This is a genomic window from Ruminococcus sp. RTP21484sp1_RTP21277st1_D2_RTP21277_210401 (assembly GCF_040924225.1).
GTDB lineage: Bacteria > Bacillota > Clostridia > Lachnospirales > Lachnospiraceae > Blautia_A > Blautia_A faecis.
Genome location: NZ_JBCOMJ010000030.1, coordinates 1 through 56,715 on the forward strand (window position 1 = coordinate 1; position 56,715 = coordinate 56,715).

Genomic DNA, 56,715 nt, shown 5'->3' on the forward strand with positions numbered 1-56,715 from the left:
CCCTTACGAAGTGTACGGATACAGAACTCTCCGTCCTCTGGCCAGCCAAATGCAATCGCATAAAGAGCATCGCCATGTGTGGTAAAACGGAAGTCCTGAGCAGTAAGAGTATCACTATGCACATCAACAGCATCGCCCTTATCAAGCTGCTCCTGGATTTTTCCCACATCATAATTGGCATCATCTACTGTAGTAGGACCTTCTGCTGCCACCTTAAATGGCCTTGTCTCATAAATTGCCTTACCGTTTAAAGCCAGCCAGTCCCCGATCTCTTCCAAAATACGCACTGCATCGGGATGGAAGGAACCGTCTGCATATGGACCTACATTTAGCAAAAGATTTCCATTCTTGGAAACAATATCGCAAAGCTGATGGATAATCCGCTCTGCTGATTTATATTTGGGATTTTGTACCATACACCAGGTAATGTTATCCTCCAGCCGGTCGTCAGACTGCCATGGGAAGTCCTTTGGGGAAGAAAATCTTCCGCACTCAATATCATAAACGCCGATATCCTTAGGATAATCCTCCTGTTTGTATGTAATGATTCCGTCCTTAATTTCTCTGGTGTTGTAATAATATTCGGCTACATCATAGCGATAGTCTTCCTGGATAATGCAGGTACGGCTGTCAAAATACACCTCATCCGGCTCATACTTGTCGATAACCTCCAACACCTTATCCCGCCAGATTTTGCAAAATGCTTCGTCAGGATAGCGATAAGGAATATAGCGATTTGTCTCAAGAGGCAGTGCAGGACCGTAATATTTTTCATTTTCCGGAATATACACATCTGCCTCATTATCCGTTGACATAAACCATCCCCACAACCACTGGTGGTGAAAGGTTGCCACTGTACGAATTCCCTGCTTGCGAAAGGCCTCTGTGCATTCTCCCACAATATCACGGTGAGGACCATAATTCATACTATTAATTGGATTAACTGCGCTGTCCCACATGGAAAAATTATCTGCATGCTCACTAACTGCACCGGCATATTTTGCGCCGGAACGCTTTACAAGAGAAGCCCACTGATCCGGATCAAATTTTTCTCCTTTGAGCATATCATAAAAGTCCTTATAGCCAAAGTCATGAAGACTTCCATAGGTTTTCTCATGATACTGGTTCTGCTCCAAGCCTTTGCAGTACATATTTCTGGAATACCACTCGTTTTGATATGCCGGAACGCTATATGGTCCCCAGTGAAAAAATAATCCAAACTTTGCATCTCGAAACCACTTTGGTGCTTCTCTTTTTACATTGTTCCAATTGACCTCTCTCATGTTTTCCAATACTCCATTCTGCCCGCAGGCGTTTTTTGTTGCACTGCCATGGGCAGGCTGAATTTATTACAATTTTATTGACTTCTTATAGAAAGACAGAAGCGGCAAAAAGGTCACTTCGTCCACTGGTGGCTGTTTAACCGGATCTGCCTGCCATACAAAGGAAAGCTCTGCTTCATCCTCCACTTCTCGTGCCAATTCCAGATAAAGATGATTTTTGTTCTCTCTGTTTCCGCGAATATGAAGGATCTCCACCTCACCCTCACTGTCTGTCAAAGTAAATCCGCTGTCTTTTCCCACTGCTGAGTAAACCAGGAAGCAATTCTTAACATGATCGCAGGTAAGCTTCAGCCAGATTCCGCTTCCCTCCAGCTGGAAGCTCTTTCTTTCCGCTTCGTCTGCTCTTTCAACCTTTACAAGCTCAGGCGGCTGATACTCTTCCTTTCCATTTAACACATGGGCACATTGCTTCGCCAGCTTTTCTCCAAGCGCTACATTAGCCTGTGCTGTATTGTGGATTCCATCGCAAAGGCTTAAATTGGAAGTTGTCAAAACAGAAACTCCCGGTATCTCCTTCGCTGCTCTTGCCTGAGCATCACGCACCATTCCCCAGCACTCGTCATTGATTCCATTGATCTGTCTGTTCAGCTGCATGGTAAAAAACGGGATCTCATATCCCAGTTCTTTTCTGGTTGCTTCCACGTACTCCCTAAAATGCTCCAGATATTTTTCTGCCGGTCCCGGATTGGTGTCTGAGCATCCCTGATACCAGAGCACTCCTGCATATTTTCCCCCGGTCTGATGAATCTTGTCCAACATATTTAAGTACAAATCTCCGTCCTTTGGATTCCATCTTTCCATAGGAGAACCGCCAAGAGAGGTCTGAATCAATCCCACAGGCATTCCCGTCATTTTCCCATAAGTCTTTCCAAACGCAAGATAAGGAGATACTCCCGGCACACCCATCTCTTCATTGGCCAGAGATCCGGCAAAAGTGCTTTCATTCATAGGGTGGCTTGCAATATCCCACTTGTTTCTGTTACGATACAAATGCACATCCATGCTAGGTGGGTCAATGCAAAAATCCCTGCTGTATCCCGCTGAATTAGATTGACCTGCAATAATAAACAGGTTTCCTACTCCCAGATGGAGCACACAATCTCCACGATAGAGCCATGTAAGATCCGGAACAGTGCTCTTTGTTTCCAGGCTGGTGTCAATCCTGTAAGGTCCCCCGGCCGGAATCTCCAGTGTCACCTCAAATTCCCCCTGAAATTTCTCATTACATGTAAAATGATCTGCATTTGTCCAGGGAATCACCGTCATATTGTCATCCTCACGCATAACTCTCACAACCGGAGTAACCCTTTCAACACCCACTTCAATTGCTGCCGGATGAACCTGAAAGTTTCCCTTTAAAGCTACAGATGCCTTACCATTCTCCTGCTGCAAAATTTCCCAATCTGCAGGAGCCTTCGTCAACGTAATTCCATGCATTTTAATTCAACCTCTCTTTCCAGCTACATAATCTATATCAAGCGGATATTCCAGGTCCGCTTCGCTACTTGCTCATAACTGAATAACTGCTTCGCAGTTTATCAGAAGGAGCTTGCTCTTTCGTCTTGTTTTTCATTATAAAGTCTTTTCAATTTCATTGGTATATTCATTTTTCAGACCATTATGTAAATTTTTCAGATAAATGAAACTGCCTGCGCCTCTTACAAGTAGTCAGAAACCAGAATTTTATGGACATAGGACAAGCCCCATGAGCACTGTCCTGACCCTTTATAGGTCAGCTTGTTCATGGGGCTTGCATATAGGAGACGGACTAAACCATCTTAAATACCAATTGTTATTTATTTGTGATCACCGAAGCCACAGCCTTCTTCCATCCGGCATACTTCTGTTCTCGTTTCTTGGCATCCATGTCCGGCTTATAGGAAACCCGGTTCAATTTTCCGAAGATACTTTCATCCCAGACACCAAGCTGCAATCCTGCCGCATAGGCCGGTCCAATAGCGGAAAGCTCCTCGGAATCCGGAACCAGAACTCCGGCATCTGCAATATTGCTCTGGAACTGCATCAGATAGTCGTTTCGGGTCGGACCGCCATCTACGCGAAGCTCCTTCACCGGAACACCAGCGTCCTCAGACATAGCCTGTACAACATCTGTAATCTGATAAGCAATACATTCAAGTGCCGCTCTTACAAACTCAGCCTTGCGGGTAGTACGGCTCATGCCTACAACAGAAGCTCTCGCCTCGCTGTCCCAGTAAGGCGCGCCAAGACCACTGAATGCAGGAACCAGATACAGGCTGTCCTCCTGAATGGCCTCTTTCGCCAGTTTACCGGTCTCTCCAGGAGAAGAAATGATCTGAAGATCGTCCTTCAGCCAGGTAATCACAGCGCCTGTATAGTTCAGGTTGCCTTCAAGCACATAGTTAACCTTGCCGCCGATTTTCCACGCAAGAGAAGTAACAACCCCATGGGTACTGAGAATTGGCTTCTCACCAATATTCATCATAATAGAAGAGCCGGTTCCATAAGTGGATTTGATCATGCCTGGCTGCAGGCATCCCTGACCAAAAAGAGAGCCGTGGGAGTCTCCCAATACGCCATGGATCTGGATTTTATGAGGAAGAAGTCCCTCGAAATCCGTCTCGCCGAAGCAGGCGTCGGAATCTGTAACCTCTGCCATATTTGCCGGATCAATGCCAAATAATCCGCAGATTTCCTCATCCCATTTCAGGTCAAAAATATTGAAAAGCTGTGTTCTGGAAGCATTGGAATAATCGGTTCTGTATTCTTTGCCCCCTGTCAGCTTATAAACCAGCCAGCTGTCAATCGTTCCATGGCAGATTTCGTGACGTTCTGCCGCCTCTTTTGCGCCCTCTTCATTTTCCAGAAGCCATGCGATCTTGGAAGCCGGGAAATATGGGGAAAGATTCATTCCGGTTTTCTGGCGGATCAGCTCTGCTGCGCCAGCCTTTTCCACACGGGCACAAATATCCACGGCACGGGCACACTGCCATACAACTGCATTTCCATAAGGCTTGCCAGTCACCTTGTTCCAGGCAAGGGAGGTCTCACGCTGGTTGCTGATTCCCAGACCAACCACATATTCCTTCTCTACTCCCTCCAGAAGCTCTTTCACAACCTCCAGGACGTTGCTGTAAATTTCCTCCGGATCATGAGACACCCAGCCTTTTTCATTGATGATCTGCCTGTGAGGGCGGTCGGTACGGCGCATAATGCTTCCTGTCTCATCGAAAAGGAGCGCCTTGGTACCCTGGGTACTCTGATCAATACTAATAATATATTTCGCCATGTTTACTATCCTCTTAAACTTTTCTATTCTCTAAAATCAACATCGCTGTACCTTAAGTCTGTTTTGTAATTAAATAATAAGCGTGCCTGACCGGATCTGCACTTTGCAGTCTGTCAGTCACGCTTAAATTTGTTTCTTATTTAATTATTATTTCAGAGCTTCCACAGCCTTCTTCGCAATACCCTCAGCATTTAATCCATAGTAATCAAATACTTCCTGTGAGTTACCTGTGATAACCGGAGCATCCGGAAGAGCCATGTTCAGCACTTTCTTCGGGCAGTTAGCACCAACAACCTGTGCAACCATAGAACCCAGTCCACCAAATGGAGCGTGCTCTTCTACCGTGATCACTGCCTTTGCATTCTTGGCAGCTTTGATAACGCCTTCAGTGTCAAGAGGTTTCACGCAGTACATATCCAGTACAGTTGCGGAAATTCCCTGCTCCTCCAGTAACTTTGCTGCTGCAAATGCCGGACGAACCATCTCGCCGCAGGCAATGATTGCCACGTCTGTTCCCTCTTTCAGAACAGTTGCCTTGTCCATTTCAAATGGGCAGTTATCTTCTGTATAAATATCCTCAACCGGATTTCTTCCCACACGGATATAAGATGGTTTCTCATCCTTCAACAGTGCCTCGATCAGATGCTTTGTCTGATGACGGTCACTTGGAAGGTAAACTCTCATATTCGGGATTGCGGACATAGCTGCGATATCCTGTGCAGAATGATGGCTCATTCCAAGTGCGCCGTAGCTGATGCCGCCGCTGATACCGATAAGAGTAACATTTGTATTGGAGTATGCCACATCAACCTTGGCCTGCTCGTAGCTTCTTGTGGATAAGAAGCAGGCTGGTGAGCATGCAAATGGTTTCTTTCCACATTTTGCAAGACCTGCGGAAATACTTACCAGATTCTGCTCTGCAATACCGGTCTCAATAAACTGATCCGGGAAATTATCTGCAAATGGTGTCATGGAAGCGGATCCTCTGGAATCGCTGCAAAGCACCATAATATCTTTGTCTTCTTTTGCTTTATCCATCAAAACTTCACAGATGGCCTGTCTATTTGGAATCTTATTCATGAAGAGCGGCCTCCTTTCTTGCTGCAAAATCCGCGATGATCTGATCATATTCTTCCTGTGTTGGAACCTTGTGATGCCAGTTTGCCTTGTTTTCCATTACGGAAGAGCCACAGCCTTTTACAGTGTTGGCAATTACAGCGGTTGGTTTGCCTTTTACAGTTTTTGCTTCTTCAAAAGCAGCATTTAACTGGTCAATATCGTTTCCGTCTTTTACATCGATCACATGCCATCCGAAAGAACGGATACGCTCATGGAGATCATCATGTCCCATAACGTCCTCTGTATTTCCGGAAATCTGAAGACGGTTACGGTCAATTACTGCACAAAGGTTGTCCAATTTGTACTGATGTCCTGCCATGAAGCCTTCCCATACAGACCCCTCTGCCAGCTCACCGTCACCCATTACGGTGTAAACACGGTAATCTCTGTTATCTTTTTTGCCTGCAAGAGCCATGCCTACGCATACAGGAAGTCCATGTCCCAGAGAACCGGAGTTCATCTCGATTCCAGGAAGCTTATTGTTCGGGTGTCCGATATATTTGGAGCCAAATTTTGAAAAATGTGCTTTAATATCTTCCAGGTCCAGAAAGCCCTTTGCTGCAAGTACAGCGTAGTAAGCCTCTACAGAATGACCTTTGCTGAGTACGAAACGGTCGCGATTCGGGTCATCCATGTTTTCCGGAGAAATGTTCATCTGGCAGAAATACAGGCTCATCAAAGTATCGATCACACTCATGTCGCCGCCGATATGACCGCCCTTTCCGGCAACGATAATATCTACAGTATCTTTTCTCAAGTCAAAAGATTTTGCCTTTAAATTTTCCATTCTCATTCACCTCTTAAATATGCTTTCACATCTTCTTCAATAGGATCATATAAATCAGGAGTGATTCCCATGTATTTGCATGCCTCGTAAAGTACCGGAACTACATCTTTATGGATACCTACACAGTGATGGATGTATGGTCCTTCTACAATCTTGGCTTCCAGACGTTTGATGTTCTCAACCTCAACCCAGAGATAAGTTCCCATACCTTTCGGTCCGTCAACGCCTTTTGCTTTTCCAAGGAGCATGGAGTATTCTCCGTTATCACCGTCGAAACGTGCCAATGTCACTTCGCCATGCTTTGCTTCTGCTGTAATGCTTCCCGGATGGCTGAAGGCCAGCGGATAAGTAAGCTTCGGTGTCTCTCTTGCAACAGAGATCGGCCATGGTCCGCAGTGCTGAAGGAGCTCGCCGTTTTCAATGTCAGGATGGCGGATGGTCCAGTCTGCAAAGAAGCTTCTTGTGTCATCAAGTGCTGCTGCCTCAACAAGAAGAGCGGTAATTGCACCGTGAATATCTGTCTCACATACAACCGGAATTCCCTCTTCATTGAGAAGTGCGTTTGCTGCACATGGCATAATTCCGATCTCGCTCTGCAGCTGGTTCCAGCACTGGATAGCAGCTGCCTGACAGCCGTATTTCTTAATAAGATTTCCCATAGCAACCTTCAGAGCTGCTACATTCTCAAGCTCGTTGTCTTTTACACAGATTTCCATATTCTGGCGGCAGTATTCTACAACCTTTGCAACCTCTGTTCCTTCTGCTTTTGCTTTCTTCATCTCATCTGTCAGCTCTGGCATTGGGATTGGGGTCAGCTGGATGTTGAATTTCTCAAGAAGTTCACCCTCGTTGCACATGGTGGACCAGAACTCGTATGGTCTTGTGGAAATCTGAAGAATTCTCATGTTGCGGAAGGTTTTTACTACATTACAGACAGCCATGAAATCACGAAGGCCACGCTCGAATACCGGATCATTCAGTCTGCAGTTTGTCATATATGTAAATGGAACGCGAAATCTTCTGAGGACTTTACCTGTTGCAAAAAGTCCGCACTGTGTATCACGAAGACGAACACCGTTCTCGTCTGGTCTCTCATCAAGAGGTCCCCACAGAAGAACCGGTACATTTAACTCTTTTGCAAGTCTTGCGCATTCAAACTCAGTTCCGAAGTTGCAGTGCGGAAGGAAAAGTCCGTCGATTTTCTCTTTTTTGAATTTCTCTGCAATCTTGATGCGGCCTGCCTCGTCATAAAGAAGACCCTCGTCATTTACATCTGTGATGTCTACAAAATCGATTCCTAATTCTTTTAATCTGTCTGCAGTAAGTCCACGATACTTAACTGCGTCCGGTGCACTGAAAATGCTTCGTCTGGTTGGCGCGTAGCCGATTTTGATCTTTGCCATTCTGGTATTCCTCCTTGTTTATATTTATTATTTTCTTTTGTTTTTTCTTAGCTATAAAATCTTTTTTTATTACTTACCCAGATATTCTGTTTGCTTTTCTTCATAGCTCTAGTATAGGTCTCCTTCAGCTTTATTCCAATAAAAAATAAAGTATTTTTGACTTTATTTTCGCTTTATTTTTCACAAATATATTGTTTATTTTTCAATTAAGAAGTACAATATATACAACAGAAAAAACTTCTGCCAAAGAAATATGAACAGTTTCCACAGGAAATCCTTTTACATCTAAAAACTGGTGAAACTTTATCTTTTTGCTTTGCAATTATTACTCTGGGAGGTGCCGCAAATGTCCATTACCGCAAAAGAACTGGCTGAAAAACTGAATCTTTCACAGACTGCCGTCTCCATGGCGCTGAACAATAAGCCCGGAGTCAGCACGGAAACCCGCCGGATGGTGGTAGAAGCTGCTGAAAAATACGGCTATGACTTTACCAGACTTTCTCTAAAGAAAAATAAAGCTGGAAGCATTTACGCGGTAAGCTATCGTTCCCATAATGCCATCATGTCCTATTCTCCTATTTTTGATGCTATGGTGGAGGGTATGGAATCCGTAGTGCAGAAAGATAATTATAAACTGAAAGTAATCACATTTTATGAAAAGAGGGATAACCTGGAGCATTATCTGGGGGATTTAAGAACTACTGACTGTGTGGGAATTATTTTGTTTGGGACTGAAATGCGGGAAGAAATGGTTCGGCCTTTCCTGAAGCTTCCTTTTCCGGTAGTGATTCTGGACGCCTATTTTGAAAACCTTGACTGCAATTATGTCGTTCCCAATAATCGTCAGGGAGCTTATCTGGCTACCGATTATCTGATCAGCCTGAGAATGAAGCAGCCTGGATACCTGCAGTCTGCTTACCCTCTCCGCAACTTTTCAGAGCGTCTGGAGGGATTTTATCATGCTGTCCATGATAACGGTATGTCCCGTTCCCGCTGTATCATTCACCAGCTTTCTCCAACCATTGATGGTGCAATGGCAGATATGCTTGCAATTATTGACAGAGGGGATGCTCTGGCAGACTGTTATTTTGCGGACAATGACCTGATTGCAATCGGAACTATCAAGGCCTTGCGGCTCAGAGGCTACAAGGTGCCGGAGCAAGTGGCAATTGTAGGCTTCGACAATATCTCTGAAGGACGTATTATCGACCCCTCCCTTACCAGTATCAGCATCCCCCGTCATTATATGGGACAGGTTGCCGCCAGAGAGCTTCTCTCTCAAATAAACGAACCCCGGCAGCATACCTGTAAAATTGAAGTTTCGGCAAATCTGGTAAAACGATTTTCAGTTTGACGCAAAAAAAGGTATCGCAACCTTTCACTTCCGGTTGTGATACCTTTTTAATTACTTATTGCAAAGACGTTTAATTCCAAAACCCCTGTCTTTTTACAGTATTTATGATATATTTATTTGTTTCAATTTTTTCGAAAATATCGTCTTTTATTGTGAAATTATCACAAAATTTACTTTTCAATTATAACATCCGTGCATTTTTTCATCTGAAAAAACCGGATTTTCTGCGCTCTTTTCACACAAAACAAATCACGATGCATACAGATCATGCAGCCTTATATTTTACCCAATTACACTGGTAAAATCTTTACGTTTATGGTATACTTATTTCATTATCTGCAGATAGCAATGTCAGAAATATAGTAACCTGACATTTTCTACCTTACACTAATAACCGGAGGGATATTTATATGGATGAAAAAATCATGAAATTTTTAAGGAAAAACAATATCCATATCAGTAATATCAAATATCTGCTCAGACAGGAGAATAAGACCTGCATTTATATGACCGATGGACGAGTTGTGAAAACTTTTATCACAGTCAAAGATTTATATGAAATTCTTATACCTTATGATTATATTTCCATAAATAAAGGCACCGTGGTTTCCAGAGGACAGATTGATCATATTGAGAACTGCACCTATCATATGAAGGATGGCGTACGTCTGGAAGGACGTAAGCGTGGCGCAGCCACTCACAAATTTCTGAACAAATCTTTGCATCAGGATCCTGCCAAGACTTTATCTCCAAATATTCGTACGCGTTTTTCTGTATTAGATGATATGCCCCTTGCTTTTTGTGTAATCGAACTGATTTTTAATAAAAACGGAACTGGAATTGACTTCGTTTTCCGCTATTGCAATAAAGAAATGCTTCTTCTGGAAGGCATGGATGTGCAGGAAATACTTGACCAGTCTTTTTATCAGGTATTTCCCAACGGAGATAAGAAGCTCCTTGCCGCATATACAGATGTTGCCGTGAATGGCGGAAGCTGTCGTCTCAAGACTTACAGTGCCAGGATTCATCGTGAACTTATTATCAAATGTTTCCAGCCATTGGAAAACTTCTGCGCATGTATATTGATTCCTGCCTATGAAATAGAGAAATAAACATTTTCCGGAATTGCCACCGGCAATGCAATTTCTGGAAATGTTAATTTCCATATATACATGATATGAGTGGCAAAAGACTTTTTGACACTTTTATTGATAAAATATTGGGAGGGAATCGACTATGCAAAATCCAGTTTCTGACGAAAGATATTCTGTGGCGGATGAAGCCATCCTGGGTGCTTTTTTTAAACTTCTAAAGAAAAAAACTCCTGATCAGATCACAGTATCCGATATCACTAAGACAGCCGGTATCGCGAGAAGCACTTTTTATAATCATTATCAAGACATCCCCTCTCTTGTATCCGCTGTTGAGGAAAAGACGATCCAGGATGTTTTTTCTATAATGGAAAAATTTCATCCTGAAAATGACCGCGATATTTGTCAGTCCTATTTTCTGACAATTTGCCGCTATACAATGGAAAATCCTTTCCTGTCCAGTCTTCTGAGCACACCCCATGGGAATGATCTCTTTGAAAAAATGCTGACTATGCTTCATCACTATGTCACCGCTACTACCTCCAGTGCCAGACCCGGCAGACACACAAAAGAGGAAATATCTTATGTGATCACCTGTGCGATCGGCAGCACGATCGGTGTTCTTCACAAATGGACCCGGGATCATTTTGATCTTGAACCAGAAGTCATTGCAGAGATTCTGACTCAGGTTTTTCTGACTGGCATGCTGCCACTTTTATCCTGACGTGTTTGTAAAAGCATTCCCACAAAGTGGGGCGTGCAGATTGCGGGAATGCTCTTTCAAACAGGCATAAGAAAAACCCGTCTAAGCAATTCACTCAGACGGGTTTTTTCTTATGCCTGTGGCTCATCAATCAGGACATCCTGTCTCCTGATTTTCTTTGTTGTACTGCGTATAAACGGATTTTTCCGGATTACCAGACCTGTAATACGACGGTAGGTCGGCTGATTTTTATTGTATTCATCCAGAAATGCCTGAAGCTGTAAACGAATCATCTCAGTATCCAGTGCCTTTGCCTCCACAACTGCCTGTTCCGGATAGATGCGTGCTGTCAGACCATTCTCTTCACCTGTCACAATCACTTCCGCAACAAGCGGGTTCAGCGCAAGCTTGTTCTCAAGTTCTTCTGGTGATACATTTTCCCCATTGGAGAGAATGATCAGATTTTTCACACGACCGTTAATAAAGAGGTATCCATCTTCATCCATATAGCCCTTGTCGCCTGTATGCAGCCAGCCATCCTTCAGTGTTTCCGCTGTCTCCTCCGGCATCTGATAGTACCCTTTCATAACACTTGTACCCTTTACCAGAATCTCCCCGTTTTCAAACTTTATCTCCACATTCTCAAGTGGTTTTCCGATAGAACCCGGTTTATGATTTTCCGGTGTATTATTACTGATAACAGGAGAACATTCCGACATTCCATATCCTTCCAGTATCTGAACGCCATATTCTGCAAAACGGTCAATATAGTACGGATCAAGATGTGCCCCGCCGGTAAAAATCGTCTGCAGTTTTCCGCCGAATACTTTTTCTGCAAGAACCGCCTTCGGGATTTCCGGATCAGCAGCCGCCAGTCTCTTATAAATTGTCTCAATCATCATCGGAACCATGAGCATGATATCTGGTTTAAAAATGTTCATATTTCTGACCATATGAAGCAGGGAGTCATTGATACAGATAGTTGCCCCCTGAGAAAATCCTTTCAGCCAGTCCATGACAAGGCAGAATGCATGATGGATTGGAAGTACACTGAGCATGGCAGTTCCAGGCTCTGCTGAAATCTTAACTGCCTCAACGTTGGATGCCAGATTATTCTGTGTCAGCATAACCCCTTTGCTCTTTCCTGTGGTTCCGGAAGTAAAGATAATAGTCGCAATAGCTTCTGCATCCGGACAGGAAGCATCTTCTGCTGCACTCTTTCCCATATCTCTCAGCTCATTGATACTGTACACTCCTGAAGGCAGATCCTCCACCTCTTTCTGGAGCATCCACACCTTCTGAAGCTTCGGACAGTTTGCAAGAAATGCTTCCAGATATGGTCTGTGTTTCGGACTTAAGAAGAGTGCTTCGGAATCGGAGCGATTTATCAGGTCGATCAGTTCTTCACACGGGAGTGCAGCATCCAGCGGCACCGCTGTAGCGCATCCTGTAATAATTCCCAGATAGCTTTCGATCCATTCTACAGAACTGGTTCCGATTAATGCAATATGTTTTCCCTCAAACCCTTCTGCAAGAAGTCCTTTTCTGGTAGAAATCACGTTTTTCATCATTTCGCTGTAACTTTTCTCCAGAACTTCTTTTCGGTTAAGCCATTTTACTGCTTTGACTTCGCCAAATTTCTGTACACTTTCTTCTAATATATTCCTGATCAGCATATTTTTCCTCCTTCACTGTTCAGTGAACTGACACTCTGTTAATTCTTACTGTTCACTCCGGGAACAGTAACGTTAAATCCTACTGAAGCTCCTCAAGAAGCTTAAGTGCCTCCTCAAGAGTTGTAATTTTTGTCACTTCGTTTTCATCCAGTTCAATATCAAAGGTATCCTCAAGCTCACCCAGGAAAGACATAAAATCCAGGGAAGTAAATCCCAGATCCTCACGAAATCTCATCTCACCTGTCATCTCTTCCGGTTTCACTTTACTGTACTGCGCCACAATATTTTTAAATTCCATTTCCTGACTCATTCCATTTCCTCCTGATTTTTGATTTCTATAAAAACAATGCCGACAAGTTCTCGTTAACCACGCTTAACCTTTCATGCTTTGTGGAACCTGTTGCTCTTTATACCTGTTACTCTTTATACCTGTTCCATAATCTCTCCAATGCTCATATCCGGCTCTGCAATCCCTTTAAAAAGAATACGCATCATATAATAATACAACAGTTCCATGTCATGCTCCTCCAGATGAGCAGTCTGATAATGATAGGAGAAGTTCATTCCCCCATCCTCGGTGTGAGATACGGTCAGATACATTTTCTTGGTTGCAGCACCGTTTGCAAACCATTTGGCATGCTGGCGAATAGTTCCAAGCATTTCATTCTCCACCTTCACCGGCATTGGCTGATAGGTCAGATAGCAGCTTTCATAACTGGTATGCTCCGGTGTATGATATCTTTTTCTCATCTCATCCACAATAAATGCCGGATCATAATTGCTGTGCATATAAATTCGATTCTGCATATTCTGAATTTCATAAGCTGCCGAAAGAAAATCTGTCTCTGGTGAGATCACTGTTCTGCATGGAAACATAATGGTTCGGCTTCCTCCGGAAGTCCATTCGTCATGGGTAGAACGTCTGGATATAAAATTCTGGATTGTAATATCCTCCTGTCCATTATTTACTTTTGACAGATAAGTACGGATACCAAGCAGAAGCAGATTTGTCATAGAAAGCTGATGATTCATACAGAAATCCATCAGGTTCTGTGTTGCATACGGTTCCAGATGATAATCCTTTACTGCAACAAACAGCTCGTTCATCTCAATGTCAGAAGCACGAAGCTTCGGATTTCCGTGGCGCTTTCTTGCTTCCTCCAATACGGACGGTCCCTGAATATCAGAATATAACGGCTCACCCAGTGCATCCAGCTGGTCATCCCAGAATTTTTTATCTTTTGCAAAACGCTTTTCATTACCCGCCTTTGCCAGGTCTTTTTTCAGAACCGTTTCAAAATCTACCAGTTCCTGAGGGCAGGCTGTTCCATATCTGTAATGCGTATATAATTGGAACAAATCTTCGATCATAACTACAAGTCCACAGGAATCGATCAGTCTGTGATCCATATGTAAAAAGAAACCATTGTATCCTTCTGGAAGCTTCAGCATGGTAAATTCACACATCGGAATATTATTTCCGTCAAATGTTTCATATGCCCACTGCTGCATCAGCTCATCTGCCTTTGCCAGACTTTCCATTCCTGACAGATCCTTCAGCTCAATATCACGCGGGTCCTGTTTTTCGATATACTGTTTTACATTTCCTTCTTTATCCGGCTTTGTAAAACGGACTCTGGTACAACCGGAACGCTCTGTTTCCATCTGAATACATTTTTTTAATAATCCAAAATCCAGTTCCGCCTGTACAGAAGCCACAACGCTCACGCCAGATACCTGCTGTGTACCATAATCCAGGATCCAGTTGTGATGCATTTTCTGAGCTGCCGTCAAAGGATAATAATTTCTCATATAATAAATAACCTCCATTGTCCCGGTTTTCCTCTTTATCCGGGACAGAAAACATTGTATGTATGCTTCAGGTGAAAAAATATCATACCTTTTCAGGAAATACCAGTACCCTGAAGACTTAATGAACACTTTATAAAAAATTGACCGGGACTTATCATACATTTAACATAACAGTTCAAATGTGTATTTCCTGCTATGTACTATGTCTGATAAATCCCGGTCAGGATTTTTTCCGTTTAATCGTATTTTTCAAAAAATTCCATCATCTTATGCTGATACAGTTCCGGATCTGCATAGGCACTGCACAGATGCCGAGCGCCCGGTATGATCACCAGTTCTTTCTCTGCCCTGCAGAGCATATAATTCTGAAAAGAGTTATTGGGATACACATAGGTGTCCTTCTCTCCATGGAAAAAGAGAACCGGTCTTTTATTTTTTTTCATGGCTTCTGTAGTGTCTGCATCTTTCATATGAAATCCAGCCAGAAGAGAACAGAACCAGTCCAGTTCCATCAGAAGCAACGGAATATGATGCAGGTGAAACCAGTTAGCTGCCATATCACGCATCTGCCTTTCCATAGACTGAAAACCACAGTCCGCAATCAGGCCCTTTACCTCCGGTGGAAGAGTATGTCCTGATGCCATCAGCACAGATGCTGCACCCATGGACTGTCCGTACAGGTAAATCGGAAGCTTCTCTTTGTTTCGTTCAGCCATATATACGGCCCATTGCTGCACATCCCATTGTTCCTTTGCTCCAAAAGTAATATATTTCCCCTCGCTGTCACCGCAGCAGCGATGCTCGATAAACAGGACATCACACTGATGCTCATGCAGATATTTCGCCATAAACGACAACGTGCCAAACCGGCTGCCACGATATCCATGACTTAATATGACGATCCGTTTTGCAGCTACTGCAGGCAGATATAATGCATGCAGTTTTAATCCATCAATACTTTTGATATAACAGTCCTGCATGTTCTGTCCAAAGCACCATGCCTTACTTTCATTATATTCTCTGGCATAACCGTTCTGGGGATGATTTTCCCTGATATGAGACAGTTCAAACCATTTTTTTCTTTCCTTTTTCTGCTCTCCCCTTTTGCAGCAGACCACCATGTTAAAAAAGCGCCATCCCACCTCCAGGGATCCCAGAAAAACAGCCGCCAGTATTGCGAACAGCTTAATAATTTTTTTCTTCATCATGATTTCCTCCGCAGTTCACATTTTGAATAAGAATCCTGCCCGTAAAGCTTCAGTTGTATTGGACAGCTTTAAGGTCTTTTGCCATAGACTCAGGTGGCAGATAAGGTATCCACCTTTCAAGCTGATAGCTCTCCGATGAAGATACTATTTTACCGGACCATCCCACGAAGCAAATTGATCTGTATATGTATCCAGATCTGCCACACTTACCGTCAGTTTTCCGTCTGTATTCTTATAATCTATATACATAGGATTGCACCCGCCTGTAGTTTCACCTACACTGTCTGTCGTGAATACATTTCCACAATTCTGGCATACCAGTCTTCCGTTCTGTTCCTTAAAATACGCCCTTGGCGATGGATTGCATACCTGACATGTATTAAGTGATAAGCGCGGAGTTCCATCCGAGCCTTTTACAGCAATAAGCTGGATATTGGTTCCATTGGAATCGTAATTGATATACATTGGATTCGAAGTCAATGTATCTGCATTAATTGAAATTTCACCATTCTCTACGGCAGGAGTTTCATATACCACTGTTTCCTCTTTCTCCGCATCTGATTCCGTATTTTCAGCTTCTGACGTATCCAGACTTCCAAAACCAAGCATCAGAGGAACCGTTCCCAGACTGAACATCAGCATCGCAGCCGCACCTGAGACAGGATTTCCCGATCCAAGTGCTATAATCTGCATGGACTGCATGGGGCCACACGGCATCAGCCCATTCAACAGTCCGACAAAAAACGGTCTGTTCTCTCTTCTTTTCTTGTTTATTTATCAGTCAGCCTTTGTGGAAATCTGATTTGGAACTTTCTTAATAATGTAATCCAGCCCAACATGTTTATTCCCATGATCACCATGAACAAACCCGCTATTATTTTCAATATCCCCTGCAGAAGCAGTGGAATTCCCATTCCGCCGCCTCCTGTTAACAGCATTCCCATTCCGCCCAGCAAAAAACCGATTACCGAATATGAAATCACACGTCCCGTATTATATAACAAGGATGGAAAGATTATCTTATTTTTCGGAGTTTTCCCATTGTCATCGTCTGCCACAGGAATGCACTGCGACAGATTAATCCCTCCACACATCGCTATACAATGAACAGATGTAAGAAGCCCTACTTCTTGAATTTATATCTTCCTTTTCCGTGACCGGATACCGGTTCAATAATGTCTGCCTTTACCAAATTGGAAAGAAGTTTTGAAGCACCTGAACCTTTTAGCTCAAGAAGCTCCATAACTGCACTTCTTCCAAACACCTCATCAAAACCAAATCTTTCAAAAAGTCTATGAATATGAATCGTCGTTTTTACTGAGAAATCACTACCTTTTCCGGAAAGCACACTTTCAATATCCACTTTTTTGTCTTGAATGTCCACTTTTTCATTCTCAATATCCACTTTCGAATCCCCAATGTCCACTTTTTCTTCGTTCAAAAGTCCACTTATATGAAGATTTCTATTATGAAGCTCATTTTTCTCGTTCAAAAGAAGATTTCTGAGAAATACTTCCAGATACTCTGTTGTTTCGTGAATACCTTTTTGCAGGTTCGTATAATTTGCACGGACAAGTGCATTTCTAAAATACCACGCATTTTCCGCAAAAATATCATTGGTTGCAGAAAAGCCCAGTGTCCTTAAATATTTGATAAAGAACACTGCCGTTGTTCTCGTATTGCCTTCTCCGAAGATATGGATTTGCCATAACCTTGAAACAAACACCGCAAGATGATGGATAATCTCGTCCATTGAAAGTCCTTTATAACTAAAATCTTTCTCCTGCGAAAAATCATATTCCAGTGTGGCTCTCAGTTCTGAAGCACTACCGTACATTACAGTTGCTCCATCAAGCACCCATTCTTTCTTTGTGATGTTGTAATCTCGAATCTTTCCGGCGTGTTTATAAATACCCCGAAAGAGTTTGCGGTGGATAGAGATATACTCATTTGGAGAAAATGAGAACGCTGTTTCAGAAAGAATTTCAGCAATACGGGACGAAACCTTATCAGCTTCTTCGGTACGCTCATCATCGGACAAATGCACAGGTCTTTCCTCATAGTAACTATCAATAAGGCTCTGTACTTCTTTCATTGTGATTTTGCCTTCAATATTCTGAATGGCAGTATCAATCAAATATTTAGATGGTTTGAGTCCGTCCACTGCCTGAAGTCCGATTGCCGTACTCCAAGCATATCCCTTATGAGCTTTATCCGGTTCAGACTCCCTCAAATATTCCTTAAACGGGTCTTTTTCCATATCCACTACCTCGCTTCATAGTCTTATAATTCAATCTAATTTGTGCAGACTGTCTGCGCAAATTCAAATCTGCACTATTCGCTTTTCTGCATATCCTCATCAGCTTTTGCAATCATCTGTCTGTACTGTTCTTTCACACTTTCCGGTGCAAGTATCTGTACCTTGCCATTAATCCCCCAAGGGATACTGTTTCATTCTTATTTGATATTATACTATGAATAATCTATTTTTTTCAAGATATGAGGATTCGTTCGCAACTTCTATTCGTCAAGGTGTTACTGTTCACTCCGTTCACAGTAACGCGCTTCGCGATGCACAGAAATCATGCATTCGCATGATTTCGCGCCGCAATTCTCGGGTTTTCTGTGAACTTTGTTCACAAAAAACGCCTCGCGGAACGTTACCAGTGAACAGTAACGTCAAGGTGTCACTTTTTGATAACACCTGATACTACATTTTTGAGGATAAGAAAAAGAGAGGCCGAAGCACCTCAATTATGAATTGCAGACACAGCATGATAGATTCCGTAATATGCACGATTATTGGCACCACGAAACTCTTTCGCACCTAGAAGGATCTCTGCGGCTTTAATGTCACTTTGTGCCGTTTCAATTCTATACAGAACCAGATCCTTCTGTGTTCCTTTTTCATTAGGCTGCTTCAAATAGCTTTACCCCCTCTTTTTCCACGTTTGCATAAAATGGGTACGCATCAACCCAATTTTGAAAATGCTGTTGACTTTTAGCTATGGGCTTTATATCAAGATCGTGATCCATATTAAAATCAAAGGTTTCACCAGATAATTCATGCCGATACTGTTTTATATCCATATCAGATAAATCCAGAAGAATCATAATATCTATATCTGAATCATCCCTGTAATCACCTCTTGCATAAGAACCATACAAAATCACCTTTTTTAAATGTTTTCCATATATTTTCTGCAAAATTTCTGTGTACTGGTCCAATAAATTTCGTGTTGTTATCGGCATAGTCCCACCTCCTGCTGCTCATTACCAGTTTCAATGCCTCTCACGGCACCTTCTGTTCAAATACAGTAGATATCTTACTTTATTATAAGCGTACCACACTCGGTTATGCAATAAGTATTTTTCTCCAAATTTAGACAAACATCTCCCACTTAATAAGGAATAAAAGCAGCCACCCTATTATTTATAGAATAGCTGCTCAGTTAAAATTCCATATTCAGTTTTATTCTACAAATCTGACAGTGAAATTCGGTCGTATGCACCATTTTCTTATCTTCTGAGAGTGGCTCCAAACCGATAATTGTAATATCTTTCTGATCTGGACCGTAAACCCAGTACATTCTCATTGCGCCACTGGTTTTATTTTCCAGATATTAGTCTATAGCTCCATAGCTTATCTTTTGTTCCCTTTACATTTATTATAATCTTACTACCACTGCTTATGCAATAAGATTTTTTCGACAACGCCAGAAGAGAATCACGCATCCTTTTCCTGTCTGTTTTTCCATTCCTGCTTCTTTTCTTTCAGTTTTTTCTGGAAATCATCAAACTCTGCCTGTTTTAATTCTTTTGTTACTGTCGTATATATATCAAGTGTCACATCACTTCTGCTATGACCACACAGGTTCTGTATCACTTTAATATTTACTCCTGCTTCTACCAAGCGTGTTGTAAACGTATGTCTGAGTGAGTGGCAGGAGAAGTTTGGAAGTAACACGGGATTATTTTTTTCTTTCAGGAGCTGTTTGTCATTACAGTCTCTTATAATACGCCGTAAAGCCCTATTTAGGGTTCCCTGGTTCTGCACATTACCAAAGCGGTTTACAAAAATAAAGTTGTGGTACCCGTCAATAGTTACTTTGGACTGTATTCCTGCCAGATCCTGCATTTTTTTCTCTAACAGGAACGCATTCTTTACTTCCTCCGTCATAGGGATCTGACGCACTCCAGCTTTGGTCTTCGGAGAATGAATATCGAAATAACAGCCGTTCTCATCCCGATGTTTATAATAAACCAGCGTATGGTTCACGTCTATTATTCCAGACTTTAAGTCGATATCATTCCAACGTAACCCGGTAATTTCACCTACACGCATTCCAGTTCCCAGCATAACTGTAAAAATAGGAAGCCAATGATAATACTGTGAGTTCTCTTTGGACAAAAATTCCATAAACAGCTCCTGCTCTGGTAATGTCAAAGCGCGTCTATGTGAATCCTCATAATGATGAGAACTTTTTAATTCTTTCAGCAAATTATCTGAAATATTTCTTCTTATGTAATTGTCTTCAACAGCAAGCTGCAGAATCTGATGTATCACTGTATGAATATTATCTATTGTCGCAATCTTTAGGCCCCTTGCATTACTCTGGAGAGGGTTACGTACAAGAAAGCTGATTACTAAAGGCCTATGGATTTTTATAGATGAGTTCCAGAATCTTTCTTTGAAAGAGGATTCCGTTCTGTTAGAAATGCTGTGTGAAGCAAGAAAGTATCATGTGAATATTGTGCTGGCTACTCAGTCAATCGCTGGATACAGAAACGATATCAAAGCAGCACTGGATAAAACGGCAGTCCATTCGTGACCGCAAGCACCTTTCCACCATACTTTCTTATTCGAGCCGAAAGTTATACTGTCCGGTGTCAGTGGTAAATTCTTTTCTGACCACTCTGCAATCAATTCTGGATGTACTGCCGCTAAGCTGTTACTCATATCAAAACCTCCACTTCCTCTGTGATTAAAGTATATGAGGTTTCGGCTTTTTCTTGTAGTTTGCGAATATCCGTAAAAATAGAAAAAGCCCTTTGAGAAAAGATTTCTCCTCTCTCAAAGGGCTTGATAAATGGGAATTTTCAAATTAGTCTTTGCAAATAACCTTTGAACCTTCACCATCAATTACAATTCCCTGACGGTTGTTAATCGGGCATAGATTCAAATCCGAAAACTCAGTCATTATTTTCTCGGTAACTTTCTTAAATGGTGCTGTAAGATAATGCGGAAGAACATAGAAATCAATCAAATCAAGCCCTGCATCATCTTCTTGTGAGTAGTCCTCTGGCTTTTCATCCATTTGCTCGATATATTGGATGCTTGGAGCGCATATAATTGCGCCTGCCGACTCGCCGATCATCAATTTTCCATTTGCCAATTCCTTTTTCAGTAGCCCATCAGTTCCCGTTTTACGGAGCTGGTCCATAAGAAAGAAAGAATTTCCGCCGGTAAAATATATCACATCTGCTTCTTCAAAAACAGACTGTATCGTTGAATAAGCCTCCGTTGAAATATCAATTTCGGTTACGATTGCTCCCAACTTTTTGAATAATTTTCGAGCCGAGCCGACATAACCGGTGTAGCCTTCACGCAGTGAAGCTGTTGGAATAAATGCGACTTTCTTATTTTCAATTTCTTCCTTTATCAGACTTCCCACACTTGAAAAGTGCGAACATAAAAATAGTTTCATCAATATTCTCCTTTATAAATACCGATTTATCTTTTTCTTTCTGAAAATGGGCAATTCCGCAATGGAACTGCCCATATATCTTTAAAATATGCGATTTTTAAGGCTCTGCACCGTTTCAAGCACCATTTGGTGTAAATTTGGTGTATTTGTGTATTTTCAGAGCTTTTTCACAAATGAAGTACATCCCGTTTTGTAAGGTAAAACGGTACTTCTTAATAGAGCTTTGCACCTGCCGGAATATGGTCATCTACCATAAGGAGATGAAGCTTTTCTTCGCCTTCTTCTTCGTGTACTGCACTGAGAAGCATACCACAAGAGTCAATGCCCATCATTGCTCTTGGAGGAAGATTTGTGATTGCGATAAGTGTCTTACCAACAAGTTCTTCCGGCTCGTAATATGCGTGAATACCGCTTAAAATGGTTCTATCTATGCCTGTTCCGTCATCAAGAGTGAACTGAAGGAGTTTCTTTGACTTCGGTACAGCAACGCATTCTTTAACCTTAACTGCTCTGAAATCTGACTTTGAGAATGTATCAAAATCAACATCTTCTTCAAACAAAGGCTCAACCTTTACCTTAGAAAAATCAATTTTTTCCGGCTCTGAATTTGGTGTAGAAACCTCTTTAGAACTTACACCATTTTCGGATTTTACACCACCGAGGGTCTTCATTGTCGGGATTTCTAACTGCATACATCTTATACAATTTAATTCCCTTTATTAAAACACTTTACAGCCTTTCATCATTTATTCTCTAAACCTTTAGAACTGATTAAGGCTCTTTAATTTGTCGTACTCTTGTCGTACTATACAAATTTTGTCGTACCTCCTCAGCAAAACTAAATCAGACTCTTTCCTAAAATACATCTAATTTTTTTGCTAATTCCTGCATCGACTCATGCTTTTTTGTTTCTGTAACTTCTGCATAAATGTCCATCGTAGTTTCAATATTTGCATGTCCCATGATAGACTGAATTACCTTTAAATTTGTCTCATTTTCACAAAACCTCGAACAAAAAGTATGTCTCAAATGATGACATGAAAAATGCGGTATAAGAATCGGCTCTCTCTTTTCTTTGGCAGCTTTTAGCACCTCTTCTACATTATATGCTTCGTATATACGCTTAATTGCTCTATTGATAGCCTGTGGATTATGTACATTTCCAAAACGATTAGAAAAAACAAATCCAGACATTCCATCAATTTCTGTTTCATTGAACCCGTTTTCTTCTTGAAATGCATACTCTCTTTTAAGAGCTTCATAAACTGTATCAAGCATAGGAATCATTCTTATGCCCGCCTCTGTTTTAGGTAATGATACGGCAAATGAACAAATACCATGTCCCTTATATTCCCTGCTATAATAAACCAAACTATGATTGATACTAATTATCCGCTTCTCAAAATCAATGTCATCCCACCGGATTCCAATCGCCTCACCTATTCTGCAGCCAGTGCCAAGTAAAAACTTGAATAATGTCACCCAGCTTTCAAACCTTTCATTATTCTCTATGTATCTTATGAAAGCTCTCTGTTGCTCCAAGGTTAGTGCATGTCTCACACCATGATTTCGCCCCGGTAGCTTTTTTACTTGTGCCATTACCCCATCACTCGGATTAGTTCTGATAATATTATCCCTTACTGCTAACTGAAAGGTTGGATGTAACACCGTATGAATAGTCTCTAGCGTATTCACTTGCATTTTCTTATCTTTCAATAAGTATTGATAAAATTGTAGGACATCTGAAAACTTAATCACAGCAATCTTCTTTTTGCCAAACCCATCTTTCACGAAACGATCATACATATATTTATAATTCGTTCTTGTTGTTTCTCTCAATTCTGATTTTGTAGAAATATATCTATCAAAAACAAAATTAACTGTTGCACTGCCTGCAACATAGGTGTCCAGACCGTCTAGCTGATCTTTAACTAACTGTTCTTCACGTTCTCTTAATGTCTTAATATCTTTTGAATAAATGCTGCGTCTTCTGCCTAATGTATCCATATATGTATACACATACTTTCCATCGCATTTACGTTGTGTTTCGCCTTTTCTTAATACCCTCCCTTTTCTATCCTTCCTTGAATATGCCATTTTTCTCCTTTCTCAAGGAAAGAATTTTCACACTTAGCTTCTTTGGGAATCTTCCATTGCATACTGCAAATCAATTCCTTTTTGTAGCACTTCTGTTACGGTCATGTCATGTTTGGACGCATATTCTCTAAGTTTTGTGGCTTCTTCCTCTGTCAGTTTCAATCCAATCAACGTATTTTTCGGATTCGCTGACTTTGGTCTTCCCATTTTAGCCACATCGTACACCTCCATCCATTTCTCCTTTATTATACTTTTGGTTTAACCGTAAGTCAAGTGTATTTTCCTTTTCTCTGAAAATCTTTCCTTATCAAAAATAATTCTTTTACTGCACCCGGAATGTTTCAAGATATTGATCAAAAATATCTAAGTCAACCAATACCATTCTGTCTATCTTCAAGATGGCTCCCGCATCCTTTGCTAATGTCTGAAATTTATTCATTCCCATACTGTACATTTCTGCACCCTCTTTATATCTGACTAACCTTTTCTTTTCCACTTTTTTTGTTGCTCTTTGCATATTCTTTTATTCCTTTTCTCTCTATATTAATATAAAAATTCTGCAGGCGGCTGTCGGGAAACAGCCTCATTGGAATCACACCATCTTTTCAGACCGGGCAGCCATCCCGGAAGTATCATTATCAGAAACAGTGTCTTCGCCACAAAGTTCCCACACTCTGCCTACAGCCAGATATGAATCGCTCATGTCAATTTCTCATAAACACGTATTCACGTACTCCAACCTTGCGACACGGTGTCGCAAAGTTACCATCATGACATTCATGGCGTATCCGCTGCCAGGCTATACTGTTTCATTTGTCCCGCAGAATAAAATATTCTGTTATCAAGGTGCAATTTATTTCTTAAAATCAACTTTTATACGTTAAATGTCTCCTATCAGAAGCCAGCAGAAAGGGATACTGGTTTCCAGTCATTCTTAACGTACTATTTTAAATTCTAAAATCGTTTTCAGCAGTTTCGCTTCTAATCTGTCACGCAGAGTTTTATCTACGCAGTAATGAACGTTTCCATATTCATCATACATTTTTCTGGTTGCCAGCTTTGCTATGTAGCCTTCATAATGTTTCATTACCGTATTAATTGCCATAACATTACCTGTTGTAGCATCCTCAATAATGCAAAATGGAAGCAGCCATTTTTCTTCTGTATTTTTATTTTTTACACTCACTTTTGTTTTCCTCCATTATCTGCTTCAGCAATTCCAATGAACGTGTCCGGTGCTCATGCACCGTACTTCTAACAAGATTCATTTTCCTTGCAATCGCAGCATCACTCATCTCCATAAAATATGACAGCAGAATTACTTCTCTTTTTCTATCCGTCAACGCATTCAATGCCTCTGCCAGTAAAGAACTTTTCACTTTCACATCATACTCACATGTTTTAAAAAAGTAGGATGTTTCATTATATTCATCCACTACTGACAGTTTCCCTGTCTGACATTCAGATAGTTCTGAAAACAATATTTCATGTTTTCTCCGATAATCCATATGCCTGTCATAATCTACCACTTCGCCATCCAGCGCCAGTTTGCACTTTCGATCAAACTGATGCCTGACCGTTGTTTCGTCATAGGAAGAAGATTGCTCCATAGAGTTCACCTCCTTCCCGATCGCAAGATATGAGCAAAGGTCTTTTCCCTTTCACCCATATCCCGTATGGAAAGTACGCGATGTTCGGGTCTGGAAGAATTTTTTTATCTTTATAATAAGAAACGCCTCCTGAGCCGAAGCCTAGCAGACGTTTTTCATTACCGAAACAGTGTTGCTTATAAAAAATAAACGATTCTTTTATCCTCAAATAAAATAAGCGGAAATAATAGATTTCGTCTACTATTCCCGCTTATTATCTCTTTTCTATTTTATACTTTACTACCCCAATATATTGTGAAATCAAAACTGCTGCCATTGTCACTGCAACCAAAGACACTATTGCATTCATCCCAGTAAGTGTACAAATCCCCGCAAACACATATATGCCCACAATAATTTTTACAGCTACCTTTCTGCAGTGTTTTTTTTCATCTGCATCAAGTTCCCGGTTAATGCTTTGTACCGGAGCCATATTCCAAATTAGAACACTGCTCAACACAATTATTCCCCACGCAAGATTTAAAGGTTGTGTATACAAACGATTAACAACCAGTACCAATGTCTGCACAGTAACAGAACACATAAAGCAGGCATCAAAGCTGTTTAGATGCACTCCACCAACAAAACTGCGCAACATCATAAAAATTCCTGTAACCACTGCAAATTCCGGAATCATATGCAAATATACCGCAATTCCAAAACAGGCCAAAAGACAGCTCAACATTTCAAGTCCTATTTGAAACCCATATTGGTATATTTCATATGATTCTTCTGGAACAGCACCGGATTTAACAATATAACTTGTCAGTTTTTCAGAAAAATATTTCATGTTACATCTTTTTCATTTTCCTCAGTGTTTCCGGCATTTTAGGCTGATGGAAGATATAGCAGCATGCACTATCCGCTGACATTTTTCCAAGTTTCAAAGATACGTTTGCTAATGCTTTAGCTGACTGTTTTTTTACATTTTTAGAATTCATAATCTGAATCTCCTTTCATTTGTTTCCTCTACACTACTACAAAAAAAACTGAATTTGTCTTTCTTGTAAAAAAAACGAGTGTTGATGTAACTTTTTCTATTTCCCTTTAAAAATAAAAAGTAGCGGCGACATTTATATCACTGCTACTTCTCTTTTAACCCGTATTTTCCTAAATACCAATTCCATCGGGCAACATCTTCTATTTTCTTTCTATACTCCTCTGAACTCTTGGCTATTTCTAAGTAGTCATAGGCGCCCGCCATTAACGTTGAAAAAATATTTTGCGGTGTTCCTTCTTCCATCAGCGTAAGGATTGGTATCCTTTGTCCCAGCCTCCCCTTTACCTGAACAATTGTTTTAAATGTACCTTTCTTAACCATTTCTTTATCAAAGTACATAATAACTATATCCGTATACGGATATAACTTTTTTTCCAAGGACTTATAAGTACACCATGTTAATTTATATCTTCCGTCTATTACACTATTTGTCAAATTAAAGATTTTCTCATCATCACTGAATAATAACACTTCCGTCATACCGCACCACCACAATACCATTCTAAAAAAATCATTCGCCATTTCCCCAAAATTATCTTTTTATTTTATATCTTTTTTCCATAATACAAAATATAATGCAATAATATCGACTGTTGATGTAATTATTCCTGCTTTCCATATAACACTACTCTGATTAAAAAACGATTTGCCACATCATCATCAATCGTAACCACTCCATGATATTTGGCAGCAATTCGATATACGGATGAGAGACCTACACCATGATTTTCCGCATCTGTTTTTGTAGACTTTAACCTTTTATCTTTCGTCTTTATAAGCACACCTTTGTAATTATTTTCCACAAATAGCAGCAGGTTATTTTTATCATATTTCATGTGAAGCCTAATGTACTTTTTACCCTCCGCTTTTTGTGCTGCCTCTACAGCATTTTCTAATAAATTGCCCAGTATCAGGCAAATATCCGCACCCCTAAACGGCATTTCCATAGGAATATTTAAATTTACGGAAAAGTCTATTCCCACTTTCTTTGCCTCAACATACCAATACCCAATCAATGAATCTATAACAATATTTCCACTGTTTGTAACTGTAGATGTCTTTATTCCACCTTCTTCCATTATCTCATTGACAAATCTAATAATTTTTTCATTATCTCCGTTTTCTGCATATGCAAGAATTGACACAAGGTTGTTTTTCATATTATGTCTCATATCTCTTAATCGAAGTATTGACAGTTCTCTCTCCTGCTGATGTCGTTCACACAAATCTAATTGTTGTTCATAGACAGAGGTCATTCTTCTTAGCTGCAGATCATCCGCCAATTTTATATAAATATAGAAAACAAGAACATTCACGCCTAACAAGATAACGGCAGTAACTGCAGATTGGATATTTGCACGATTACTATGGAGCTTATACCCAAGCATAAAGATATTATTCATAATATAAATGCTACCTATCGGAATCAATACAAGCATAAAACTATATCTCACTGGAAGCTCTTTAATTTCATCTTTTGTAAATACTCTCTTCAATGCCGTAATTGCAATCATAAATACAATTTTTGAAGTAAATGATCCTAACGTTCCTAATGCCTGAAGGTCTGTAAATTCACAACAGTACGTCAAAAGTATATTCCCGCTTATTGTTTCTATCAACATCCAGATTGCATTAAAGGCAATTGTAAAAATGCATTTGTTCCAAAACTTCCCCTCATAAATTTGAGCGACCGCAAACAATGTAGTGATAATAGTAACAATAATATTTCCATAAGCTGGCAGCAAATTCACGCTCGACATTTCAAATTGCCATGCCATAAATATAACCAATCCAATCATTGACAAAACTGTTCTTTTTCTTCTTTTTAAAAATATATCGAAATAATAAAAGAACAGATATACTGCAAATATGATAAACAATATATCCGTTCCATATGACAATGTCTTACTCATTGACATAAAATGTGTCCTCCATTGAGCAGTACTGCTCTCCGATTAATTTTCTTCTGTCTTCACTGATTGAAATTCTTTTGCCATTATCCATAACTACGAAATCATATGCCTGCCCTTCCACATGCTTATAATTTACAAGATATGACTGGTGAACACGTAAAAATGGCACTTTACTCTGTTTAAGGCTTTCCTCTATATTATTTAATTTTCCATATGCGACAAATGTATCTTTTTCCGTCACAATAGATACTTTACGCCTATTGCTTTCAAAATATAAAATCTCACGCATTGGTATTTTATGGTTCACCCTCTGATAGCTATACCGAAAATACGAATCTCCGCAATACACTTCTTCGTATGCTGATTTAAAACAAGTTTCAAACAACTTTTCACTTACTGGTTTCACAAGAAATCGAAACGGTCTAACTTCAAAAGACTCCTGCATATGATTTTCATGACTTGTGACATAAATAATAAGTGCGTTTTTATCATAAGTTCTAATTCTTTTAGCTGCCGAAATCCCATCTTCTTTATCCATTTCTATATCCAAATAGATCATGTCAAAATAAGTGCCCTGTGCAACCGCATCCGCAAGACTCTCTCCATTCCAAAACACTTCAATTTCAACATCCATAAAATTCCGCTTTGCTATCTCCTGTAGCAACATATCCATTCTTCCGGTTGTCTGAATATCATCATCACAAATTGCTATATTCAGCATCTTTCATCAACTCTCTTCTGTATTTTCCTTGTCTCTTTTACGTTTTTCACACGTTTTCTTAACCGTCTGCATAATTGACCATACCATTTCCTGATCATACTCATCTAAACCTTTATATATCTCGATAAGATCATAATAGGTGTCTAATGTCTTGTTCACTTTCATCTGTCCTTGCAAATCTCTCTTCACTTCTGAAACTCCCAGTAAATAATCCGTTGTCACATTAAAATATTCGGCTATCCTCTTTAACACATCCACTTTAATACACAACACATCTCTTTCATATTTACTAAGCATTTGTTGTGTAATTCCTAATTCAGAAGCCAAAATTTCCTGTATTAGTCCTCTGTTTTCACGAAGTTGTTTGATACGACTCTCCATAATTGGTTACCTCTTAAGCATATTATAAATATATGCTACCCTAAAGAGCTTCTTATGATACAAATAATAGCGGTATTCAATTACATTATTTTTATTTTATGGTTTTATTATCAAACATTGTGAACTTCCACTGATTTGTACAACTAAATATATAAATACCCCATAATTTCAAGCTTTTTGGGGAATATGGTGTAATTTTATTAATGCGTATTTACGACTACTGGTTCACCTATATTTCCACAGAAAATCCAGTATTTATGCTGGTAAATCGATTTTAGTCGTAAATTTACTGGAAGTTCACAATCCATCAGTTTGAGAACTGTATGAATAGATGTTGGGGTCAAAAGTCCCCAACAATGATGCCAACGGATTGTTTCGTGCTACGCACTCCCACAATCCTACCCGCTATTCGCATATCATGGTGCTTATGCCCCACTTTTATGCTCATATCGGGGCGGGTCTCAAGGTCATTCTACCACCAGTGTGCAAGCACACGTGCTTTCAGACCTTTTGACCCTGACATCATGAATATAGATTATCACAATATCTACTCAAAAAATTTTTCCGTGTAACTATTTCGTATGTTAAAGTAACTTTTATTTCAATAAGCTATAACGAATACATTGGAAGCCTCATGGAGCAGGGCGAAATTAAAAGGAACTCTCGCAAAATTTGATTGTTCTGGAAAGTGCTATACTTAGTTATGTTTCCGAAAAGAGGGTTTTCAAATAACAGTTTGTAAGGAATAACTCCGAGCAGGAATATTCAAAAGCACCCATACATAAACACACCATAGCGAGTACATAGATTTTATAAATGAAATAAATGAAATTTCAGATACTAGACTTGAACGATTCAAATACCTGAGATATAATATTGCTAATTGAATAGTAACAGCTATCCTCCTCTACTACTTTTTCTTAATTAAAGTCTGTGTAAAATGATTTTGACTATAGATGTAAAACAAACTTGATAGTATTTTTGCGGAAATGTGTTATTATAATGCTATAAAAAAGAAAGGAATATATACGATGCATATAAGCAAACGACTAAAAGAACTAAGAATTGAAAATAATTTTAGCCAAGAGAAACTTGCCGAGATTCTTAATGTTTCCAGACAAACAATTTCAAATTGGGAAAATGAAAGGAGCTATCCGGACGTTCATAATTTAATTATGCTATGTGACATTTATTCCGTTTCTTTGAATACCCTTATGAAAGGAGATATCGAAATAATGAAAAAAGAACTGTCGAACACAAACCCGCACAACTCCCCCAAAGATGCAATACAGCTTATTCAGAGCGGATTCGTTATGATTATCGGACTACTTGTTGCCGTAATTGGTCTTATTGTTTTACTAAATAATGGAAGTCCAATCTGGGGATATGGATTGATAATTACTGGTGCGATTCTTGCTTGTTTTTTTGCCTTTTACGCTGATTATCTTAAACGCAAAAACAAGATAAAGACATATAAAGAATTAACCGATTTTTACGATTATTCTATGAAGTTATTAACTAAAGAAAATCATTAAACAATTAATAAAGAGTCACAGAATATTTGTTCTTTTTGAATAGTACAGACGTCTTCAAATTGCTGAACGACCACCTGTACTGTAATTAGCAGGCAACCTGAGACTTCGTAGACGGTCAACAAAAGCCGTATTAAACAGACACATGTTCCAGCTATAAAAAAGATATCTTCTTGAAAAAGTAGATATCTTTTTTATTATTGAAGAACCATTATGGATTGCAAAAGAGTATTGAAACTTCACTACGTAATCACCTCAGCAACCTTGAAATCGCAGAAGTATGTAGCACTTGCAGCAGAATGCCAGTTAATACACTAATTTTGCAATGTCGCAGTTGGTAATACATTCTGAAAAGTCTATCGCATCTTACTCATATAAAGAGCCTTTCATGGTCCAAACACTGTTGTTTTCCGCACCTGAAAGGTTGCACTGTATGACCGGAATGACTACTCATAATCACTGTATAACATGCTCTTATTGTTATTTTTCCTATCGCTGAAACTAAAGCAAGATTCGCCCAAGTAACTCAAAACCCACTTTGTGGATTTTGGTTACGGGCAATCTTGATGGGGATTCCGTTTCCCCATTCCCTCGGTTTCTTACACAGCAAGCTGTGTTTTTCGGCTTCTATATAGAATATAGTCGCAGCGTGATGGTTTCCATCACGAGAAAGGATAAAACATGGCAAGACCAAAAAAGCAAAAGGAACTGAAACGAAATCATCACATCATGCTCCGTCTTAATGATACGGAATATGATATTGTCACAGAAAATGCCCAAACAGCTAATCTGCCTGTAGCGGAATATGCACGTAAGCAAGTGATGAACCAGCGTATTACGATGAAATATGAAGTAGTGGCTGATGTGCCGGAACTGAAAAAACTGATTTCTGAATTTGGAAAGATAGGCAGTAACCTGAACCAGATTGCAAAATATTTTAATCAGGGTGGAATCCATTCACAGGAAATGAGGGCAGCAATTAACCAGTGTATTACCGAACTTTATGAGATGAAATATAAAGTGACCAAAATGGCAGGAGTTTTTCATGGCGATACTGAAACACATAGCAAGTAAAAATGCCGATTACGGAGAGGCACAGCGGTATTTGATTTTTCAATATGATGAATCCACAAAGAAACCGCTGCTTGATGAGAACGGACATCTGCAGCCTCGTGAAGAATATTATCTGGACGGAATCAACTGTGATCCCTTTACCTTTGATACGGAATGTATGGAACTAAATGCAGCTTACCATAAAAACCAAAATTATAATGAAATTAAATCGCACCATTATATTCTCAGCTTTGATCCGAATGACAAGGATGAGCATGGATTAACAGGAGAACGTGCCCAACAGTTAGGTCTGGAATATGCAAAAAAGAATTTTCCCGGACATCAGGCTCTCGTCTGCACACATACAGACGGACACAATGGAAGTGGCAATATTCATGTACATATTGTAATCAACAGCCTGCGGAAATTTGATGTAGAACGTCAGGACTTTATGGAACGTCCCTGTGATTCCCTTGCAGGGAACAAACATCATCTAACAAAAAAATATCTGATTCATCTCAAGCAGGAAGTGATGGATATGTGCCGCCGGGAAAATCTGAATCAGGTGGATTTGCTGACTCCTGCCGAAAGGAAAATTACTGAAAAAGAATATTGGGCAAACCGCAAAGGGCAGGAAAAACTTGATACGAAAAATCAACGTATGATTGCCGATGGCGTCACTCCCCGTAATACTAAATTCCAGACACAGAAACAATTTTTACGGGACTCCATTGATAGTGCCGTTTCATCAGCGCATACTCTGGAAGAATTTCAAAAGATTCTTTCTGAAAAGTATGGGATACTTATAAAAGAAAGCAGAGGACGATTCAGTTATCTCCATCCGGAACGTACTAAACCGATTACCGGAAGAAATCTGGGAACCCATTATGAAAAGAATTATCTTCTGCAGGTAATAGGAAATAATGTAAAATGTCACGATGAAGAGGTTGTAACTCCCGTTCCGAAAGCCGCCATACCTGCACCGGAAATGTATGCTGCTCAAAATAGTTCCATTCCACATGAAACTGCGTTTGCCATTCTTTTTATAAAATCAGATTTACATTTGGTTACGGATTTGCAAAACTGTGTAAAAGCTCAGCAGAATGCCGCCTACGCCAGAAAAGTAAAACTGTCCAATCTGAAAGAAATGGCAAAAACGGTAGCCTATGTTCAGGAACATGGTTACGATTCTCTCGATGCTCTGGAAACTTCCTTTTCATCTGTAAAAGAGCATACAGACACTTTCCGAAAAAATCTAAAATCAACGGAAAGAGACTTACGGGAAATCAACGAACAGCTTCACTACACAGGACAGTACCTTGCGAATAAAGCTATCTATACTAAATTTTGTCAGAGTAAAAATAAGGGTGTTTTCCGTAAAGAGCATTCCGCTGAAATTGCACTTTATGAAACTGCCCGGAAATTCCTGAAGGAGAAATCCGGCAATATAAAACTCCCTTCTATGAAATTGCTGAAAGAAAAGAAAGAAGAATTGTTAAAACAGAAAAAGTCAGCCCAAGAGCAGTATCAATATTATCGAGATTATCAAAAAGAATTGAATACGGTTCGTTCTAATATAAATTCTATTCTAGGAAAAGAATATCCTCACCAAAAAACTCATACAAAAGAACAGACTCTCACGTAATATTGGAATTATACAATGCTTTCAGATACCTTGTTTCAAATGAGTTGCTCTTGATAATTCAGGTATAATATGGTATGTTGATTGAAAGAAATATGAGAAAAGGATAGAATTACATGAATATTGATCTGAATAAAGTACAAAGATTTTTAGACTGGCTCAAAACACAGCTCTATTTAGATACGTTGGTTGTAAACGCAAGCAGACGAGTTGTAAAACGTGGACAAGTATATCGTTGCAATTTCGGTATGGGGATCGGAAGTGAAATGCAAAAAGAACGACCTGCTGTTATTGTACAAAATAGCATCGGAAATTTAAAATCTGGGAATACTATCGTGATTCCCATTACACATGATACAAGCACTTTACCTTGTGTTGCTGTCATTACCACACAATATGAAGCAGATGGTACAACTACCAAACTGGACGGACAGGCAAATGCCTCAAATATCATGTGTGTAAGTAAATCCCGTTTGGGTACATATATCTGTGATTTACCTGCCAGTGATATGAAGAAAGTTGACGAAGCTCTTGCAAAAACAATGGGGCTGATTGGTTACTATGCAGACTTAAATAAAAAGCTTTCTGATAAACTTACATATATTTCCAAAATTAAAGCAGAACGAAATACTGCACAAGATACATTAAAAGAAATTTATTCTGTTTTGGGTCTTGAAGAAACAGGCGATACAACCGAATTACTGGATTATTTAAAAAACCATATTGACACAAAACAATAAATCATGTACTATATAAGTACAAAGAAATCCCTTTCCGGTGTGTTGGGGACATTACCAAATTTTCAAAGGAAAGGGACTCAGGGTGAGTTCCTTTTTGCTACATATTTTATTTTTAATTAACATATGATAAGAACACAAAGTAGCTTTGGATCGGATATCCAAAGTTTTACCGGAGAAGGGAATCCGTTGAACGGTTTTCCCTTCTCTGTTTTTATAAAACGTTACAACCTTTATTTCCGTCTGCGCTCCATATCTTCCGCCACTGCCATCTGCGGTACTTCCTTTCCGCTTCGTTTTGCAATCTCTGCCTGTTTTTGGTGCAGCTTTACCAATACCGATGTCCTGGTCTTTTTCGGAGGCATATTGTTCCGTCTGCCGTCAATCATATTGTAGTTTTGTTCTTCACTGATTTCCGAACTGCGGAGATATTCCCCATTTTCCATATACTTCTGCCAGTTTTCAAGCGGCGGCTTTTCCTCTGGCTTCTGCACAGGCTTTGGCGGGTGCAGATACTCTCTGATCTGCTGCTTTGCGTTCTCATCAAAGCCGTTCCGGTTATCCTCCGCCACAATTTTCCCTTCTGCATCCAGTATCACATAGGCAGCATTCCTGCCGTATTCCATATGTTCCATAAGAAAAAATTCCCTGCCGTCTATAATCAGGGTGTCCAGCACCAGCCAGCTTCCTGCTTTGCCTTCAATATGAAAATTCGTAGTTTCAAAGGTAAGCAGCGCCCCGGATGAGCCAATGCGGATAAAACCTGCAATGACGGTAAAACCTTCTTTTTCTACATAGTAAGCGGTAATCTCGCCCTCTCGGTTCAAAACCAGCACATCACTGACACTGAGGGAATGACCGTCGAAGCTTTTCGGTATTTTCTTTTGCAGGCGTTCTCTTATGTTTTCGGGAGTATCCTGCCGCTGCATTTTGCCAAGATACACCTCCCTGTAATATTCGTACCGCACCTGAATCCCGCTTTGCTGCAGTTTTTCATAAGACCGGAAACGCATCTGTCTCGTCTCCGGCCCGTTTTTTAACTGATATACCGCAAACTGGTTTATATCCATTCCTTATCCTCCAAAAGTTCTGTCAAATACGGGGTTAAATCCATTTTGGAAAATTCCTCCTCTGTCAGATGTTCCATCTTCTCCAATGTCCCCTTTACAAGAGCAGTCATCTCTGTATCATGCTTCAAAAACGGAAGTATCTTTTTCATCTCTTCCTTCGTCTGTTCGCAAGTATCCTCCTGACAAATCGCCATAAGAAGGCATTCATCCTGTTCAAATTTTTTCATCATAATTCCGGTTCTCCTTTTCTGCGTCCCTGTGTTTTCTGTTCTGTCTGTCCTGTCTCCTGCGCTTTCAGCTTCGCCTGCCGTTCCCTGAGCGCCTGTAAGACAGACTGTTTCTTCCCTTTACCCTTGGCTGTCTGTATGTCCGCTTTCGGTGCTTTTTCAGCCGTTTTCTCCAGCTCCAAAGGCTTTTCTTTTTCCGGTTCCGTCAGTTCCTTCTCTTTCCATTTATCTAAAATTTTCTCCATATCCACGATAGCCTGCTGTACCAGCGGACTGTCCCGGTAATGCGGGATTTCATTAATAAATTCCGTCTGCATTTTTCCCGCCGTCATCAGTTCATATGTCCCGTCATAGATACTGCCGTCCTCCAGACGGAAACCAATCCCTTTGATCCCGTTCATCCGGTCTGCCGGGATGGTCTGGTACAGTTCTGCCGCTTCCTGAAGGCTCAAATCTTCATGATATTCTCCAAGAATGTGAAACTCTGTACACTCTGCCACATAAAAGCTGATTTTGGGTTCCGGTTCTTTTCCATCAGAAGCAGATAAGGAATGTCTCGCTTCTTCTATCTCTTCCTGTGCCGCTTTTTCTGTTTTCTCCTGCAGTTCTTCACAGTCTATACGTGTACAGTCCTCCAGCGCATAACCCTCTTCTGCAAGAAGATCCCCCGCAGCTTCCTCGATTGTCATATCATCGCTGTCCTCATAAATGCCGCCGTCTATCTCCCGGTAATCCATACCATAAAATGTATAATCATAACCGCCTTCTGTATCCTGGATAAACAAAAATCGGTCTTCCGCCTGATATGCAAGTTCTGTCTCCTGACCAGAAAGATTCCATATATCATTTTGTCCCATTTCCTGTTCATGGTTCATCTCCTGCCCTGCTTTACGGAACAAATTTACAAATCCATCCAATACTGCCGGATGGCTGTTTACAATATAATCTGCATTCAAGTCTGTTCCCCTGCTGACATTCTCCGGTATTTGAATCGTTTCTGCCCATGCTTTATTGTCTCTGGAATATCTGCCGTCATAAGAATGCTTCTGTATCGTGTTTGCAAGCACAAAGGAAATTCTCTCTGCACCATATGCCTCCAATACCTTTTCTGCAGTTTCCTGTGCAAGATGCATCCCATCAAAATTTTCCTTAATTGCTTCTTCAATGGCATTTTTACAGTCTAAATTCAGCTTTCTGGAATCCAGATAATCATCCGCAGCGCCATGTTCCATCGCATAGGATAATGTGTGAGGATAAACGGGCGGATAATTTTTCTCCAAAGATGTACCCTGTTCGCTCTCCGGGTGTTCCGGTTCCCACGTCATCCCTTTTTCCGCAAGATACTCCTGAATTGCTTCCATTGCACCCTTATCAAAACCATTCTCCAATTCCTGCGCCACCAGTTCGCCGTCTGCATTGACAATGACAGCCGCAACCGAATCACCATATTCATTGTTTTTCATAAGATAAAATATCTCATCCTTGATTTCCCGTACATCAGCGGTATGCCAAAGACCGTCATGCTGCTCAATCTCAATTCCGGAAGTATCCAGTGTTACAGCGGAATCTTCTCTTTTATGGTTCATTTTTACTTCATGCTGACGCTGCAGGATAAAGTCCGGTAATTCTGCAAATCCCATACTGTCCACATAATATGCCTTTGCACTGCCCCCGTTTGTCAAAACAACTACATCACTGACAGAAAGTGAATGTCCCTCATATCCTGCCGGATGGTTGATATTAAACCGTTCATACAGTCCCTCTAGAGTTTCTCCTTCTGACAGCTTTCCTCCATAGACCAGACGGTAATCTTCTGCATTTATTTTTAAATTATGGGCAGTCACAAAATCCATTCCCATAAAACGGTAATCTCTTCCTTTTTCAGAATCACCAAGCTGATAAATGGCATACCGCTCTTCCTTACCGGACAGATATAGATTTTCATTTGCCCGTCCGATGGCATTTTCCATTTTTTCCTGTTCTATGTTCAGGTCTATGGCATTCATTTTTTCCTGATACTCCGCAAGTGTCACCATCTCGCCTGTGAAATTCAGTTCATCTCCAAGCCGGAAATATCCCTGTTCTGGGAGGGAAAGCGGAACTGCTGTGAGAATGGTTGCGGCATGATTGACCATTACCTGTTTTTCTATGGTAAGCGGATAACCGGGATCATAATCTGCCCCTCGTAGTTCATAGCGGTGCAATCCCTCCGGGACAGCTTCCCCGGCTACACGTTCATTTATAAAAAGTGCCGGGACATCAAACAATTCTACTTCCTGATACTTTTGTTCCTTTTCCGGCATTCCGCTTTCTTCTCTGACTGCTTCCCTCCTGTGGTACTTCTCCCACACTGCCTTTTCTATCCCGAAAAGACCGTCATGCGTATCAAGTTCTCCTTCATCATCCAGCATTGCCTCCGTATCATCCGGATACAGGGCGAATATCTCAAAACCTTCCTGAAACAATTCATGTGCCCTCTCCCTTTCAACCGGAAGCATTCCCTCATTCTGATAGCCATAACGATGCAGTTCCGTCATTCCCACCATGCCATCAGGGAGAAACTCGATTTCTTTTTGTATATCCCGGCAGATTTCTGTGGCGGAACGAAGATCTGGAATCGCCTTTGCCTCCGCCAGTTTTCGGATAAGTTTCTCCGTTTCCTCTGCATTGTCAAACTTATACGCATAATTGACCAGCAGATTTCTCTCTTCGCCGCTAAAAAGTGTCCGTTCCTGTTCTACCCTGTCTATCAGTATTTCTGCCTGCTTCATGGCAGACAGTGACAGTTCCGGTTGTTCCCGCATAAGCCGCTGTATCACTTCTGTCATGCTGTCAATAAAAGAACCTGCCGTTTTCCGTATCGTATCCATCGAGGTACGCAGCTCTTTCATATCCATGCTGCTGCTCCATCCGGCAATGTAAGGAAAAGAATAATCCGAAGTATCCAAACCAAAATACTGGCAGACTGTATAGGCAACACTTTCCGCTTCTACTTCCTTTGTCATCTGGTTCTTTTTCTCTCCCTGTTCTTCCATAAAATCCCGGTCATGCAGCATCGCATGGGTAACCTCATGGATGCCTGTTTTCATTGTCTGACTCTCGCTCATACCGTTTTGGATAACAATTTCTTTCTCCGTATTACTGTAATATCCCTTTGCCCCACTGCTGATTTCATCGAAACGTACAGGCACAGGAGACACTTCCTGCACCGCTTTCATAAAAACTTTAAAGTTTTCGACACTCCCCATCAGTTCCGGCGTCTCCAGTTCCGGAAGCGGCTCTCCATCCGTCTGTGAGATGTCAAAGACACTGGCCACACGAAACCGTGGAATCACAATTTCCACCTCTTCTGTTTCCGGCTGTCCGTCAAACCGCAGCACAGGTTCCTGTGTTTCCGGATCAATCTTTTCCACTTCCTGCTTCTCCCGGATAGGTGCAGGTGCGATAATCTGGATTGCCTTCTCCCCTCGCCGCACCTGCCGCTTGAACTTCTTCTGCCATGCCTGATACCCGGCTACCAGTGTGGCGTCTGGTTTCTGCATGGCAATCAAAAGTGTATTGTTAAAACTATAATTATGGAATTGGGACATGGTTCGGAGATATTCTGTATACATTTCTGATGTAAACAGTTCTTTCACTCCCTGTTCCAGCTGTTCTGTGATTTCTTTCATCTGCAGTTCCCTTTTTTCTGCCATAAATCTCCTTTCCAAAAATCCCGTCTCCGATTTGATTTTTCGGGACGGGATTCTCTGCTCTTTATTTTGATTTTCTTTATAACTGTTGTTCTTTTTTCTTTGCGGTATGTTTCCAATTCTTCGCCTCATGGGAAAGCCGTTCTTGTGCCTGCTTCAGCTTTCCAAGCACTGACGGTTTCTGTACACTGTCTGCGGTATGGGAAAGCTCTGATACCCTCCCTGCCATCGTGACTGCACATCTCGGACTATCTGCCACCGCCGCTATATCTTCCCCCATGCCAAGTGCTTCGGATGTTCCTTTTTCATCCATGTTCAGCAGGGAATTTAATTCTGCCAGACGTTCCATTTTTTCTGTCAGTTCCGCCTCTTTCGGAAATGGCTTTTCCACCTCCTCCTGTGCTGTGGCAAGCTGACTTAACAGATTCTCCATTTTCTGTTCTGCTTCTGTCAGACGTTTTTCTATCCCGGTCAGGGCATTACTAATACGCTGCAGGTTGCCCAGAACATCCTTTCCAATCTCAATCTGATAACTGCACTGCCGTTTTATTGTCAGTTTATAGGTCTGGTAAAAGCTGTCATAAGATGCATTTAAGGAAAAGCCATGAAATTCCCCAATCTGCCCATTGCTTTTTACTGCTTTTAACCCGGCACAGGCAGCAAGGATTGCGGTTCCTGCCTCCTTCCTGTCTGTGTACGTCTTTCCTCCAATCATCATTGAAAAATTGTCTTTTTCCTTCTCTTCCAGAATCGGCTTTACTGCCTCCCTGTCCGCCCGAAGCCCTGCAATCTGCTCTTTTTGTGCGGCAATCTGTACCGGATAATTTTTAGCAATGTCTGTCTCCAGACGGTATTTCTGGCTGGTATGGTTCGCTTTCATCAGTTTTAATTTACTGACCTGAATATCCAAATCCATTTTTTCACGGATATACGGATTTCCTGTTGCAAGTGCCTTAATTTCCGCATAAGAAAGCGCCGCATCATCCACATCCTCACAGGCACGCACAGGGGATTTGCTTGTCATGATCTGGCTGATAAATTTCTGCTTGTTCTCCAAAATCTGCCACATATAAGCATCAAATGTATTTTCCGTAACATAACGGAATATCTTTACCTTCTCATTCTGGTTACCCTGACGAAGGATACGTCCCTCCTGCTGTTCCAGATCAGTCGGTCATTTTTTGCGGACAGTTCATACATGCTATCCTTTTCTGTTCTCTGCTCCTGCGTTTGCTCTCGTTTGATTTCTCCCTCCGTATCTTCTTGGCACAAGCAGGACAATACCTTGATGCACCAGAGCCCGGGACATATTCAACGCCGCACACCGTACAATTTTTAGCGGGCATTGCTGCCCACCGTTTTGTAGGTATGATATGTAATTCATCGACAAAGCCGATGAATTTATAGTAAATCTTGATTTCCTGCTTCACTGTTCCGTCTGCCATCTTCTCACGCTCCGAAACAAGTATCTTGTCTATGAGTGCGTTTATAACTGTTGCATCCAGTTCTTTTAAGCCTTGATAATTTCGGATAAGGGCGAGGAAGTCACGGATTCCCCGTGATTTCTCGTAGCTTTCATTAAGAGTTTCCGTCACCTCTTTCAGCCTTGCTTCAATTTCAAGCTGCTCTTTCTGGTATTTCCCCGACATCATCTCAAAATTCCGCTCGGTAATACGCTCCATGACCTTATCCTCGTAGAGAGAGGAAAACAGCCTGTCCAGTTCCGCAAGGCGTTTGTTCAGCTTCTTACGTTCTTTCTCTAATGCTTTCGCCCTGCTCTGGTCTGTTTCCGTGAGCCGCTTTTCTATGGCCCTGACCGCCTTTTCATCATTCACTGCCATATCCGCAAAACAGTTGATGTCGGCAAGAACGGCATTGAATAAATCCCTTGCTTCTATATTGTGGGCACTACACTCGCTTCTTCCGTTTCTTGCATAATTATTACATGAATACTGTACACAGTCGATAATCTCTGGGCGTTTCCTCCTGTGTACGTTCATTGCCCGCAGAGCACATCCGCAGTCCACACACTTGATAACGCCTGCAAAAATATTTACAAATCCTCCCTTGTTCTGTGGAAGCCTACGACTTGTAATAAGCTGTTGGACAATATCAAATTCCTCCTGCGTGACTATTCCCTCATGGGTATTGGGTATCACTTCCCATTCTTCGGGCAGCTTAGAGGGGCGTTTCTTGCTTTTCATATTGGCGGCAATCCGTTTGTAGCCTACAAGATTTCCCGCATATATCGGGCTTCTTAAAATGCTCCTCACGCTGTTCCCACTCCAAATATAGCGTTTGTCCTCGTTCCCCTCAAAATGACGTTCAAAGCCTGTTTCGCCACGCTCCGCCGCATAAGCGGCAGGGCGTAGGATATGCTGTTTATTAAGATGTCTGCAAATTTTGGCAACTCCATTCCCTTTTAATGCAAGGTCGAATATCTCTTTTACAACATGTGCCACTTTATCATCTATCAGCAGATGGTTGTGGTCGGCAGGGTCTTTGATATAGCCATAAGGGGCGGTAGTTCCCATGAATTTCCCCTGTTGAAACCTCGCCCGATATGCCGATTTTATCTTAACAGATATGTCAGCGGCATACATTTCGTTTAAAATGTTGCGGAAAGGCGTGATGTCCATAGCAGATTTATTCAAGGTATCTACGCCGTCATTGACCGCTATATACCTCACGTTATGCTCTGGGAAGAAAACTTCCAGATATAACCCACAATCAAGATAGTTTCTCCCCAGACGGGATAAATCTTTCGTAATCACGCAGTTTATCAGACCGCTTTCAATGTCTTTTATCATATTCTGGAAACTTGGTCTTTGGAAATTTGTACCAGAATAACCATCGTCCACATACGTTTTTGCTATGTGCCATCCCTGCTTTTTCACATAATCCGTGAGGATGGATTTCTGTGTCGCAATGCTCGCACTCTCGTTATCCGTACCATCGTCTTTAGATAAGCGGCAATAAATGCCGACTAAATAGATTTTCTTTTCTTCTTTGATTCCTGCCATACTGTAAAACCTCCGTATCTGTCCTATCTGTTTTCATGTCCCATTGCGTACATTCTAAGCGGACAGCCCCTCATTGTCGAAGGTGTCGCCCTCGGCAATCTTCTTCCGAATATCCTCGGAGATAATCGGGACAAACGCTTCTGTAACGGTCTGTGTGCCGACATATTCACGGCTGATTATCATCTGCACTGGTGCTTTTGGCACGATACGCTTTCTCTTTTTATCTGCTTTCTTATCCTCGCCCATACTTAAATCTTCCTTTCCAGACAGGGCAGGGAAGAGTTTGGAAATGTCCCCGCCCTGCCAATCAGATACCATTAATCCTCGCTGTTTAATTCTTTCTGTAATGCTTTAAGGAGTGCCGCCGCTTCATCAGCGTTCAGCGTGATTCCCTTGCCGCACTTTTCACGGTTCGGGGAAAAGCTGCGGATGTCATACTTCGGCTCTTTCCCATTCCATGAAATGAGATTGATTTCCTTTGTGTAGCCACTGTCGCCCGTAGACAATACTGCGATTTCCTTTACGATTTCATACTGGATTTCTCTCATTCTCCATACCTCAACTCTCTGTATTTACTTCCCGAAAAAAGAAGATTAGCGGCTGTCACGGTTGCGTTTCCTCTGCAACTCACGCTCCAAAAGTTTGATGATGGTTTCCTCCATCTGCTTCGGCGTTGTGTTCTTCGGAAAGTATTTTTTCAGCTTGCTTGTGTTGATTTTCAAGGTTTCTTTCTGGTTGCCCTTTTCCTCCGTCATAATCGCAAATATCGTATCCATGTCAAGCCGCCCGCTCTGGCTTAACTGTTTCATCCGCTGTGCCTGTGAGAGTGAGGGCGTTGCTTCTTCGCTCTCCATCGTGGCAAAGAGGTTTTCCTGCTCGTCTTTCTTCAAGAAGGACAGTTCCACCGCAGGCGTGAGGGCGATTTTCCCCTCGTCCACCATCTGCAAAATCGGCGGTATCAGTTCCGTCAGGCGGATAAAACGCTGCACGGTCATCCTGCCCACGCCGAAGCCCTGTGCCACCTTGTCGTCCGTCCGCAACTTCGTCACAACTTGTGACGAGGTTAAGTCTGTGCGGAAACCCTGCCGCTTCATGGCTTCGGATTTCATCTTGTAAGCAAACGCCCGCTCCGATGGCAGGATATTCTCACGCTGCAAATTGCTGTCTACAAGGGTGATGATGGCTCGGTCACGGTCTAAGGGCAGGACAAACGCAGGCACGGTATTTATCCCTGCAAGTTCAGAAGCACGGACACGCCGCTGTCCTGCAATCACTTCATAACCGTCCCCGTCCTCTTTCGGGCGTGTGATTATCGGCGTGACAATGCCAAATTCCTTGATGCTTTCCGCTAACTCTGACAGTGTTTCATCTTCTGCCACATGAAACGGATTGTCGGGGAACGGGTACAAGTCTTTGGTCTTTAACACCTTAAAATCCTGTTTCTTCATTCACATATCTACCTTTCTTTCGCTCTGCTTCTATGATTTTTCTGCAATTCTTCCAACACTTCGGGCGGTATTTTTGACAGCAGCCGCCCCATCTGCTCGTTGGTTCTCTGCAATTCAAATATCTTCTGATTCGCTTTCTGCACCTTTAGTTCCTGCTCGTACTTTTCATCACGCATACGCCCCGCATAGTCTGATTCCTGCCCAATTCTCTCTTTCAAACTGTCGATATACGCCTGCTGTTTCCCGATTTCCTTAGAGAATTTCTCCACGTCTGGCAGCCATGCAGAGAGTAAATCTAACGCTTTATCCCTTTTCTTCCCTGCGTTAAAGGCGTTGATGTCGGATAGGGCAGACACGATTTCTTCATACTGTTTATCAAGCCTGCCGCCTAATTTATAGAGCCATGTGGGGACGTGTTTCCGCTTGGTTTCCATTGAGGACTGCCCCCGTTCAAGCTGATTCCACCGTGAGGACATCCGCTCATGGTAGGCGGTCTGCCACTCGGATAATGATTTCTGGTTGCCTAAGATAGCTTTCGCTGACAGCTTATTGTCTGGCGTAATCGGCACAAAGCAGAGGTGCATATGGGGCGTTCTCTCGTCCATATGGACGACAGCGGAGAGGATATTCTGCTTTCCAACACGCTCCGAAATGAAGTCAAGAGCCGTCTGGAAATACGCTTTTTGTTCTTCGGGCGGTAACTGGTTCATAAATTCTGGTGAAGCTGTGATGAGCGTTTCCACCATCATCACGCTGTCTTTCCTTGTCCTGCACCCCGCTTCGGCTACCATGCGGTTAATCTCTTTCTTGTAGGTGTACTTTGGTGGTGCTATGAGATGGTAATTGTTTTTAGAGCGTTCCATATCTATATCTGGGTTGCTTTTGTAGGCTTCTTTCTTCCGCTCGTTGTGGCGTTCACAAGCCGCAACGCCGCCCGCTTTTCGTTTCTGGAAACGCAGGATTGCATAAGGCATAGGCGGATTCCTCCTTTCTTTCGGCGGGTGACCGTCCTTTGGGGTGACAGCGGTGACGGTGGTGACAGCAGTTTTGGGATACCCCCTGCCGACTGCCGCAACTGTCACCCTCACCCCCTGCATGACGGTCATGTCGATGATGACGGTGTTTTTGGGATACCCCCCTCGCAAGAGCCGTCACCGTCATGCCGCCATTCTTTTATCCGAAGCCGTAAGGCGTAGGATAGCAGGGCACAGCCCTGCCTTAAGGGAGTCCAGAGGGAACGTCTGGCACACGACTTTGCAGGGCAAAGTGTAGTGTGTTACACCCTGTAAACGCAGTCGGAAAAATCGGAATGATTTTTCTGACCGCAGGGGTGGTTTTACACGACCGAAAAGGGCGAGTAAATCTCACGCCTGCATTTTGCGTTTACGGGGTGTTCTCCCGTAGGGATGACAGCGGCAGGGTATCCTAAAATCACTGTCACCACCGTCACTGCTGTCACCCGCAGGGCAGAGCCGCCAGCTTTACATGGCTTTAAGCGTCAATGACAGTAACAGGGGGGTATCCTAATATCGCTGTCACCACCATCACCGCTGTCACCCGCCCTCCTTGCAAGGGCAATCCGCCTGCCGTCTTTCCTGCGGCTGTACTGGTAGCAGATACGGTTCTCGCTTAAAAATGTGGTGCGGTATTCATTCAGCCATTTCGTAATCACCGTGGGTATGGTTTCCGTTTCCCCCATAGCGGCTAACAGTTCCGTTGCCGTGCCTATCCATTCTTCCTTATCCCTCATAAAATCCACCAACCGAAAAAGGACATCTGGTATCGTTTCTTTCGCAAGCTGCTCCTGCGTTTTCCGCTCCACAAGCTCCCAACGGCAATCACGGAAACGCAGCGTGTATTCCTGATAAGGCGTGTCCCTGCCCGTCACATACAGCTTGGCGGTGTCAGACGCACGTTTCTCCTTTTCCAGAACAAAGGTAGCGTCCGCACTCCCCGTTAATCCTGTCGTCCCAGACACCTTGTTGAACACGTCGCTGTCATTCTGCTTTCGGATGTGGTGTACGACAATGACCGCCAGAGAGTGCCTGTCGGCAAAGTCTTTGATGAGGGAGATGTCCCCATAGTCGCTTGCATAGGCATTGTCTTTTGAAGCTGTACGGACTTTCTGCAAGGTATCAATGACAATGAGCCTGCTGTCTGGGTAATCTTTCAGATAATCTTCAAGCTGCACGATAAGACCGTCTGACAGCTTGCAGCTTGCCACGGCAAAGTGGAGCCGCCCGCTTGCTTCGTCCGTCAAACGAAATAACCTGTCCTGTATGCGGCAGAACGTGTCCTCAAGGCAGAGGTAAAGCACATCGCCCTCCATTGTCGGCATATCCCATAAAGGGATTCCCTGCGACACGCATAAGCATAGCTTCAGCATGAGCCAGCTTTTGCCTATCTTCTGTGAGCCGCAGAACAGCGATAAGCCTGTCGGGATAAGGCTGTCCACCACAAAGGATGGTTTCTCAAGCGGTTCATAAAGGAGCGTTTCGGCGTTGACTGTCTGTAACTTCTGCATGGCTTTCCTCCTTTCGGGCGGTGTCTTTGTTTTCGTTGCACATAGGCGTTGACCTCCTTAAAAATAGATTTACTCCCACGGAAAAAAGTGAGAGTATGTAATGCCGCCAATCCCACACAAATAAAAAACAGATTTCTTTTTCGGGCGGTGTCGGTCACGGTTGGAGATATTTCTTCAATTTCCGCCTTTACTTTCTCCTTTGCAATCGCAACAGATTTCTGTATTGCCGAAGCGGTGCAATGCTCCATAGCGGCGATTTGGTAAAAATTGAACTCATACTCGTAGTAGAGCAGGAAACGCCGCCTTTGTATCTCTGGAAGGCTCCCAACCGCCTTATAGAGCGTTTCATTCCGTTCTTCCTCAACCATGCGTTCATCAAGGCTCTTAGGCACACGCAACGCCCGTCTGTAAAGGGTTTCGTCCCATACCTCGTTAAACTCCCTGTGCCGCTCGTCCCATTAGAAAAGATTCCTGTTCCTGCGCTCCATCTGCCGAAACTCCATAAAGAACTGTTCCGACACTTCCAACTCGTGGGATTTGCCCTGCCCGTCCTTAAAGCTGATAAAATACCTTGTGCCGCTTTCCGTGGATTCCTCCCGAAGCGTGTATGCCTTAACCCTGTATGCCATCCTGTTGTCCTCCTGCAAAAAATGAGTGAGGGGATTTCCATCCCTCACCCAGTAGCCCGCAGGATGGCAGGCTGTTTTAGAAGCTATAAAATTTTCCGCAGCTTCTTCCGCAGATGGTCTAACCTCGCATAGATGGCACCAGTCGTCAAATGCACAAGCGGGGCAATCTCCTTTGTGGAATACCCCTGCATTTTCAGCAGGACGATTTTCAAGGTACGCCCGTCCACCGTGACTAATACTTGATAGAGATTTTCGCTCTCAATCTCTTCCAGTAACTCCGCAACCGTACCCACTTCCGCCTGCCGCTCCCTGCCTGCCATGTCCTCAAGATATTCCGCAACGTCATTCGTCCATCGGTAAAACCGCCTGTTGGAATTGAAGTCTGCCCTGTCCGCCATGCGTATCTGCTCAATGGTCGCTTCATCAACGCCGCACTCACGCAGCAGCTTTTCCTCCGCTTCTTTCCAGATACGCCATTTCCTGTCCTCCCGTCCGTGGTTGTATGCCATTCTTACTTCCTCCAATCAGAATTGATTGAGAGGGCAGAGAAAAGCCCCCTCATCTTCCCAAAGGAAAAAACAAGGGGGCTGAACGCCTTAAATTTTAATTTTCTATTATCTTTCTTAGTTTTATTAGGATTCTGGCTTTGCGTTTGTTTACAACGCTCTGGGTTATGCCCAACCTCGCCCCGACTTCACGCTCGGAAAGTCCGTCAAAAAAGATTGCCTGTATCAGCTCCTGTTCACTATCCGACAGCAAAGGCAGGGCGGCTTTCAGCCTGTCCACCATGACCGCATTGACAACGGTTTCTGCAATGTCCACCGCTTCATCAGTGATAAAGTCCAGAGGATTCCCCTCGCTGTCCGTAAATCCGTCGAGAGATAGCAGTCTATTCTTTGTATCTAATTTTTGCAGATAACGCCACCGTTCCTTGTCACGGTAGAAGTCTGTGTATTGCTCCCTCACGACTTCAAGCAGACAGCCTTGAATGGGGATAAACAGCTTGTCCATATAGGTCTGGTCGGATTCCCTGCAACGGCAGAACTCCGTGTAGGATAATTCCACATAGCCGCCACTTTCTCTGATATATACCTTTCTTGGTGCATATTTCACCATAAATACCTCCCATCTGAATTTTTGAAATGTAAAAAATCCAGATGGAGAGGCGGAGAACGACACCGCATATCAGAAACAGCCCTACGGCACTTTCCAACAAAAATCGACAAAAGAAAAACCGCAAAGGCTCTGTGACCTTTACGGTTATAGGAAATAGTAATTCTATTGTATGGAGATTGTACTTCTACTTTCAAGGTGAGAAGTACCGTTGCACTGGCAGAAATTTTTTTAACTGGTTTCCTGCCGTTCTCTGATATGCTATGTATTGATAAATTTTGCTTCGTATGAGCAGATAGATAACTGCCCGAAAAAAGGACATAAAAAAATCCCTCCAAATTTAAAAACAAATTCAGAGGGTAATTTAGGGTATAACAAAATAACCCACCCGAATATCGTTTTTTTTATTTGGTGAGTTTGTTCTTTCAAATACGAAACAAAAAGAGCCGATGATTCGTGAATTGTTCCACAATTTCATCGGCTCTGCGTCTTAAGCGTCTGGCTCTTTGATGACAGTTATCTTCAAGTTGTCAACTTTAATCAATCTTTCTTGTCTGCATTTTGGACAATAAAGGGGATAATTCTCCAAAACAGTGTCCTTCCTAATTTTATTACGGGTTTTGCTCCCACAAACAGGACACAATATCCATTCGCATTTCATCATAATTAGTCTCTAATCCTTTCAAATCTCATTTTATATGACTTTTGCAAGCTGTTAAGCTAACTTGTGGAACATATGCCGAACCTTATCTATACGGCTATTCGGGCGGCGGGGTTGGCAAATAAATTTACCAATAGCTGGCTGGTATCCTTTTAACTCTGTCAAGCAGACTCCCTGCCCATTTGTGAAATAAGTTAAATCGTTCCTGTATTCTTGAATACATCTAGCAGGGATTTCTCCTTTCAGAATGACCTCGTCATTCTTTATCTGAGTACTTACAATATCTGCACAATACCTTGGAGCATCATGATACGCCCGTGAGAGATATTCCTGCGGTGCATAAATTTCAAAGTGGAGATATGGCTCTAATAGTTCTGTCCCTGCTTTTTTTAAAGCCTGCTCCAATACGATAGGGGAAAGCAGCCGAAAGTCTGCGGGGGTACTTACAGGACTATAATACAATCCATATTCAAAACAGATTTTACAGTCTGTCACTTTCCATCCATACAGCCCCTGCTCGCAGCCATAAAGAACCCCCTCCATAACCGCATTTTGGAACGATTGATTTAAATATCCAAGTGAAACTCTGCTTTCATACTGCACTCCGCTTCCAATAGGGAGCGGCTCTATGGACAACCCGACAGAAGCCCAGAAAGGATTTGGCGGGACTTCTATGTGGATGGTATATTCTGCTTTTCTAAGCGGTCTTTCCATATATATAACAGTAGGCTCTTTTATTTCTGCCTCCACATGATATTTTTCCTCAAGGATGGCACAAATGACTTCCATCTGCACATTCCCCAAAAAAGAAAGTATAATCTCATGCGTTGTAGTATCCACATAATATTTTAAAAGAGGGTCGCCATCTGAAATTTCTGTAAGTGCCCCAAGCAATATTTCCCGCTGTTCAGATTTCTTTACTGCAATCGTTGTTTGGAGCATAGGGAGAGGATTTTCAATAAATTTTCTCTGCGGCAACAGTATTTCGTTCCCCAAAATACTGTTTAGCTGCAAAACATCATTTGGTAAAATTACAATATCACCAGAGCAGGCTGTATCGGATGAATATAATTCACCGTTTGTCGGAACACACATCTCTGTGATTTTTATTTTCTCTTTTTCAGATATTCTAATAACATCCCTCAAATGCAATGTTCCGCTATATATACGCACATAAACAAAACGCCGCCTTTTCTCTGAATATTCAATCTTAAAAACCTGCCCGCATAGTTCAGATTGACCTTCAGGCGTTGATGAATAAAATTTACTGGCAATTACTTCTATAAGCTGCCGAATCCCCAGATTGTTTTTAGCGCTTCCGTGATAAACGGGAAATAACGTTCCGTTTTGGAATCTCCTGTTTTCTTCCTGTTCCAGTTCTGACATTTTAAACGGTTTCCCTGACATATATTTCTCTAATAGTTCATCGTTTCCCATAATTACCGCATCCCACTGTTCCATATCGTCATTGTCCGTTACATTTATATGGGGATGCTGCCCAACCTTTTGCTTCACTATAATTTCCGAAGAAAGCTTTGCTTTCATTTCCCGATATACCATTGGCAAATCAATCCCCTCTTGGTCAATTTTATTGATGAAAAAAATTGTCGGAATCTTCATTATCTGTAGTGCATGAAACAGTATACGGGTCTGTGCCTGTATGCCATCCTTTGCAGAAACTAATAATACTGCTCCGTCTAATACGGATAAAGAACGGTATACTTCCGCCAAAAAATCCATATGGCCTGGCGTATCTATAATGTTGACTTTTACATCCTCCCACTGAAAAGATGTCACTGCTGTCTGGATAGTGATTCCCCTTTGACGCTCCAAATTCATTGTATCTGTCCTTGTTGTGCCTTCATCTACGCTCCCTAGTTCTGCAATTGCACCACTGGTATACAATAAACTTTCCGTTAATGTTGTCTTTCCTGCGTCAACGTGAGCCAGAATGCCTAAGTTAATTATTTTCATGTGATTTTCCTCCTATCAACACCCAAAAAAGGGCATAAAAATACCCAGTGATAAATACTCCTATCACTGGGTAAATAACTCCAATAGCCCCAAAACACTTATATGTTTTCGGGCATATAAAATTACATGATAAAAGTATTCTTAAACTGGGTACAAAAAACTAAGCCCCATATTAAAAGTGAAACGGGACTGCTACTTTTTGTTCCCACTATCAAATTGACAGTTTATTTAAGAATACCTTGCCGCATATTTATTAACTCCTTGTATAATACTGAATCTAATTATATTCCTTAACCCTTTATTTGTCAAGCTGACAAACTAAAGCAGAAAAAGCGGCAGGATTTCCCCCTGCCACTAATCATCTGTTTATGCAAAAATAATTTCCTTTTCCACAATCTCCCTCGCACAAGCCCTTATGTTATTGAGGCATCCTGTCCATTCTAAGGCGTTTTCTGCCTTTAGCTGTTCCGTTATGCCCTGTGCCTGTTTCATACCCTCTATGAGCCTTTCAAAGCGTTCCTGTGCCTGTCTGTTGATGTCGGCAAGGTAGGCGTTTAGCCTGCCGCTTGTAAGAAGATTGGTGTATGTAACTTTACGGTACTGTTTTAGATAATCTAAATGCCGTTGCCCCCAGATGCCTATTGCCTGTTCTTCTTCGGCGGGTACAGTTAAGCACGGTATCAAATAATCCCCTTGCCTTTCGTATTTGCCGCCCAGTTCCTCAAATAATGATTTTGCCATTGTCTGTTACCTCCACATTCTTTTTTATTTTGAATGTCCGCAAAATCCGTCCTACATCCGAAGGTTTCCAGGGGCAGTCTAAATGATGCAGGGCAATAAGCCTGTCCTGTATATTCGTCCCTGCTCCTAATTTCGGCGTGGAACCAAGCAGGATACGCACCTGTCCGGCACGTACCTTTGCAAACAATTCCGCTTTTTTTGCTTCTGTGCCCGCTTCATGGATAAATGCAATTTCCTCCCTCGGTATTCCTTTTTCCACCAGTTTTTCACGAATGTCATCATATACATTGAATGTCCCGTCATTCTTCGGCGTGGACAAATCGCAAAAGATAAGCTGCGTTGATTTCTTTTCTGCCGTTTCTTCCCATATGTCATATGCATTTTTTGCGCAACGGTTTACCTTGCTGTCCGCTTCATCCGGCAGCATGTCGTTTAACAGCCGCTGGTCTAACGCACACTTTCTTCCATCATTGGTAATTTTCAGCATGTTATCCACTGTTGGCTCTACCAAACCGCTTCTAACCGCCTCTGCCCTGTCGGCAAATGCACTGACCATATCCTGCTGTATCTCGCTGGGTTTTAGCACCTCATTGATATATTCCGCTTCTGGTACAGGCAGATTCAGCATATCCGCAGTCTGGATATCTGCACTTTCTTTAAAAAGAGAAATCAATTCCGGAAGATTAAAAAACCGGGCAAACCGTGTTTTCGCACGATAGCCCGTCCCTTCGGGAACGAGTTTGTCAAGATGATTTTTGTAAGTTTTCTAAATTCAAATATTTATCCGCTGAAAAATCTCCTAACATCTCGTGTCGGCATATTTCTTGAAACACCGTATTCAAGGGCTTCTTTGCATTTTCCGATTGCTTTACATTGACAATAAAGGTTGTTTTTCCTATTCGTGTTGTATAAGATAAAGTGTTTTCTTTCATATAATCCGTTTCTCCTTTTCCAAAATTGACTGTGGGGCATTCCCTTTGGAACACCCCACAAATACATCTGTTTCATCGGAACATATCAAGAAGTCATTAAGTCGTGAGTATAATGGAAATGGTTATCTTTCCATACCACGCTTGTTTCTGCGTTCCTTGATACGCTCCTGTCTTGCTTTTTCCCTTGCTTCTTTTTCGGCTTGTAACTGTGCTTCTCGCAAAGAAAAAAGTTGCCTTACTTTTTCGGTAAAAAGTTTGGCAACTTCGGGGAAATGCTCTAACGCTTCAAGAAAAGGTCTGCACTTTTCTTTCAGTTCGTTGTATTTGGTTTTCATTCGTTCCAATGCGTTTGCACTGTCCATATATTTCTGTCGGTAATAAGTGGCACTCTGCTCAAATTTTTTGATTTCCGCACGACTGGTAATCCCCTCTTTGGCAAGGGCAGTCAGTTGGGAATAGTCCTCTTTGGAGATTGCCATTTTACCTGTGATTGTTTTCTGCCCCATACTGTCAATCTCATTTAAGGTTTTGGAGATATGACGGGCAGGCTCATACTTGACTTGTTCCTTTTGAATACGCTTCTGCAACTTCTCCAATCGCTCTTTATCCTGTTTGATTTGATATTGCAGGGAAGTTAAATGCTCTACTGTACTTCCGTATTCGCCACGCTGAAAGCCTTTGAATCCCTGTTCCGTCATATAGTGAAACAATTCGTCTTGCAGTATGCTGTACGAAGCTCTAAACATCGGCTTTCCGTTCTTCCTAAGAAGCGGATTTCCTTTTTCATCGGTCAGCGGAATATCCGATTTCCATTTCTTTGAGTGGCTAATCTGATTGACCACTTCCTTGACTGTTCCACGCAGTTTTTCGTCTTTGCAACGCTTGCTCCACAGGATTTCTTTCTCCACCACAGGCAGAACCATAGCGTGAAGATGATAATGGTAAACCTCTTTCCCAAGTTCCTCGGTTGCGGCTACATTGATTTCATCAGCGTGCATTACTGCCGATATTACATTATCAGCACCGAATTTTTCTTCAATGAAATGATAGGCTTCTTCATAAAACTGCTTTGCGTATTCATAACCACCGTTACGCTCGAAGTACATCGTGTTCACATCAATCACAATCTCATCAAACAGCGTTGCGTCTTTCCTCAACCCTCGAAGCGATACCATACCGTCTGTTTCCATCTGCTTTAACTGTTCCATATAGGTCGGGGCAGTCGGCTTTTTGAAATGCACATTAAAGGGTATTCGCTCTACAATTACATTCATATTTTCGTAGGTTTCATTCTTGCGTTCGTTGTGCCTTTCCGCCTTGCTCACATCAGAAGCGGTGTACTGTTTTACCCTTGCACAACTCATATCTGCCTTGTTGGTTTTTGCCATTTTCGTTCTCCTTTCTCGGCAGGGCGAAGCCATTACACAACATTCTTTGAATGTGTGTAACCCACTATGACACTTTCAGACTTCGTCTGCAAAGATGTCGTGGGCAAGGGAGTTCCCCCTTGACCTCCTTTTGATACCTCCATCATAAAAACAGACTGTCCTCCCATCAGACAGCCTGCATTTATTCTCTCGGTATATCGCCCATCGGCAAAGACCAGTACCACAGAAAGCCTCGTTTTCGGGAGATAACTCCTGCTTTCTTCTTTGCCTTTTTAATGGTCGATTTCTTGAACCCTGCGGCTTCAAGTCTTTCTTCGCAATCCGAAGAAAGCATTTCTCCGTCTTTCAGCATTTCCAAGATAAAATCAGTTGCTTTGATTTCCTTATCGCTCGGTCTGCCCATTTTAGGGGCGAGGGACTGGAACGCTTCTTCTGCTGTCATTTCCATTTCAGAAATAAAGTCCACTCCTTTTTCTGCCACCTCAAAAAGAATTGCCGAGCCTGTCGGGGCAAGGTTTGATTTCACCTGCACCATATATCTTTCCGCAGGTACTTCCTTGTTCGGTGTGCGTGTGATTGCAAGAATACTTCTTGCAGCACCCGCAATATCAATCGAACCGTTGGTGCGATAAAGTGGGTTGGTATCTCTCATCTTGTTCATATGGGCGATAATCACAATGGCACAGCCAGTATTCTTCGCAACCGCAATCAGATGATTAAACTCTGCTCGTGTTTCGTTGGCATTGTTCATTGAGCAGTTCTCTCCGATATAGGAACTCATCGGGTCAAGAATTAAAAGTCTTGCGTGGTACTTTTCGATTGCTTCAGCAATACGGTTATCCCCGAAAGATAAAGATTTTTCATCTTCTTTGATGAAGATAAGATTTTCTCCGTTCCCACCGGCAGAGTTAAAACGGGGGACTACCGTATCGTCTGCATCATCTTCCGTTGTCTGATAGATGACTGTCATAGGCTCTGTTTCTTCATCGGTAAAGGGTAAGGCTTCTCCCTTTGAAAGCAGGGCGGCAATGGAAAGCATTAACTTGCTTTTTCCATCGCCCGGATCGCCCTGCAACAGCGTAACCTTGCCGAATGGAATATACGGATACCACAACCATTTCACTTCTTTCGGTTCGATTTCACTTGCCTTGATAACTTCAAGAGGTACATTTACATTCATTTCATTTTCCATTTTCATCATTATTCTTTGTTCTCCTTTTTGATAAATATTTAGGGCAATGCACTACGATACAGCGGAAACTCTGCTTGCAGTCATTACTGCATTTTCTGCAAAGTTCGTTGTAGGTAATGCGATTTCTTTCATTCAGAAACAACGCCCACTCTTGTTTCCGTTTCCTACTCATTTTCGGCATATCAATCCTCCTTTCCGCCTGAAAACAAAAAACCACAGGGAAGATACTTACTGCCTTGTTTCTGTCATTTCTCGGGGGCGAAAATCGGGTAAAAAACCCTTGCTAAGCCTATCAAAAAATCACGCAAGGTATTTGTACTAACCTGTGGTTATGTATGAAATTGTGGGGTTTTGGGTAACAAAAAACACCGTATTTCTACGATGTTTTCTGTCAGATATATTTTTCTGTGTGCGAATAAATTGTTGATTTTCTGCGTAAAATTGGAATTTCACTTTTCTTATTGTTTCTTATTTGAAACTATACTGCCGATTACCTGAACAATTAGAGCCATTCCTAAACCAACTACACCGCCTGCTAAAATAATCATAAGAATTTCATCATAATTAAATCGGTTTGCAGCAAAAGACCATATTCCTGCTATGGTTGCAAATATTAAAACGGATCCTAAGTACAATGCCTTAACAGTCTTTCTATTCGTTGTTGATACTGGTTCTATTCCTTTAAGAATATAATCGGTTGTGACTTCAAAAAGTTCACTCATAACGATTACTTTTTCTAAATCGGGTGTGCTTTGTTCACTTTCCCATTTTGATACAGCCTGTCTTGATACACCAACCTTATCAGCAAGTTCCTCCTGCGAATATCCTTTTTGTTTTCGTAAATATTGTATTCTATCTGCTATATTCATTGTCAGTTCTCCTTTCCTTTTGACAAAATCATAGCATTTTTTATAGTTGCATTACCACCACCTATGCCTGGAAATGTGTCAACCAACGGTTTCAATCAAGTTTTTCAGTTCAAAAATGTATTAAGAAATTCGGATAATTCAAAGTTTCCTTTGCTTAAAAAATCCCTTTATTGTATTTAATTTGTCCATACAACATAAAGCCTAATCCGACAATAACTGCTGGAAGAATAATAAATCCCATAATCTCTTCACTCCAAAATGAAACTATAAAACCTAACACCAAAGATATTCCGATAATCAGTGTTCCTGTTCCAACGGCTTTTCCATACTTTGGTATATCTTCTTCTTTTACTTTTCGCCTATTGTAAGAATGAATTGTACTGATATTGCCTTTGATATTTACAATTCCCATAACAGATATGACCACTCCTAAAATCAACAACATAATGTTCTCCATAACTACCTCCTAAAAATAGAACAGTTCTTCAAATTTCTTGTCTAAAGCAATACATAAAATCAATGCCAACTTTGCTGTTGGGTTGAACTGTCCAGTTTCAATAGAACTAATGGTATTTCTTGAAACTCCTACCATTTCTGCAAGCTGGGTTTGAGAAAGATTTGCCGCTGTACGAACTTCCTTTAAGTGATTTTTCAAATGTAATTGCTCTTTCATATGCTCACCTCTAAAATTTGGCGAACAAATCCAACAAATGCCAAAACGGAAAGAATGAAAAACATAATGGTCAATAGCAAATCACTCCTTCGTTTCATTTTGATAAAGCGAACTAACCATTGTGTCGTAATAATACTAAAATATATAACCCACGGACTGTAAATCATTGTATGGGCAATCATAGAAGATAATAAAGAAAGTAGACAGCACACTAAAGCCCCCACTCTACTTGCGTGACTTCCTGCTCGATATATCATTTCCATTTCAGCCAAGTCTTTATTTTGATGTTCTTTTCTACTTGCGTTTAAGATTTCTTCCTTTTTCATAAGAATACCTCCGTTCCAAGTTTTCTTTGCACACCT

At 41.7% G+C, this 56,715-nt stretch carries 60 protein-coding genes and 4 pseudogenes; 9 read left to right on the plus strand and 55 right to left on the minus strand.

Features of this window, described 5'->3' with window-relative positions:
• The 6 genes from AB5706_RS17460 to AB5706_RS17485 form a co-directional block, all read right to left on the minus strand.
• Positions 1–1,283 (minus strand): alpha-L-fucosidase (locus tag AB5706_RS17460; protein ID WP_368366227.1); only part of this gene is annotated, 1,283 nt, incomplete at its 3' end.
• Between the two features lie 66 nt (positions 1,284–1,349).
• Entirely contained in the window at positions 1,350–2,780 is a 1,431-nt protein-coding gene (locus AB5706_RS17465) for a sialate O-acetylesterase (RefSeq protein ID WP_148461456.1), read from the minus strand.
• Positions 2,781–3,135: 355 nt separating this feature from the next.
• The gene (locus AB5706_RS17470) at positions 3,136–4,611 is read right to left on the minus strand and encodes a glycerol kinase (RefSeq protein WP_148461455.1); all 1,476 of its coding nucleotides are present in this window, start codon (positions 4,609–4,611) and stop codon (positions 3,136–3,138) included.
• A 147-nt stretch (positions 4,612–4,758) separates the two neighbouring features.
• A complete protein-coding gene (locus AB5706_RS17475) occupies positions 4,759–5,691 on the minus strand; it encodes a transketolase family protein (RefSeq protein WP_148461454.1) in 933 nt (310 codons plus the stop codon).
• Positions 5,684–6,517, minus strand: a complete 834-nt coding sequence (locus AB5706_RS17480; RefSeq protein ID WP_173715704.1) for a transketolase — start codon at positions 6,515–6,517, stop codon at positions 5,684–5,686. The genes AB5706_RS17475 and AB5706_RS17480 overlap by 8 nt, the downstream gene beginning before the upstream one ends.
• 2 nt (positions 6,518–6,519) lie before the next feature.
• A complete protein-coding gene (locus tag AB5706_RS17485) occupies positions 6,520–7,920 on the minus strand; it encodes an L-fucose/L-arabinose isomerase family protein (protein ID WP_118577679.1) in 1,401 nt (466 codons plus the stop codon).
• 346 nt (positions 7,921–8,266) lie between these two features.
• Here AB5706_RS17485 and AB5706_RS17490 point away from each other — a divergent pair, with 346 nt between their 5' ends.
• The 4 genes and pseudogenes from AB5706_RS17490 to AB5706_RS17505 form a co-directional block, all read left to right on the plus strand.
• Positions 8,267–9,274: a LacI family DNA-binding transcriptional regulator gene (locus AB5706_RS17490; RefSeq protein ID WP_173770814.1), complete on the plus strand. Its 1,008-nt coding sequence runs from the start codon at positions 8,267–8,269 to the stop codon at positions 9,272–9,274.
• Between the two features lie 410 nt (positions 9,275–9,684).
• Complete coding sequence (locus AB5706_RS17495) at positions 9,685–10,386, plus strand: PAS domain-containing protein (RefSeq protein WP_173715701.1); 702 nt, start codon at positions 9,685–9,687, stop codon at positions 10,384–10,386.
• 124 nt (positions 10,387–10,510) lie between these two features.
• Positions 10,511–11,089, plus strand: a complete 579-nt coding sequence (locus AB5706_RS17500; RefSeq protein ID WP_368366229.1) for a TetR/AcrR family transcriptional regulator — start codon at positions 10,511–10,513, stop codon at positions 11,087–11,089.
• 15 nt (positions 11,090–11,104) lie between these two features.
• Positions 11,105–11,167: pseudogene (locus AB5706_RS17505) on the plus strand (DUF6783 domain-containing protein); the annotation flags it as partial.
• A gap of 32 nt (positions 11,168–11,199) precedes the next feature.
• On the opposite strand, the gene AB5706_RS17510 reads toward AB5706_RS17505, so the two are convergent.
• From AB5706_RS17510 to AB5706_RS17555, 10 genes are all read right to left on the minus strand, one after another.
• Positions 11,200–12,744, minus strand: a complete 1,545-nt coding sequence (locus AB5706_RS17510; RefSeq protein WP_237963758.1) for an AMP-binding protein — start codon at positions 12,742–12,744, stop codon at positions 11,200–11,202.
• A gap of 79 nt (positions 12,745–12,823) precedes the next feature.
• Complete coding sequence (locus AB5706_RS17515; protein ID WP_173770817.1) at positions 12,824–13,054, minus strand: acyl carrier protein; 231 nt, start codon at positions 13,052–13,054, stop codon at positions 12,824–12,826.
• A 113-nt stretch (positions 13,055–13,167) separates the two neighbouring features.
• On the minus strand, positions 13,168–14,556 hold the full coding sequence (locus AB5706_RS17520; protein ID WP_173734822.1) for a condensation domain-containing protein: 1,389 nt from the start codon (positions 14,554–14,556) through the stop codon (positions 13,168–13,170).
• A 236-nt stretch (positions 14,557–14,792) separates the two neighbouring features.
• Positions 14,793–15,764, minus strand: a complete 972-nt coding sequence (locus AB5706_RS17525) for an alpha/beta hydrolase (protein ID WP_226821276.1) — start codon at positions 15,762–15,764, stop codon at positions 14,793–14,795.
• Between the two features lie 144 nt (positions 15,765–15,908).
• A complete protein-coding gene (locus AB5706_RS17530) occupies positions 15,909–16,481 on the minus strand; it encodes a Fe-S-containing protein (RefSeq protein WP_294422640.1) in 573 nt (190 codons plus the stop codon).
• A 53-nt stretch (positions 16,482–16,534) separates the two neighbouring features.
• Entirely contained in the window at positions 16,535–16,858 is a 324-nt protein-coding gene (locus tag AB5706_RS17535; protein WP_294422638.1) for an urease accessory protein UreH domain-containing protein, read from the minus strand.
• 29 nt (positions 16,859–16,887) lie between these two features.
• Positions 16,888–18,024, minus strand: coding sequence for a Fic family protein (locus tag AB5706_RS17540; RefSeq protein ID WP_173718651.1), 1,137 nt, complete (start codon positions 18,022–18,024; stop codon positions 16,888–16,890).
• Positions 18,025–18,514: 490 nt separating this feature from the next.
• On the minus strand, positions 18,515–18,688 hold the full coding sequence (locus AB5706_RS17545) for a hypothetical protein (RefSeq protein WP_226814914.1): 174 nt from the start codon (positions 18,686–18,688) through the stop codon (positions 18,515–18,517).
• Positions 18,675–19,016, minus strand: a complete 342-nt coding sequence (locus tag AB5706_RS17550; RefSeq protein WP_173703807.1) for a nucleotidyltransferase domain-containing protein — start codon at positions 19,014–19,016, stop codon at positions 18,675–18,677. The genes AB5706_RS17545 and AB5706_RS17550 overlap by 14 nt, the downstream gene beginning before the upstream one ends.
• Positions 19,017–19,491: 475 nt before the next feature.
• Positions 19,492–20,331: a site-specific integrase gene (locus AB5706_RS17555; protein WP_330382804.1), complete on the minus strand. Its 840-nt coding sequence runs from the start codon at positions 20,329–20,331 to the stop codon at positions 19,492–19,494.
• 100 nt (positions 20,332–20,431) lie between these two features.
• Here AB5706_RS17555 and AB5706_RS23215 point away from each other — a divergent pair, with 100 nt between their 5' ends.
• Entirely contained in the window at positions 20,432–20,596 is a 165-nt protein-coding gene (locus tag AB5706_RS23215; protein WP_373118348.1) for a hypothetical protein, read from the plus strand.
• On the opposite strand, the gene AB5706_RS17560 is transcribed toward AB5706_RS23215, so the two are convergent.
• The 14 genes from AB5706_RS17560 to AB5706_RS17625 all read right to left on the minus strand — a co-directional run bounded on the left by AB5706_RS17560 (position 20,530) and on the right by AB5706_RS17625 (position 29,233).
• Positions 20,530–20,724 carry a zinc-ribbon domain-containing protein gene (locus AB5706_RS17560; protein ID WP_202017096.1) on the minus strand — a complete coding sequence of 65 codons (195 nt, stop codon included), beginning with the start codon at positions 20,722–20,724 and terminating at the stop codon, positions 20,530–20,532. The genes AB5706_RS23215 and AB5706_RS17560 overlap by 67 nt on opposite strands.
• A 145-nt stretch (positions 20,725–20,869) precedes the next feature.
• Positions 20,870–21,472, minus strand: coding sequence for a Type 1 glutamine amidotransferase-like domain-containing protein (locus AB5706_RS17565; protein WP_055271744.1), 603 nt, complete (start codon positions 21,470–21,472; stop codon positions 20,870–20,872).
• A gap of 212 nt (positions 21,473–21,684) precedes the next feature.
• Complete coding sequence (locus AB5706_RS17570; RefSeq protein ID WP_055224542.1) at positions 21,685–22,143, minus strand: methionine--tRNA ligase; 459 nt, start codon at positions 22,141–22,143, stop codon at positions 21,685–21,687.
• 184 nt (positions 22,144–22,327) lie between these two features.
• A complete protein-coding gene (locus AB5706_RS17575) occupies positions 22,328–23,569 on the minus strand; it encodes a tyrosine-type recombinase/integrase (RefSeq protein ID WP_144167544.1) in 1,242 nt (413 codons plus the stop codon).
• A gap of 33 nt (positions 23,570–23,602) precedes the next feature.
• Positions 23,603–23,800, minus strand: coding sequence for a hypothetical protein (locus tag AB5706_RS17580; RefSeq protein WP_144167542.1), 198 nt, complete (start codon positions 23,798–23,800; stop codon positions 23,603–23,605).
• A 91-nt stretch (positions 23,801–23,891) separates the two neighbouring features.
• The gene (locus AB5706_RS17585) at positions 23,892–24,086 is read right to left on the minus strand and encodes a DUF6462 family protein (RefSeq protein WP_117639540.1); all 195 of its coding nucleotides are present in this window, start codon (positions 24,084–24,086) and stop codon (positions 23,892–23,894) included.
• A 417-nt stretch (positions 24,087–24,503) separates the two neighbouring features.
• The gene (locus AB5706_RS17590; RefSeq protein WP_144167540.1) at positions 24,504–24,755 is read right to left on the minus strand and encodes a helix-turn-helix domain-containing protein; all 252 of its coding nucleotides are present in this window, start codon (positions 24,753–24,755) and stop codon (positions 24,504–24,506) included.
• Positions 24,739–25,179, minus strand: coding sequence for an RNA polymerase sigma factor (locus AB5706_RS17595; RefSeq protein ID WP_144167538.1), 441 nt, complete (start codon positions 25,177–25,179; stop codon positions 24,739–24,741). The genes AB5706_RS17590 and AB5706_RS17595 overlap by 17 nt, the downstream gene beginning before the upstream one ends.
• Before the next feature lie 253 nt (positions 25,180–25,432).
• Positions 25,433–26,008, minus strand: a complete 576-nt coding sequence (locus AB5706_RS17600) for an accessory gene regulator ArgB-like protein (RefSeq protein WP_144167535.1) — start codon at positions 26,006–26,008, stop codon at positions 25,433–25,435.
• Position 26,009: 1 nt separating this feature from the next.
• Entirely contained in the window at positions 26,010–26,159 is a 150-nt protein-coding gene (locus AB5706_RS17605; protein ID WP_144167533.1) for a cyclic lactone autoinducer peptide, read from the minus strand.
• Positions 26,160–26,302: 143 nt separating this feature from the next.
• Positions 26,303–26,698 (minus strand): hypothetical protein, encoded by a 396-nt coding sequence (locus AB5706_RS17610; RefSeq protein ID WP_173770348.1) that lies wholly within the window; start codon positions 26,696–26,698, stop codon positions 26,303–26,305.
• Between the two features lie 122 nt (positions 26,699–26,820).
• Positions 26,821–28,137, minus strand: coding sequence for a sensor histidine kinase (locus AB5706_RS17615; RefSeq protein WP_144167530.1), 1,317 nt, complete (start codon positions 28,135–28,137; stop codon positions 26,821–26,823).
• Positions 28,124–28,852 carry a LytR/AlgR family response regulator transcription factor gene (locus AB5706_RS17620; RefSeq protein WP_144167528.1) on the minus strand — a complete coding sequence of 243 codons (729 nt, stop codon included), beginning with the start codon at positions 28,850–28,852 and terminating at the stop codon, positions 28,124–28,126. Before AB5706_RS17620 ends, AB5706_RS17615 begins: the two co-directional genes overlap by 14 nt.
• Before the next feature lie 6 nt (positions 28,853–28,858).
• Positions 28,859–29,233 (minus strand): helix-turn-helix domain-containing protein, encoded by a 375-nt coding sequence (locus AB5706_RS17625; RefSeq protein WP_005337551.1) that lies wholly within the window; start codon positions 29,231–29,233, stop codon positions 28,859–28,861.
• Positions 29,234–30,264: 1,031 nt separating this feature from the next.
• Here AB5706_RS17625 and AB5706_RS17630 point away from each other — a divergent pair.
• From AB5706_RS17630 to AB5706_RS17645, 4 genes are all read left to right on the plus strand, one after another.
• On the plus strand, positions 30,265–30,768 hold the full coding sequence (locus AB5706_RS17630; protein WP_173770347.1) for a helix-turn-helix domain-containing protein: 504 nt from the start codon (positions 30,265–30,267) through the stop codon (positions 30,766–30,768).
• A gap of 678 nt (positions 30,769–31,446) precedes the next feature.
• Positions 31,447–31,839 carry a plasmid mobilization protein gene (locus AB5706_RS17635; RefSeq protein WP_144167512.1) on the plus strand — a complete coding sequence of 131 codons (393 nt, stop codon included), beginning with the start codon at positions 31,447–31,449 and terminating at the stop codon, positions 31,837–31,839.
• Positions 31,811–33,463 carry a relaxase/mobilization nuclease domain-containing protein gene (locus AB5706_RS17640; protein WP_173770346.1) on the plus strand — a complete coding sequence of 551 codons (1,653 nt, stop codon included), beginning with the start codon at positions 31,811–31,813 and terminating at the stop codon, positions 33,461–33,463. Before AB5706_RS17635 ends, AB5706_RS17640 begins: the two co-directional genes overlap by 29 nt.
• 113 nt (positions 33,464–33,576) lie before the next feature.
• Positions 33,577–34,200: a type II toxin-antitoxin system PemK/MazF family toxin gene (locus AB5706_RS17645; protein ID WP_144167508.1), complete on the plus strand. Its 624-nt coding sequence runs from the start codon at positions 33,577–33,579 to the stop codon at positions 34,198–34,200.
• A 230-nt stretch (positions 34,201–34,430) separates the two neighbouring features.
• Here the strand turns inward: AB5706_RS17645 and AB5706_RS17650 are convergent, their stop codons facing one another.
• The 25 genes and pseudogenes from AB5706_RS17650 to AB5706_RS17770 all read right to left on the minus strand — a co-directional run bounded on the left by AB5706_RS17650 (position 34,431) and on the right by AB5706_RS17770 (position 56,679).
• Positions 34,431–35,267 carry a YodL domain-containing protein gene (locus tag AB5706_RS17650; RefSeq protein WP_144167505.1) on the minus strand — a complete coding sequence of 279 codons (837 nt, stop codon included), beginning with the start codon at positions 35,265–35,267 and terminating at the stop codon, positions 34,431–34,433.
• Positions 35,258–35,497 carry a transposon-transfer assisting family protein gene (locus tag AB5706_RS17655; RefSeq protein WP_144167501.1) on the minus strand — a complete coding sequence of 80 codons (240 nt, stop codon included), beginning with the start codon at positions 35,495–35,497 and terminating at the stop codon, positions 35,258–35,260. The genes AB5706_RS17650 and AB5706_RS17655 overlap by 10 nt, the downstream gene beginning before the upstream one ends.
• Entirely contained in the window at positions 35,494–39,189 is a 3,696-nt protein-coding gene (locus tag AB5706_RS17660; protein WP_243132395.1) for a DUF3849 domain-containing protein, read from the minus strand. The genes AB5706_RS17655 and AB5706_RS17660 overlap by 4 nt, the downstream gene beginning before the upstream one ends.
• Positions 39,190–39,265: 76 nt before the next feature.
• Entirely contained in the window at positions 39,266–40,243 is a 978-nt protein-coding gene (locus AB5706_RS17665) for a hypothetical protein (RefSeq protein ID WP_330382964.1), read from the minus strand.
• Positions 40,244–40,352: 109 nt separating this feature from the next.
• Entirely contained in the window at positions 40,353–42,209 is a 1,857-nt protein-coding gene (locus AB5706_RS17670) for a recombinase family protein (protein ID WP_001820670.1), read from the minus strand.
• Between the two features lie 54 nt (positions 42,210–42,263).
• Entirely contained in the window at positions 42,264–42,455 is a 192-nt protein-coding gene (locus tag AB5706_RS17675; RefSeq protein ID WP_001820669.1) for a hypothetical protein, read from the minus strand.
• A 71-nt stretch (positions 42,456–42,526) separates the two neighbouring features.
• On the minus strand, positions 42,527–42,757 hold the full coding sequence (locus AB5706_RS17680) for a YdbC family protein (RefSeq protein WP_001206986.1): 231 nt from the start codon (positions 42,755–42,757) through the stop codon (positions 42,527–42,529).
• Between the two features lie 45 nt (positions 42,758–42,802).
• Positions 42,803–43,657 (minus strand): ParB/RepB/Spo0J family partition protein, encoded by an 855-nt coding sequence (locus AB5706_RS17685; protein ID WP_000743700.1) that lies wholly within the window; start codon positions 43,655–43,657, stop codon positions 42,803–42,805.
• Positions 43,658–43,665: 8 nt separating this feature from the next.
• On the minus strand, positions 43,666–44,631 hold the full coding sequence (gene mobV / locus AB5706_RS17690; RefSeq protein ID WP_001820668.1) for a MobV family relaxase: 966 nt from the start codon (positions 44,629–44,631) through the stop codon (positions 43,666–43,668).
• Between the two features lie 524 nt (positions 44,632–45,155).
• Positions 45,156–46,181 carry an AAA family ATPase gene (locus tag AB5706_RS17695; protein WP_001170964.1) on the minus strand — a complete coding sequence of 342 codons (1,026 nt, stop codon included), beginning with the start codon at positions 46,179–46,181 and terminating at the stop codon, positions 45,156–45,158.
• 458 nt (positions 46,182–46,639) lie between these two features.
• Positions 46,640–46,810 (minus strand): hypothetical protein, encoded by a 171-nt coding sequence (locus AB5706_RS23220; RefSeq protein WP_000331638.1) that lies wholly within the window; start codon positions 46,808–46,810, stop codon positions 46,640–46,642.
• An 83-nt stretch (positions 46,811–46,893) separates the two neighbouring features.
• Complete coding sequence (locus AB5706_RS17705; RefSeq protein WP_000323895.1) at positions 46,894–47,319, minus strand: RNA polymerase sigma factor; 426 nt, start codon at positions 47,317–47,319, stop codon at positions 46,894–46,896.
• Between the two features lie 94 nt (positions 47,320–47,413).
• Positions 47,414–47,926 (minus strand): sigma-70 family RNA polymerase sigma factor, encoded by a 513-nt coding sequence (locus AB5706_RS17710; RefSeq protein ID WP_000241709.1) that lies wholly within the window; start codon positions 47,924–47,926, stop codon positions 47,414–47,416.
• Positions 47,927–48,397: 471 nt separating this feature from the next.
• Positions 48,398–48,587 (minus strand): annotated as a pseudogene (locus AB5706_RS17715) (cysteine-rich KTR domain-containing protein).
• Positions 48,588–48,638: 51 nt separating this feature from the next.
• Entirely contained in the window at positions 48,639–50,558 is a 1,920-nt protein-coding gene (tet(O), locus tag AB5706_RS17720) for a tetracycline resistance ribosomal protection protein Tet(O) (RefSeq protein ID WP_000691758.1), read from the minus strand.
• A 366-nt stretch (positions 50,559–50,924) separates the two neighbouring features.
• Positions 50,925–51,299, minus strand: a complete 375-nt coding sequence (locus AB5706_RS17725) for a TnpV protein (RefSeq protein ID WP_001129922.1) — start codon at positions 51,297–51,299, stop codon at positions 50,925–50,927.
• A pseudogene (locus tag AB5706_RS17730) lies at positions 51,280–52,041 on the minus strand (DNA methylase); the annotation flags it as partial. The pseudogene AB5706_RS17730 and the gene AB5706_RS17725, both read right to left, overlap by 20 nt.
• A 1-nt stretch (position 52,042) precedes the next feature.
• Entirely contained in the window at positions 52,043–52,231 is a 189-nt protein-coding gene (locus tag AB5706_RS17735) for a transposase (protein ID WP_161276683.1), read from the minus strand.
• 122 nt (positions 52,232–52,353) lie between these two features.
• On the minus strand, positions 52,354–53,619 hold the full coding sequence (locus AB5706_RS17740) for a plasmid recombination protein (RefSeq protein ID WP_368366230.1): 1,266 nt from the start codon (positions 53,617–53,619) through the stop codon (positions 52,354–52,356).
• Between the two features lie 181 nt (positions 53,620–53,800).
• On the minus strand, positions 53,801–54,820 hold the full coding sequence (locus AB5706_RS17745) for an AAA family ATPase (protein WP_368366231.1): 1,020 nt from the start codon (positions 54,818–54,820) through the stop codon (positions 53,801–53,803).
• Positions 54,801–54,992 carry a hypothetical protein gene (locus AB5706_RS17750; RefSeq protein WP_161276680.1) on the minus strand — a complete coding sequence of 64 codons (192 nt, stop codon included), beginning with the start codon at positions 54,990–54,992 and terminating at the stop codon, positions 54,801–54,803. Before AB5706_RS17750 ends, AB5706_RS17745 begins: the two co-directional genes overlap by 20 nt.
• Before the next feature lie 483 nt (positions 54,993–55,475).
• Positions 55,476–55,680, minus strand: a pseudogene (locus AB5706_RS17755) (helix-turn-helix domain-containing protein); the annotation flags it as partial.
• Positions 55,681–55,834: 154 nt separating this feature from the next.
• Complete coding sequence (locus AB5706_RS17760; RefSeq protein ID WP_161276678.1) at positions 55,835–56,137, minus strand: hypothetical protein; 303 nt, start codon at positions 56,135–56,137, stop codon at positions 55,835–55,837.
• A 9-nt stretch (positions 56,138–56,146) separates the two neighbouring features.
• Positions 56,147–56,353, minus strand: coding sequence for a helix-turn-helix transcriptional regulator (locus AB5706_RS17765; protein ID WP_015533646.1), 207 nt, complete (start codon positions 56,351–56,353; stop codon positions 56,147–56,149).
• On the minus strand, positions 56,350–56,679 hold the full coding sequence (locus AB5706_RS17770) for a DUF6442 family protein (RefSeq protein ID WP_161276677.1): 330 nt from the start codon (positions 56,677–56,679) through the stop codon (positions 56,350–56,352). The genes AB5706_RS17765 and AB5706_RS17770 overlap by 4 nt, the downstream gene beginning before the upstream one ends.
• Between the last annotated feature and the right edge of the window lie 36 nt (positions 56,680–56,715).

What these genes read in the sequence shown, in the direction of transcription:
- AB5706_RS17620 (WP_144167528.1), bottom strand. Translation starts at nt 28,852, where the DNA reads ATGCTGAATATAGCAATTTGTGATGATGATATTCAGACAACCGGAAGA.
- AB5706_RS17500 (WP_368366229.1), top strand. Translation starts at nt 10,511, where the DNA reads ATGCAAAATCCAGTTTCTGACGAAAGATATTCTGTGGCGGATGAAGCC.
- AB5706_RS17710 (WP_000241709.1), bottom strand. Translation starts at nt 47,926, where the DNA reads ATGGTGAAATATGCACCAAGAAAGGTATATATCAGAGAAAGTGGCGGC.
- AB5706_RS17640 (WP_173770346.1), top strand. Translation starts at nt 31,811, where the DNA reads ATGGCGATACTGAAACACATAGCAAGTAAAAATGCCGATTACGGAGAG.
- AB5706_RS17575 (WP_144167544.1), bottom strand. Translation starts at nt 23,569, where the DNA reads ATGGCATATTCAAGGAAGGATAGAAAAGGGAGGGTATTAAGAAAAGGC.
- AB5706_RS17480 (WP_173715704.1), bottom strand. Translation starts at nt 6,517, where the DNA reads ATGGAAAATTTAAAGGCAAAATCTTTTGACTTGAGAAAAGATACTGTA.
- AB5706_RS17615 (WP_144167530.1), bottom strand. Translation starts at nt 28,137, where the DNA reads ATGTCAATGAGTAAGACATTGTCATATGGAACGGATATATTGTTTATC.
- AB5706_RS17660 (WP_243132395.1), bottom strand. Translation starts at nt 39,189, where the DNA reads ATGGCAGAAAAAAGGGAACTGCAGATGAAAGAAATCACAGAACAGCTG.
- AB5706_RS17580 (WP_144167542.1), bottom strand. Translation starts at nt 23,800, where the DNA reads ATGGAGGTGTACGATGTGGCTAAAATGGGAAGACCAAAGTCAGCGAAT.
- AB5706_RS17475 (WP_148461454.1), bottom strand. Translation starts at nt 5,691, where the DNA reads ATGAATAAGATTCCAAATAGACAGGCCATCTGTGAAGTTTTGATGGAT.
- AB5706_RS17570 (WP_055224542.1), bottom strand. Translation starts at nt 22,143, where the DNA reads ATGAAGACCCTCGGTGGTGTAAAATCCGAAAATGGTGTAAGTTCTAAA.
- AB5706_RS17485 (WP_118577679.1), bottom strand. Translation starts at nt 7,920, where the DNA reads ATGGCAAAGATCAAAATCGGCTACGCGCCAACCAGACGAAGCATTTTC.
- AB5706_RS17610 (WP_173770348.1), bottom strand. Translation starts at nt 26,698, where the DNA reads ATGACGGAAGTGTTATTATTCAGTGATGATGAGAAAATCTTTAATTTG.
- AB5706_RS17530 (WP_294422640.1), bottom strand. Translation starts at nt 16,481, where the DNA reads ATGCCGTGTGGCCCCATGCAGTCCATGCAGATTATAGCACTTGGATCG.
- AB5706_RS17735 (WP_161276683.1), bottom strand. Translation starts at nt 52,231, where the DNA reads ATGAAAGAAAACACTTTATCTTATACAACACGAATAGGAAAAACAACC.
- AB5706_RS17695 (WP_001170964.1), bottom strand. Translation starts at nt 46,181, where the DNA reads ATGCAGAAGTTACAGACAGTCAACGCCGAAACGCTCCTTTATGAACCG.
- AB5706_RS17625 (WP_005337551.1), bottom strand. Translation starts at nt 29,233, where the DNA reads ATGGAGAGTCGTATCAAACAACTTCGTGAAAACAGAGGACTAATACAG.
- AB5706_RS17680 (WP_001206986.1), bottom strand. Translation starts at nt 42,757, where the DNA reads ATGAGAGAAATCCAGTATGAAATCGTAAAGGAAATCGCAGTATTGTCT.
- AB5706_RS17585 (WP_117639540.1), bottom strand. Translation starts at nt 24,086, where the DNA reads ATGCAAAGAGCAACAAAAAAAGTGGAAAAGAAAAGGTTAGTCAGATAT.
- AB5706_RS17770 (WP_161276677.1), bottom strand. Translation starts at nt 56,679, where the DNA reads ATGAAAAAGGAAGAAATCTTAAACGCAAGTAGAAAAGAACATCAAAAT.
- AB5706_RS17750 (WP_161276680.1), bottom strand. Translation starts at nt 54,992, where the DNA reads ATGCCGAAAATGAGTAGGAAACGGAAACAAGAGTGGGCGTTGTTTCTG.
- AB5706_RS17510 (WP_237963758.1), bottom strand. Translation starts at nt 12,744, where the DNA reads ATGCTGATCAGGAATATATTAGAAGAAAGTGTACAGAAATTTGGCGAA.
- AB5706_RS17525 (WP_226821276.1), bottom strand. Translation starts at nt 15,764, where the DNA reads ATGATGAAGAAAAAAATTATTAAGCTGTTCGCAATACTGGCGGCTGTT.
- AB5706_RS17740 (WP_368366230.1), bottom strand. Translation starts at nt 53,619, where the DNA reads ATGGCAAAAACCAACAAGGCAGATATGAGTTGTGCAAGGGTAAAACAG.
- AB5706_RS17765 (WP_015533646.1), bottom strand. Translation starts at nt 56,353, where the DNA reads ATGAAAGAGCAATTACATTTGAAAAATCACTTAAAGGAAGTTCGTACA.
- AB5706_RS17515 (WP_173770817.1), bottom strand. Translation starts at nt 13,054, where the DNA reads ATGAGTCAGGAAATGGAATTTAAAAATATTGTGGCGCAGTACAGTAAA.
- AB5706_RS17470 (WP_148461455.1), bottom strand. Translation starts at nt 4,611, where the DNA reads ATGGCGAAATATATTATTAGTATTGATCAGAGTACCCAGGGTACCAAG.
- AB5706_RS17520 (WP_173734822.1), bottom strand. Translation starts at nt 14,556, where the DNA reads ATGAGAAATTATTATCCTTTGACGGCAGCTCAGAAAATGCATCACAAC.
- AB5706_RS23220 (WP_000331638.1), bottom strand. Translation starts at nt 46,810, where the DNA reads ATGGCATACAGGGTTAAGGCATACACGCTTCGGGAGGAATCCACGGAA.
- AB5706_RS17645 (WP_144167508.1), top strand. Translation starts at nt 33,577, where the DNA reads ATGAATATTGATCTGAATAAAGTACAAAGATTTTTAGACTGGCTCAAA.
- AB5706_RS17595 (WP_144167538.1), bottom strand. Translation starts at nt 25,179, where the DNA reads ATGGAGCAATCTTCTTCCTATGACGAAACAACGGTCAGGCATCAGTTT.
- AB5706_RS17490 (WP_173770814.1), top strand. Translation starts at nt 8,267, where the DNA reads ATGTCCATTACCGCAAAAGAACTGGCTGAAAAACTGAATCTTTCACAG.
- AB5706_RS17635 (WP_144167512.1), top strand. Translation starts at nt 31,447, where the DNA reads ATGGCAAGACCAAAAAAGCAAAAGGAACTGAAACGAAATCATCACATC.
- AB5706_RS17550 (WP_173703807.1), bottom strand. Translation starts at nt 19,016, where the DNA reads ATGCCGATAACAACACGAAATTTATTGGACCAGTACACAGAAATTTTG.
- AB5706_RS17685 (WP_000743700.1), bottom strand. Translation starts at nt 43,657, where the DNA reads ATGAAGAAACAGGATTTTAAGGTGTTAAAGACCAAAGACTTGTACCCG.
- AB5706_RS17705 (WP_000323895.1), bottom strand. Translation starts at nt 47,319, where the DNA reads ATGGCATACAACCACGGACGGGAGGACAGGAAATGGCGTATCTGGAAA.
- AB5706_RS17560 (WP_202017096.1), bottom strand. Translation starts at nt 20,724, where the DNA reads ATGAGTAACAGCTTAGCGGCAGTACATCCAGAATTGATTGCAGAGTGG.
- AB5706_RS17605 (WP_144167533.1), bottom strand. Translation starts at nt 26,159, where the DNA reads ATGAATTCTAAAAATGTAAAAAAACAGTCAGCTAAAGCATTAGCAAAC.
- AB5706_RS17675 (WP_001820669.1), bottom strand. Translation starts at nt 42,455, where the DNA reads ATGGGCGAGGATAAGAAAGCAGATAAAAAGAGAAAGCGTATCGTGCCA.
- AB5706_RS17465 (WP_148461456.1), bottom strand. Translation starts at nt 2,780, where the DNA reads ATGCATGGAATTACGTTGACGAAGGCTCCTGCAGATTGGGAAATTTTG.
- AB5706_RS17630 (WP_173770347.1), top strand. Translation starts at nt 30,265, where the DNA reads ATGCATATAAGCAAACGACTAAAAGAACTAAGAATTGAAAATAATTTT.
- mobV (WP_001820668.1), bottom strand. Translation starts at nt 44,631, where the DNA reads ATGCCTTATGCAATCCTGCGTTTCCAGAAACGAAAAGCGGGCGGCGTT.
- AB5706_RS17540 (WP_173718651.1), bottom strand. Translation starts at nt 18,024, where the DNA reads ATGGAAAAAGACCCGTTTAAGGAATATTTGAGGGAGTCTGAACCGGAT.
- AB5706_RS17565 (WP_055271744.1), bottom strand. Translation starts at nt 21,472, where the DNA reads ATGAAACTATTTTTATGTTCGCACTTTTCAAGTGTGGGAAGTCTGATA.
- AB5706_RS17670 (WP_001820670.1), bottom strand. Translation starts at nt 42,209, where the DNA reads ATGGCAGGAATCAAAGAAGAAAAGAAAATCTATTTAGTCGGCATTTAT.
- AB5706_RS17650 (WP_144167505.1), bottom strand. Translation starts at nt 35,267, where the DNA reads ATGGATATAAACCAGTTTGCGGTATATCAGTTAAAAAACGGGCCGGAG.
- AB5706_RS17655 (WP_144167501.1), bottom strand. Translation starts at nt 35,497, where the DNA reads ATGATGAAAAAATTTGAACAGGATGAATGCCTTCTTATGGCGATTTGT.
- AB5706_RS17760 (WP_161276678.1), bottom strand. Translation starts at nt 56,137, where the DNA reads ATGGAGAACATTATGTTGTTGATTTTAGGAGTGGTCATATCTGTTATG.
- AB5706_RS17725 (WP_001129922.1), bottom strand. Translation starts at nt 51,299, where the DNA reads ATGGCAAAATCATTATTTGAGGAACTGGGCGGCAAATACGAAAGGCAA.
- AB5706_RS17745 (WP_368366231.1), bottom strand. Translation starts at nt 54,820, where the DNA reads ATGATGAAAATGGAAAATGAAATGAATGTAAATGTACCTCTTGAAGTT.
- AB5706_RS17535 (WP_294422638.1), bottom strand. Translation starts at nt 16,858, where the DNA reads ATGTGTGGAGGGATTAATCTGTCGCAGTGCATTCCTGTGGCAGACGAT.
- AB5706_RS17495 (WP_173715701.1), top strand. Translation starts at nt 9,685, where the DNA reads ATGGATGAAAAAATCATGAAATTTTTAAGGAAAAACAATATCCATATC.
- AB5706_RS17600 (WP_144167535.1), bottom strand. Translation starts at nt 26,008, where the DNA reads ATGAAATATTTTTCTGAAAAACTGACAAGTTATATTGTTAAATCCGGT.